Source organism: Cellulomonas sp. Y8, assembly GCF_008033115.1.
GTDB lineage: Bacteria > Actinomycetota > Actinomycetes > Actinomycetales > Cellulomonadaceae > Cellulomonas.
Genome location: NZ_CP041203.1, coordinates 2919660 through 2977330, shown reverse-complemented (window position 1 = coordinate 2977330; position 57671 = coordinate 2919660). Strand labels below are relative to the sequence as shown.

Below are 57671 nucleotides of genomic sequence, written 5' to 3'. Positions count from 1 at the left end.
GCGGCGATGGCACCCCTCGACCCGGCCGACGGCGAGCGGCTGTACGCCGCGGCGCGGGCCGGGACCGCGACGCCCGCGGAGGCGGAGGCGCTGCGCCGCGGCCTGCTGTTCGAGATGGCGCGGATGTCGAGCGAGGACGGCCTCGTGATGACGCTGCACCCGGGCGTCCGCCGCGACCACCACCTGCCGTCCCGCGAGCGCCTCGGCACCGACATCGGCGCCGACATCCCCGTGACCGTCGAGTTCACCGAGGCGCTGCGCCCGGTGCTGCACGCCTTCGGCACGCACCCGCGGTTCCGGCTGGTCGTGTTCACCATCGACGAGACGACGTTCTCCCGCGAGCTCGCGCCGCTGGCCGGCTTCTACCCGTCGCTCTACGTCGGGGCGCCGTGGTGGTTCCTGGACGCGCCCGACGCGATGGAGCGGTACCGGGCGGCCGTCACCGAGACCGCCGGGTTCGCCAAGACCTCCGGGTTCGTCGACGACACCCGCGCCTACCTGTCCATCCCCGCCCGGCACGACGCGAGCCGGCGCGCGGACGCCGCGTACCTGGCGCGGCTCGTCACCGACCACCGGCTGACCCTCGACGAGGCGCACGAGACCGCCGTCGACCTCGTCACCACCATCCCGAGAGAGGCGTTCCGGCTGTGATCACCCTCCCCGAGCACCGCCTGACCACCCCCACCGGCCTGCGGCTGTCCCGCGCCGCCGGCCACGGCCGCCCCGCGGCGCCCGTGCGCGTCGTGCACCTGGGGCTGGGCGGCTTCTTCCGTGCCCACCAGGCCTGGTACACCGACAACGCCCCCGACGCCGCGGGCTGGGGCATCGCCGCCTTCACCGGTCGCTCCCGCACGCTGGCCGAGGCGCTGGCCCCGCAGGACGGGCTGTACACGCTGGTCACGCGGGCCGCCGACGGCGAGCGGTTCCGCGTCGTGTCGAGCGTGTCGGCCGCGCACGGCGGCGACGAGCACGACGCCTGGCTGGGCTACTGGGCGGACCGCGCCGTCGCGGTCGCGACCTTCACCGTGACCGAGGCCGGCTACGTCCGGACCGCGTCCGGCGCGCTCGACACCGACCGCGGCGACGTGCGCGCCGACGTGGCCGCGCTGCGCGCCGACCGGCACGGGCCGGTGCGGACGGTCCCGGGCCGGGTGGTCGCGGGCCTGCGGCTGCGCCGGGCGACCGGGGCGGGGCCGATGACGCTGCTGCCCTGCGACAACCTGCCCGAGAACGGCGCCGCGCTGCGCCGGGTGGTGCTGGAGCTCGCCGACCTCGTGGACCCGGGGCTCGCCGAGTGGGTCGGGGACAACGTCGCGTTCGGCACCACGATGGTCGACCGGATCACGCCCGCCACGACCGACGCCGGGCGCGAGGCCGTGCGCGCCGCGACCGGGCTCGCCGACGCCGCGCCCGTCGTGACCGAGCCGTTCTCGGAGTGGGTCGTCGCCGGGGAGTTCCCCGCCGGGCGGCCGGCGTGGGACGACGCGGGCGCGCAGCTCGTCGAGGACGTGCTGCCGTTCGAGCAGCGCAAGCTGTGGCTGCTCAACGGCGCCCACTCGCTGCTGGCCTACGCGGGCGGCGCGCTCGGGTACCGGACGGTGGCGGACGCGATCGCGGACCGCCGGCTGCGCGGCTGGGTCGAGGCGTGGTGGCACGAGGCCGCCCGGCACCTGGACCTGCCCGCCGACGAGGTCGGGGCGTACCGGCGCGCGCTGCTCGACCGGTTCGGCAACCCGCGCATCGAGCACCTGCTCAGCCAGATCGCCGCCGACGGCTCGGAGAAGCTGCCGGTCCGGGTGGCGCCGGTGCTGGTCGCCGAGTGCCGGGCGGGGCGGGTGCCCGCCGGGGCGGCGACGACGGTCGCGGCGTGGGCGCTGCACCTGCGCGGGCAGGGCGGCCCGGTGGCGGAGGCGCGGCCGGAGCGGGTGGTGGGCCTGGCCGACGGCGACCTCGCGACCTCCGTGCGGGCCGTCCTGGACCGCCTGGACGCGGGTATGGGCGCCCACGAGCCCCTGGTCGCGGCGGTCCTGGACCAGGCCCGTGCCCTGGAGTTCCTGGCCGCCTGACGCGCGCGGCACGTGGCGCCGCCGAGCGCCGCCCCGCGCACCTCGAGCACGCACCCCGCGCCCACGCCCCCTCGCCACGCACCTCCGCGCCCACGCCCGCGCGCCCCCTCGCCCGCGCGCCCCCTCGCCCGCGCGCCCCCTCGCCGAGATGGCAACTCTCGGCTGTGTGGCGACGGTCTCGCACAGCCGAGAGTTGCCATCTCGGCGGAAGGGGACCTGGCGGCTGGGAGCGGAGGGAAGGCGGGCGCAGCGCGCCCGCCTTCGCCGGGTCAGGCCCGGCGGAGGACGACGACGTCCGCCGGGGCGAGCGTCACGCGCTCGCCCGCCGTCCACGTGCGGTCCGTCAGGAGGTCCGTGCCGTCGGCGTGCGCCTCGACCGTCACCGGCTCGGTGCCGTGGTGCAGGAGCAGGTCGACGCGGTCGCCGGTCGTCGTGATGCGGGTCGCGAGCTCCAGGCCCGGGACGTCGGCGTACGGGCCGAGCAGGTCGTGCCGGGCGAGCGCGGTGCGGACGACGTGCGCCAGGCCCTCCTGCGCGAGCTCGGTGCCGAGGTACCAGACGTGGCCCTCGGCGCCGCCCGCCCCGACGCCCACCGCCGGCACCCGGTTCCGGGTCACCGCCGGCTCGCCCGCGTAGAAGTCGGCGCCGTACCGGGCCATGACCTCGGCGCCCTCGGGGACGAGGACCTCGAAGACCATCCGCCCGTCGACGGTCGGCGCCCCCGCCCCGGCGAACGCCACCGGGTTCACCACCTCCGGCTCCGCCGCGTCCGTCTCCGCGACCCGCACCCCCGCGAGCCCCGCCAGCGGCCCGGGGACGTCGGCGAGGAACCGCCGGTCGTCCTCGTCGACCCGCCCGGACAGGTACCCGGTCAGCACGGTCCCGCCGCGCCCCGCCACCTCCGCGAGCCGCGACGCCACGTCGCCCTTCACCAGGTGCAGCAGCGGCGCGGCCACCACGTCGTACCCCGACAGGTCGGCGGTCACCGGGACGACGTCCACCTGCGCGCCGGCGTCCCAGAACGCCCGGCCCCACTCGAGCAGCGTCGGCAGGTACTTCACGAGCCGGTTCGGCCCGTCGGCCATCTCGACCGCCCACCACGAGTCCCAGTCGACCAGCAGCGCCGTGCGCGCGGGCGTCCAGGCGCCGAGCAGCGTGTCCCCCAGCCGCTCCAGCTCCTCCCCCAGCCCCGCGACCTCGCGGAACGCCCGGGTGTCGAGCCGGCCGGAGTGGTCGAGCACGGCGCCGTGGGTCATCTCGCACGCACCGCGGGACGCGCGCATCTGGAAGAACAGCACCGAGTCGGCCCCGTGCGCGACGGCCTGCCAGGACCACAGCCGCATGATCCCCGGCCGGCGGACCGGGTTGACGTCCCGGGACGCGGTGACCGTCGGGGTCTGCTCCATCAGCCAGAACGGCGCGCCGTCCTTGAGCCCGCGCATCAGGTCGTGGGTCAGGGCGGTGCGCCAGGGCTCGTCGCTGCGCGGTGGGTAGTTGTCCCAGGACGCGAAGTCGAGGTGCGGGGCCCAGCGGTGGTAGTCGAGCGGCTGGAAGAACCCCATGAAGTTGGTGGTCACCGGCAGGTCCGAGTGCGCGCGGATGGCGGCCTTCTCCTCGGTGAACTGGCGGATCGCGTTGTCGGTGCTGAACCGGTAGTAGTCGAGCGTGATGCCCTGGAACGCCGTGTACCCGCGGCCCTTCCAGTGCTCGGTGAGCGCGCTGGGCGGTTCGATCTCGTCCCAGTCGGTGAACCGGTGCGACCAGAACGTCGCGTTCCACGCCTCGTTCAGCGCGTCGAGCGTCCCGTACCGGGCGCGCAGCCAGAGCCGGAACTCGGCGGCGCACAGGTCGCAGTAGCAGGCCCCGCCGTCGCCGCCGTACTCGTTGCCGACGTGCCAGGCGATCACGGCGGGGTGGTCGGCGTACCGCTCGGCGACCCGGCCCGCGATGCCCGCGGCCAGGCGCCGAAACGCCGGCGACGACCAGCACGCGTTGTGCCGCTGGCCGTACCGGTGCTTGCGCCCCTCGAAGTCGACGCGCGTCACCTCCGGGTACGCCCGGGCGATCCACGGCGACAGCGCACCGGTGCCGGTCGCGAGGCAGACCTGGCGGCCCTCGTCGGCGGCGCGCTGCACGATCTCGTCGAGCACGGTGAAGTCGAAGACGTCCTCGGCGGGCTGGGTCAGCGACCAGCTGAACACGCCGAGGGTCACGGTGGTGATCCGGGCGGCGTCGAACGCGGCGTAGTCGGCGTCCCAGACGTCCTTGCCCCACTGCTCCGGGTTGTAGTCGCCGCCGTAGGCGATCGAGTCGGTGCGCGGCAGCCGCGCCGGGGTCGGTGCGGGCGCGGGGGTGCGCAGCGGCGTGGCGTCAGACATGGACGGTGAACCTCTCGGTGACGTCGGCGACGAGCGGGCGGGCCATGGCGTGCAGCAGCAGCACGCCGGCCCAGGCGAGCAGCACGGTGACCACGTCGAACGCCAGCACGGTGACCGCGGCGCCGACCAGGAGCAGGCTGAGCACGCCGAGGCTGAACCGCCACTGCGGCACCACCTCGGCGAGCGCGATCCGCACGGCGTCCCGCAGCCGGAACGCGAACCGCGCCTGCAGCACGGCGAGGTGCCCGCCGACGACGACGAGCAGCGCCGCGAGCACCAGGCCCGCCGGGCGCAGCGCGGCGCCCCCGGGCACGACCTCGGCGTGCGCGGCGTTCACGGCCAGCACGGCGAGGACGGCCAGCAGCGGCGCCCACCAGGCGAGGGTGCCGAGGGCGTCGCGCCGGTACGCCCGCCAGAACCCGCGCGCGGGCGACAGGTCCGGGTCGACCTCCCAGGCGCGCGCGGCGGCGAGCCCCGCGACCACCGCGGGCCCGACCGGCAGCAGCGCGGCGGCGAACAGCGGCAGGTTGGCGGCGGACCGGTCGAGCAGCACGACGAGCACGGCGGTCGGCACCGTGGTGAGGACGAGCAGCGCCTCGAGGACGAGCACCCGGTAGACGGCGGCGGCCCCGCGGGACAGCGGGCCGCGCCCGACCTCGTCGTCGGTCCAGGCCCGGGCGGCGCTCACCGCGCACCGCCCAGCATCCGCCCGTCGTCCGTCCACGCCGGCGCCTGGTCCGGCGCCCCGGCGACCTCGACCAGCGCGATCCCGTGCCGCCCGAGCGCGACGTCCACGACCCACCGCCCCGCGTCGGCCGCGACCCGACGCACGGCCAGCGCCGGCGTCGACGCGTCGTGCAGGTCCGCGAGCGCCCGGTGGTCCGGCGCGAGCGGGCTGCCCATCGCCTGCCAGGCGGTGCGCACGTTCCCGCGCTCGGCGTCGACGTGCCGCTCGGTGACGACCGCGGGGCCGGCGCCCGGCAGGTCGAGCCGGACCCGGTGCCCCGCCTCGGCGGGGGCGGCGCCGTCGAGCGGCTGCCACAGCAGCGCCGTGACGCGCCCGTCGGGGTGCCGCGTGACGAGGTGGTCGGACCCACGCGCCAGCACCGCCGACCCGAGCCGGGCCATGAAGGCGTACAGGTGGAACACCGGCTTGCGCAGCTGGCGGTGCCCGAGCAGCCCGAACCCGCCGTGCAGGGGCGCCGTCGGGATGCCGACCTCCTCGAACACGTCGCAGAGCGTCCAGTAGGAGAACGAGTCGACCAGGTCGCCGCCACCGGCGAGCACCGGCGCGAGGTAGGCGGCCTGGTAGGCGGTGTCGTGGATCGGGTTGTCCGGCCGGTACGACGAGGAGAACTCCGTGATGTGCACCGGCAGGCCGGCCAGCGCGGTCCCGGCCAGCAGCGACCGCGGCGTGGCGAACTGGTCGAGGAGGTCCTGCGGCGGCCGCAGCGTCTGGTAGGTCCCGAACGGCACGTGCTGCGCCGGCCCCGAGGTGTACGCGTGCTTGCTGACGAAGTCGCACGGCACCCCGGCGTCGGCGACGTGCTCGGCGAACCGCGGCAGCCAGTCGTCGGCGCCTGGCGACACCGCCGGCCCGCCGACGGGGATGTCCGCGTCGACGTCCTTCACGGCGCGCGCGGTCGCGTCGTACAGCCGGTAGTACGCGGCCTCGTCGGCGCCCTGCCAGAAGAACGGCAGGTTGGGCTCGTTCCACACCTCGACCGGCCAGGTGCGGACGGTCTCGATCCCGTACCGGTCGATCAGGTGCCGCAGCAGCGCGCGCACCAGGTCGGCCCACGCGTCGTGGTCCCGCGGCGGCGTCACGTTGCCGCGCCACCAGAACTGCGTCTGGTCGCCGGACGCGAGCGCGGCCGGCATGAACCCGAGCTCGAGGAACGGCGCCATGCCCGCCTCCAGCCAGGTGTCCACCACCAGGTCGAGGTACGCGAACCCGTACCGGGTCCCCGACCGGCCCTCGTGCGACCAGGGCTGCACCAGCCCCATGTCGTCGTGCAGGATGCCGTGCGCCCGGGTGGCCCCGAACCCGATCTCGTCCTGCACCACCGCGAGCGAGTCGCGGTAGTCGGCGTGCAGCACCTCGCGGGTGCGGCCGGTGCCGACGCAGGCGCGCCAGGCGGGCGGCAGGGTGCCGACGGGCTCGGACGGGACGACGACGGCGGCGAGTGCGCCGGTGCTGGTCATGGTGGCTCTCCGGTCGGGGGTGGGGACGAAGCTCGCCGCCGTCCCGGGCGCGAGGGCAGTGGCGCCCGGGACGACGGCGAGGGCTCAGCCGTTGTCGGACACGTAGCGGTCGCGCGCGCCGTTGACGACGTCGACGTACTGCGTCGCGCCCTTGCCCTCCAGGTCGGCGACGAACGCGTCCCACTCGGACAGGTCGCGCTGGCCGAGGATGAACTGGATCGTGCCCTGCGAGACCGCGTCCCGGAGCGTGGTGTCGATCAGCGTCAGCTGCTCGTTCTCGGCCTCGTCCAGCGGAGCCGGCGGCGCGAGGTCGATCATGTCGTAGTCGGCGATCGACTCCTGGAACGCGACCTCGGCGTCGGAGAACGTCGACCACAGCAGCTCGGTCGCGCCGCCGTAGGCGAAGTTGCCGCCCGCGAACCCGAAGTCCTTCTGCAGGTGCTTCGGCGCCCCCGGGTTCAGCCCGACGTAGTCGACGTCGGCGGCGAGGGTGCGGGTGCCGTCGGCGGCCTTGTCGAAGGTGGTGCCCTCGACGCCCCACTTGGTGAACTCCTGGCCCTCGTCCGAGTAGAACAGCCAGTCGATGAACTGCATCATCGCGACGAAGTTGGGCGAGTCCGCCGCGTCGGCGTTGATCATGATGCCGTTCTCGGTCTGGGTGACCGGGTTCAGCACGCAGCCGACCGGGCCGCAGGGGAACGGGATCTTCGCGACGGTCGCGTCCGGGTCGTTGGTCGCGAGGCCGGGCTCGTACTCGTTCACGACGCTCTGCGCGTTGGTGCCGATCGCCACCGACTTCCCGGTGACGAACTTCTGGATCGCGCTGTCGTCGTCCTGGGTGAAGCTCTCGGGGTCCATCAGGCCGTCGGCGACGAGGTCGTGGAAGTACTCGACCATCTCCTTGTACTCCGGCATCGCGGCGGTGGCGACGAACTCCTCGGCGTCGCCGTCCCAGGTCGCGTTGTTGTAGCCCCAGCCGGCGGAGGTGCCGAAGCCGAGCGCCGCCATGTTGAGCAGGTTGCCGCCCGGGTAGGTCTCGGAGAACCGGTCGGAGAACGGGTACTCGCCCGGGCGGGCCTCCTGGATCGCCTCGAGCGTGGTGCGGAACTCGTCCCACGAGGTCGGGGCGTCGAGGCCGAGGTCGGCGAGCACGTCCGTGCGCATCGCGATCGTGTAGTCCTGCCACGGCGCCTCGTGCAGGCCGGGCAGCACGTAGTACTTGCCGTCGGCCTGCCGGAGCTGGTCGATGTTCTCCTCGAGGCCCCAGTCGGCGACCTTCTGCTGGTAGTTCGGCATCAGGTCGACGTAGTCGGACACCGCGAGGATCGCTCCGGAGGACACGAACGCGTCCTCCTGGCCCGGGTAGGTCTTCGCGATGATCGACGGGGCGTCGCCGGCGCCGATCAGCAGGCTGCGCTTCTGCTCGTAGTCGGACATCGGCACGAGCGTCGGGTCGAGCGTGACGTTCGTGCGGTCGGTGATCTCGGACCACAGCAGCCAGTCGTCCTGCGACGGGTAGTTCGGGTGGTCGGAGAACAGCATGGAGAACGTGAGCGGCTCGGTCGCGGTGAACTGGTCGCCGGCGGCGTAGTCCTCCATCGCCCCCGTGCGGTTGTCGAGGCCGGAGGTCTCCTCGTCGCCGTCGGAGCCGCCGGAGCAGGCGGTCAGGGCCAGGGCGAGGGCGGCTGCGGCGGCGAGGCCGCGTGCCCGCGTGCGCTGGGACATGGCATTCCTTTCGTGACGAACATCGTCGTTGGTCGCGGGAGGGAAAGAGCGGGGGTCAGCCCTTGACGGAGCCGAGCATCACCCCCGAGACGAAGTACCTCTGGACGAACGGGTAGACGCAGAGGATCGGGAGGACGGTGAGCACCATCGTCACGGACTGGATGTTCGCGGAGACCTGCGCGACGTCCGCGGCCGCGGCGCCCGTGGACTGGGCGGTCGACGACCCGGCGATGAGGTTCCGCAGGTAGACCGTGACCGGGAACAGCTCGGACTTGTCCATGTAGAGGAACGCCGCGAACCAGGAGTTCCAGAAGCTGACCGCGTAGAACAGCAGCATCGTCGCGATCACCGCCTTGGACAGCGGGATGACGATCTTCCACAGGATCCGGTAGGTGCCGAGGCCGTCGATCTGCGCGGCCTCCTCGAGCTCCAGCGGGAGGTTCTCGAAGAACGCCTTCATCACCAGCAGGTTGAAGACGCTGATGGCGTTCGGCAGCACGATCGCCCACAGCGAGTTCTTCAGCCCGAGGCTCGTGATGAGCACGTAGTTCGGGATCAGGCCGCCGTTGAAGAACATCGTGAACACCGCGATGCCGATGAGCACCGAGCGCCCGCGCAGGTGGTGCTTCGAGATGACGTAGGCGTAGCAGGTGGTGAGCACCAGGGCGATCGCCGTCGCGACGACGGTGTAGATCACGGTGTTCTTGTAGTTCGTCCAGAACATCGCGTCGTTCATCACGAGCTGGTACGTCGTGAGGTTGAACCCGACCGGCCAGATGTTCACCTGCCCCGACCGGATCGCGGTGTCCGAGCTGAACGACCGCGCGATGATCATGAGGAAGGGGTAGAGCGTCACGGCGACGACACCCAGCAGCGCCACCACGTTGAACGCCCGGAACACCCTGTACCCGCGGGTCTCCCGCAGCAGGCTGCCGGTGCGCGCGGGCAGCGGGCCCGCGGAGGTCTCGACGGTCGTCACCACAGGCTCGCTCCCACCGCTCGCTTCGAGATCGCGTTCGCGGAGAGGATCAGCGTCAGGCCGATGATCGACTCGAACAGCCCGATGGCCGCCGCGTACGAGAAGTTGTTGGACACCAGGCCGACCCGGTACAGGTACGTCGAGATGACGTCGGCCGTGGGATAGGTCAGCGGGTTGTAGAGCAGCAGGACCTTCTCGAACCCGACCGCCATGAAGGTGCCGATGTTGAGGATGAGCAGCGTGACCATCGTCGGCCGGATGCCCGGCAGCGTGATGTGCCAGGTCTGCTTCCACCGGTTCGCGCCGTCGATCCGCGCCGCCTCGTAGAGGCTCTCGTCGACCGTGGTCAGCGCCGCGAGGTAGAGGATCGTGCCCCAGCCGACCGTCTGCCAGACCTCGCTCGACACGTACACCGCGCGGAACCACTCGGGGCGCTGCAGGAACGGCACCGCGTCCCCGCCGAGCGCCGTGACGACCTGGTTCACCGTGCCCTCCAGCGAGAGCAGCTGGAACAGCATGCCGGCGATGATCACGATCGACAGGAAGTGCGGCAGGTAGGACACCGACTGCACGAACCGCTTGAACACCCGCGACCGCAGCTCGTTCAGCAGCAGCGCCAGCACGATCGGCAGCGGGAAGCAGAACAGCAGCGTGAGCGCCCCGATGACCAGCGTGTTCCGGAAGACCATCCAGAACGTCGGGTCGGACAGGAACATCTCGACGTAGCGGAAGCCCACCCACTCCTCGCCGAAGATGTTGCCGCCGGCGCGGAACTTCCGGAACGCGATGACGTTGCCGAGCATCGGCGTGTACCGGAACACCGCGAAGAAGATCAGCGGCAGCACGACCAGCGAGTAGAGCTGCCAGTCCTTGCGCAGCGCCGTGCGCCAGGGGATCTTGCCGTCCATCCGGCCGCGGCGGGTCCGGCGGCTGGTGCGGCCGCGGCGGGCACGGGCGTCGGGGTCGGCGGCCGGGGTGATCTCCGCGGCCGGGCCGGCCGGCCCCGCGGGCACGGGTGCCGGCGTGGTGATCTCGGGGCCCTGGACGGTCATGCGCTCACCGCGCCAGGGACCACGACCGGCCGGCGCGGGTGGCGTCGGGCTGGAGGCGGTGCGTCGCTCATGTGGCATCCACTTCGTCGTGGGTTCGGTCAGCCTCGCGTTTCGAAAGTTGCGCGATGCTGACCGATACCGTTTCACCCGCACCGTAGGGGCGACAGGCGACGTCCGTCAACCACGCCGGTGGTACTGCCACTGCTGCAGGCCCGTGCGCTACAGTCGGGGCCAGCTGCTCGACAGCGACAGTTTCGAAGGGGAACCATGCCGAGAGGCCGCACGACGATCGCCGACATCGCGAGCGAGGTGGGCGTGTCGATCCCGACCGTGTCGAAGGTGCTGAACGGCCGCACCGACGTCTCGGAGACGACCCGCGCCCGCGTCGAGGCGGCGCTCGAGCGGCACGACTACCGCAAGCCCGTCGCCACCCGCGGCTCCGGCCACGGCGTCCGACTGCTCGACCTCGTGTTCCACGCCGCCGACAACCTGTGGGCGCAGGAGATCATCAAGGGCGTCGAGCAGGTCTGCGGCCCCGAGCGGGTCGGCGTCGTGCTGTCCGAGCTCGGCGGCTCGCACCGCCCGCCGCAGGAGTGGATCGACGACGTCATGGCCCGCCGGCCGCTCGGCGTCCTGCTCGTGCTGTCCGGGCTCGACGCCAAGCAGCGGCACCAGCTCGAGTCGCGGAACATCCCGTTCGCCGTCGTCGACACCCAGGGCGAGCCGCCCGCCGGCGTGCCGACCGTCGGCTCCAACAACTGGAACGGCGGCCTGTCCGGCACCCGGCACCTGCTCGCGCTCGGGCACCGCCGGATCGCCGCGATCTCCGGCCCGGACGACATGCTGTGCTCCCGCGCCCGCGTCGACGGCTTCCGCAGCGCGCACGACGAGGTCGGCGTGCCGTGGGACCCCGCGCTGATCCGGTGGGGCGCGTTCGACGCCGAGAGCGGCTACCGGCACGGGCTCGACCTGCTCAACCGCCCCGACCGGCCCACCGCCGTGTTCGCCGGGTCGGACTACCAGGCGCTCGGCGTCCTGCGCGCCGCCCGCGAGCTCGGCCTCCGCGTCCCGGAGGACCTGTCCGTCGTCGGGTACGACGACCTGCCGATCAGCCAGTGGATCGACCCCGGGCTGACCACCGTGCACCAGCCGCTGCGGGAGATGGCGTCCATGGCGACCCGCATGCTGCTGACGCTCGCCGCGGGCGGGCAGCCGCCGTCGACGCGGGTGGAGCTGGTGACGGAGCTGGTGATCCGGGCGTCGACCGCGGCGCCTGCCGTCGGGGGTCGCGCGTGACCGGGGGCGCGTGGGACGCGGCGCTCGACGCGCTGGACGGGCTCGACCCGCACGCGCTCGTCGTCGCCCGTCACGGGACCGTTCTGGCCCGCGCGACCTGGGCGCCGTACGACGCGGAGCACGCCGGGCTCGTCTACTCGGTGTCCAAGTCGGTCACCGCCATGGCCGTGCTGCTGCTCGAGTCGGAGGGGCGGCTGGCGCTGTCCGACCCGGTCGACCGGCACCTCGACCTGCCGAACCCGCACGGGTTCACGCTGCGGCACCTGCTCACCATGTCCACCGGGCACAGCCGCGAGCAGACGTCCGTGATGCCGGCGGACCCGGCCGTCCTGCTGACGACGCCGCCCGAGTTCCCCGTCGGGACGCGGTTCGCGTACTCCTCCCCCGCGACCTGCACCCTCGGCCGCGTCGTGCACGCCGTCGCCGGGGAGCAGCCGACCGCGTACCTCCGGCCGCGGCTGCTCGACCCGCTCGGCATCGGGCCGCGGTGGTGGCGGCCGCTCGCCGGGGTGGAGCAGGGCTTCTCCGGGCTGCACCTCACCGTCGACGACCAGGCCCGGCTCGGGACGGCGCTGGCGGCCGGGGGCGTCGCTCCGGACGGGACGCGGGTGCTGCCCGAGTCCGTGGTCGAGGCGATGACGACGACGTTCGTGCCGACGGCCGACACGTTCGTCGAGGACCACCGAGGCCCCGAGCCCGACACCGCGCACGACGACTGGGCGCTCGGGTACGGGTACGGGGTCTGGCGCAGCCGGCACGGGTACCGGATGGACGGGGCGTACGGGCAGTTCACGCTCGTCGTGCCGGAGTCCGGGGTCGTCGTGGCGTACCAGGGGTCCGCGATGGACACGCAGCGGGTGCTCGACGTGCTGTGGGGGCTGGTGGCGGCGGCTGCGTCGTGGCCGGCCGGGGCGGCGGGTGCGGGTGCGCGCGACGCGTCGGGCGGGGAGGTCTCGCCGGCCGGGGCGCTGCTCGGCGGCGTTGCGGAGCGGGACTCGTGGGCGGCGCGCGACCGGTACGTCGCGTCCGACGCCCCGGCGCTCGACGTCGTGGGGTGGACGCTGGACGACGCCGGTCCCGACGCGTGGCGGTTGGCGATCGCGGCCCGCGACGGCCTGCCCGGCGGCGTCGTCGCCCTGCGCCCGGACGCGTGGAGCCGTGGTTCCCTCGCGCTCCGCCCCGGCGACGTCGCGTCGGGCGCCCCCAGCGACCCCGTCCCGGACGGCGTCGTCCCCGTCGCGGCCCGCGCCGAGCGGCTGCCCGACGGAACCGTGCGCGTCCACCTCGTCGCGACCGCGTCCCCGCACCGGCTGCTGGTCACCCGCGCCCCCGACGGCGCGCTGTCCGCCCGCTGGCACACCGCCCCGCTGTGGGAGCCCACGCTCGCCACGCTCCTCGTCCCGCCGCTGGTCGCCGCACCGGCGCGGGGACCGTCCTGACCGCTCGACCCCCACCGGAGCCATGACCCCCGACAACGCCGTCGCCGTCACCGTCCACCCCGCCTGGCTGCCCGACGCGGCCCTGGCCCCGCTGCGCGCGCAGCCGTCCGCCGTCCTCGGCGCCGGGCCGTGCCTCGACACGGTCCGCTCGGAGCTGTCGACCGGCTCCTCGGGCCCGGCCGCCGCCGAGGCGCGGCTGGTCGTCGCGCCGGTCGAGGCGGTCGCGTCGCCGTCGTCGATCGGCCTCGACGCCCTCCCGGAGGTCCCCGCCGGGGGCCACGCGATCGTCCGGACCGCCGACCGCACGGTGCTGCTCGGCGCCGACGGCCCGGCCACGCTGCGCGGGCTGTACGCGCTGGCCCGCGAGGAGGCGGTGGGTCGGATGCTCGGCCGCGACGCGGTGCCCGGGACGACGTCGAGCGCACCCGAGCAGCCGCTCCGCATGCTCGACCACTGGGACAACATGACCGTGCACCCGGTGATGGGCCAGATCGAGCGCGGGTACGCCGGCGGCTCGATCTTCTACGTCGACGGCGAGGTCCGCGCCGACCTGGGCCGGGTCCGCGACTACGCCCGGCTGCTCGCCGCGACCGGCGTCGAGGCGGTCGGCATCAACAACGTCAACGTGCACGCCCACGAGGCCCGGTTGCTGACCGACGGCCTGCCGGACGTCGCCCGCATCGCCGACGTCTTCCGGGCGTTCGGGATCCGGATCTTCCTGTCGGTGTCGTTCGGGTCGCCGCAGCGGCTGGGCGGCCTGGCGACGTCGGACCCCCTGGACCCCGGGGTGGCCGCGTGGTGGGCGTCGACCGCGGACCGCGTCTACGCGGCGGTCCCGGACTTCGGCGGCTTCCTCATCAAGGCCGACTCCGAGGGCCAGCCCGGCCCGTTCGCGTACGGCCGCAGCCACGCCGACGGCGCGAACATACTCGCCGCGGCCCTCCGCCCGCACGGCGGCACCGTCCTGTGGCGGGCGTTCGTCTACAACCACCACCAGGACTGGCGGGACCGCACCACCGACCGCGCGCGGGCGTCGTACGACCACTTCGCACCCCTCGACGGGACGTTCGCCGACAACGTCGTCCTGCAGGTCAAGCACGGGCCGATGGACTTCCAGGTGCGCGAGCCGCTCTCCCCCGTGCTGGCCGCGATGCCGCGCACCCGGCTGGCGATCGAGCTCCAGGTGACGCAGGAGTACACCGGGCAGCAGCGGCACGTCTGCTACCTCGCGCCGGCCTGGCGGGAGTACCTGCGGTTCCCGCTGGACGGTGCGCGGGCGGTGGCGTCGATCGTCGGTGGATCGGGGGCGTCGTCGCCTGCGGGTGGGGTCGCCGCGGTGTCGAACGTCGGGGACGACGCGTTCTGGACCGGGCACCCGCTGGCCCAGGCGAACCTGTACGCGTTCGGGCGGCTGGCGTGGGACTCGACGCTCACGGCCGAGGACGTGCTGGACGAGTGGATCGCGTTGACGTTCGCCTCGGCCGATGCCGACGACCTGGCGCGGATCCGGTCGGTGCTGCACGAGGTCATGGACGGCTCGTGGGCCCGGTACGAGGGGTACACCGCGCCGCTCGGCGTCGGGTTCATGGTCGACCCCGGCACCCACGGCGGGCCGTCCGTCGACGGGTACGAGTACTCGCGCTGGGGGACGTACCACTTCGCCGACCGCGACGGGATCGGGGTCGACCGCACCGTGGCGACCGGGACCGGGTTCGCGGGGCAGTTCCCGTCGCCGTGGCGGGAGACGTACGAGTCGGTCGAGACCTGCCCGGACGAGCTGCTGCTGTTCTTCCACCACGTCCCGTACGCGCACGTGCTCCGGTCGGGGAAGACGGTGATCCAGCACATCTACGACTCGCGTTCTGACGCGGTCGAGGCGCTCGACGCGGTCGAGGCTTCGTGGGACTCGTTGGCGGACCTCGTGGGCGGGGCGGTGCCGACCCGTTTCGACGCGCGGGTGCGGGAGCGGCTGGAGGCGCAGCGGGCGTCGGCCGTGGAGTGGCGGGACCAGGTGCGGAGCTACTTCTGGCGGAAGTCCGGGGTGAAGGACGCGTCGGGGCGGGTCGTGTACTGAGTCCGGGGTACGCGGCGTACCTCAGCGGAGCCGAACGGCGTCCTGAGCGTGCGTACGCGGTGGAGGCGCCGGCCAGGCCGCCGCGGGGCCGTCACGTCCAGGGCAGACACGTGGAGCGTGAGGACGCCGCGACCTCGTTGTGGAGGTCTCGCGCGAACCGCCGCGCGCGCACGGCCGCGAGGGCTACATTCGCAGCCGAAGGGGGCAACGATGGCAGAAGGTCGTGTGAAGCGGTGGTTCGTCGTCGCAGCGGCTGCGACGCTGGCAGCGGTGATCGTGTACACCGTCTCGTTCTCGATCGCTTTCGATCGTAGCGATGCGGGGCAGGACCCGGGCCCCGCAGGAGCCGTCGTATGGCCCGCGGCCCTGATCTCCCTCGTCGGTTCGATCGCCAGCGTCACGCTGATGACCGTGTGGCTCTCACGGCGTGGCAGCCGGGCAGTGCGCGCGTAGACGAGGGGCAGAACTGGGGATGCGGCCTTCCTCGGCGGAGGCGGACGACGTCCTGAAGGTGCGTACGCGGTGTGCGCGCAGGCCGGAACTCGAGTGGAGCCGCCGGGCGCGGGCGGGGCGTGTCTCCGGCGGGAAGCCCTCGTAGCACTCGTTCCACGGAAGTCGGATTCCCGCTCGTCCGCCCCTTCGAGGAACGCGGCCCCATGCTCGCTCGCGCTGCTCGAGACGTTAACGGCCATGGCTGCGCACGCGGTTCACTCGTTGCCGCCGTACTCCAGCGTCAGATCGCTCGTGATCGTCAAGGTGTCGCCCGGGCAGATCGGACCGTCGATCGTCCCGACCACTTCCCCGCCGGGCGTCGTCACTCTCAGACGCGCCTCGTCCTCGCACTCGGAGAGCGACAGGTCCGTCGCGTCTCCCGCGGGCACCTCTCGCGCTCTGGTCGACTTCTCGCCGGGCAGCTCCACCGTCACGACGACAGTCGAGGTGGCGTCGTTCACATAGGTGAGTCGGGGACGGTTGTGGTCGATCACGCATCCGGTCGTCGCAGCCGCCGTCACACCGACGCCGACGACCAGGGCCAGGACGGGCCGAGCACGCTGCCGAGTGTTCCCCATGTCGCGTGAGCGAAGCAGAGGTGGGTGCAGCACCGCCGGGGATCCTCCGGACATCACCCGTCCGGCGCACGATCCTGCGACGAGAGCGTGGGATGACGACTGACGCGAGGCCGAGCATCGCGGCGGGCGCCGCCCGGCCTCCTCGCAAGAGCGGTAGGGTCCGGCCCGTGTCCGAACGTCCGACGTCGTCGGCTTCCGCGCCCCGGTGGCACGCGGCCATGGTGGCGGATCCGCTCGGCCCCACCGACGGCGGGGTGGTCGCGCTCATCGCGGCCGACGGACGTCACTGGGCCTGGGTCCCCGAGTCGGGCCAGCTCCGGGCGCTCCCCCGGCTGGGCCGCGGGTCGGACGCGGTCGCCCCTCTCGTCGTCGCGGGCGGAGGCGCGGTGCTGATCGAGGTGGAGGCGTTGCTGACGGACGACGGCACCCCGATGCTCGAGAGGCGGTTCAGCGAGGGCATCTTCCGGCTCGACCTCTCCGATCTCTCGACCGCGCGCCTCCCGTTCGAGCCACACGACGGGTGGGAGTGGTGTCACGAACTCGCTGCGTCCCCGGACGGGGCGATGGTCGCGGTCGCGGAGGAGTGGCGGCCCGACGAGTTCTACGACATCAGCCGGCAGTTCGGCCCGGGCCGGTTCCTGGAGCGGGTCCGCGCGACCGCCGGCATCCCGAGGTGGTTCGCCCTGCACCTCGTCGACGTCCGCGCCGGTACGTCCACCGCGATCCTCACGCAACCGACGGCGATGCCCGGGTCCTCCGAGGACCGCCCCGTGCACTGGTCGCCGGACGGGGCCCTGATCGCGCTGTCCACCATGTCCGCGGTCCCGGGGGTTCCGATGACCGTGGTCATCGACGCGAGCACCGGCGACCCCCGGCACACCATCGACGGAGCGCGACTGGTCGGGTCGCTCGCGTGGCACCCGGACAGCGGGCGCCTGCTGCTCGATCGCCGTGGCCGGATCGTCGAGCACCGTCTGGACACCGGGGGCGAGCGCCCGCTCCCTCCGTTGCCCGGCGCAGGCTCGGAGACGAGGAGGCCTGAGCCTCCGGGGAACGGCCACCACCGTGTACTCGGTTACGCCGACGAGGAGCGGCTCTTCACGGTGACCCACCGCGCGACGACGATGACGCTCACGCGGCTCGTCCCCGGGTCGGACCAGGTCGAGCCGGTCGCCCGGTGGTCGGGGTCGACGGACATGTACCCGCGGCTTACCGCCATGCCCCCGGGGTTCTGGGGCTGATCGGGCGGCCTACCGGTGCGATCGTCCGGTACTGCTCCGGCGTGAGGGGCGCGGGCTCACCGGCTGGGCACGCTCGAGGCGCGACCGTTGTCCCGGAACAGCACCCACTCGAGCCGCTCCGCAGGCACGCCGAGCATCCGACCCCAGTCGTGGACCGCCTCGACGTACGCGCGGTACCTCGCCGCGCGGGAGCGGCTGCCGGCGAGGTCGACGAGCCGCACGTCGAGCGTCGTGTTCAGCGCGCGGTAGACCCTGTCGTCCAGGATCAGCGGCTGCCAGTCCCGGTCGGCCCGCCAGCCGGCGTAGGCGAACCATTTCGTGAAGAACGACGGACCGACGCCAGGGCACCGCCAGCCGTCGTACGCCTCGGCGAGCGCCGCCGTGCCGTCCGCGTCCCGGAGCCGCTCGGCGCTCGTCCGCAGTGCGCTCAGGAGCTGCTCCCGGTGGGCGAAGGCCCGCGCGGTGTGCCGGAGCGTCCGCGTGCCGGTCACCCCGGCGCCCCAGGCCTGAACCGCGAGGAACGCTCGGAGCAGTGACACCTCGTCCGCGAGGTCGGTGCGGTCGAGCAGACCGCGGACGCCCTCGCGATCGACCAGCCGGTCCCCCGGCGTGCTCTGGCTCGGGCGCGACACCGCGTCGTCGTCGAGCACCGCCAGGACGCCCGGCTCGACGTCGGGCAGAGCCGATCGCCAGGACCGGGGCCGGATCAGGACCGGCTTCTGCGGCTCCTTCACGTGTGCATCGACCAGGCCAGCGAGCGCACGCGGAACCTCGAAGCCCTCGCTCACGGCGTCACCTCCACCGGGTGCGCGTCGTGGTACCGGGCGACGACGTCCGCCGACAGGCGACCTCGGTCGCTCACCACGATGCCCTGGCCGCGCGCCCACTCGCGGATCACCGCCGGCGCGACGTCGGCGCGCGCCGCCACCACGCGCTCGACCGCAGGCGCCGGGGCCGACGGGGTCGCCCGCCCGTGCCTGGTCGCGGTGACCGTCGGCGCGGCCGCGGGCTGGACGTGGTCGAGCAGGACCCCGAACAGCTCCGGCGCGACGATGCGGGTGCCGAGGCGCTGCGCGTCCGCCAGCTTGGTGCCCGCGAAGCTGCCGTCGCTCACGAGCATGGCCGTGCGACCCGAGACGTTCCCTGAGACCCGCACGCCTGCGGCCTTGGCCCGCGCCTCAAGCACCGTCCGCACGTCCTCGTCGCACCCGGTGAACACCACCGACTCACCGACCCGCAGCGGCTCTCCGTGTGCCCAACCCTCGGGCAGCGGCGCCAGCCCTTCGCTCTGCCGGGCGTCGCGCCGGGCCGCGGCGGCGTCCAGCGACGCCAGCACCCGGCTCCGGTCCACACCCAGCAGCTCGGCCACCTCGTACAGCTCGGCGCGCTCCGCCTGAGTCACCCGGGCATCGGCGACCGCCTTGCCCGCGAGCGCGAGCAGGAACGCCTCGTGCGCGGCCGTGACCGCCTCCGGCGGCAGCTCCCACAGCTGCGCGATGTCCGCGAGCGCGCCGGCCTCGTCGTCGGTGAGGACGCCGTCCTCCAGGACCTCCGCGAGCAGCTCGACGTACGAGGCCGTGCCTTCCGGCGCACCGGTCGGGACGGCGTCCGCCACCGCGAGGTCGTCGAGCAGCTGCACGAGGCGGCGGTGCTCCCGGGGCTGCTCGCGGATCCGACGGTCCTCGCGGACGACGCGGACGGGCGCCGCGGGCACCACGGTCCCGGTCGGACCGTCTGGCCACGCCACTGCGGCCGCCTCGGCGACCAGCGCGTCATACAGAGCCGCCCCGCCCCGCCGTGTGCCCAGGTAGGCCTCGAGCAGACCGGCCGCCGCGCGGGCGTCGCCGAGCGCCGAGTGCGCACCCTCGTGCCGGACGCCCGCAGCGGCGCAGCAGTCGGGGAGCCGACGGCGGGCGAGGGACGGCAGGTGGCGGCGGCTCTCCTCGAGCGTGCACAGCGACGGAGCCCACGGCATCGCCCACCCGGCGCGAGCGAACTCGGCCCGGAGGAACCCGAGGTCGAACCGTGCGTTGTGGGCGACGAGCACGAGCCCGGACAGCCGGCCCGCCAGCGTGGCGACCTCGGCCGCGAACAGCGGCGCGTCCGCGACGTCCGCGGCGGTGATGCCGTGGATGTGCGTGGCGCCGACCGGGCCCTGCGGGTTGAACCGCGACGACCACTCGTCGATCGGCCGGCCCGCGGCGTCGCAGCGGACGACGCTGAGCTCGAGGACCCGGTCGCGGGCGGCCGCGAGGCCGGTCGTCTCGACGTCGAGGACGGCGAAGACGGCGCGCGGAGCCGACGTGAGGGGCGGCGAGGGGACCGCCACCGGCGTCGCGGCGCGCGTCGTCGGCGCGGGAGGCCCGACCTGGTCGAGCAGCTGCGCCGCTGTGGGCTCGTCCGTGCGCTTCCGTGGCCGCAGCCAGTCCCACATGCCCATGCGTCGTCCTCGGTCGGGGGTCGGGTCGTTGCCGGAGGCTATCGGCAGTTTGCCGGCCGGCGACAAGGGCGTCTGCACCCGGGTCGCCCGATCGGACGCGTGCAAACGCCGACGCGTCGCCAGGCCACGTCGTGCGAGGGCCGGACCGCGCTCGAGGGCTGAGGTGAGGACTGAGGGCTGGGATTCGTCAGACCGGCCAAGTGGCTGAATTCGCACGGGCGCGGCCGGTTTCGCGCCCCGCGATCGATTCCTCGGCTCTAGCCTCGGCAGGCTGACGATAGGTGGAGACGAAAGGTGCCCGATGAACGAGCCTGAGCTGACGCTGACACGGGACACCGCGACCACGGCACCGGCGGAGTTCGTCGCGTCGGCCAAGCAGGCCGCCCAGACCGACGGCTTCCAGGCGCAGATCTACAAGGCGATCTCGGTCCAGCGGCCGGTGGTGCTCGAGTACCTGCGGTCGTTGCGCCGGGACAAGCCGGACGCGTCCCCGGCCGAGCTCCTCAAGGAGCTGGACCGCCGCTACGTCGCGACCGTCACGACCACCAGCACGGGCGTCGGCCTCTCGGCCGCGATCCCGGGCGTGGGCATCCCCGTCGCGCTGGGACTCGGTGTCGCCGACCTGCTGTTCTTCTACGAGACGAGCGCGCTCTACGTCCTCGCCGTCGCGGAGCTCAACGGCATCGAGGTCGACGACGCGGCACGGGCTCAGCCGCTCGTCTTCGGGATGCTGCTCGGCGAGAAGTCGCAGAGCCAGGTGACCAAGATCGTCCTCGGCTCCATCCCCGGCCTCGACGCCGGCGACGCTCGCACCGTCGCGGCCGGGGTGGTCGGCAAGGCGATGCCGAACGGCTGGGGCGAGGTGCTCACCCAGCAGCTCCCCGACTCCGCGCTGGCACCCGTACTCACCATCCTCGCGCGCGAGGCGCTCAAGAACGGCGCGAAGATCGGCGCCGGCACCCTCGGCAAGGCCATTCCCTTCGGAGTCGGTGCCCTGATTGGCGGGGTCGGCAGCTTCACCTTCGGCCGCGACGTCGTGAAGTCCGCTCGGGTTGCGTTCCCCCAGCCGCTGACGGAGTTTCCCGCGGCGCTCGTGGAGTTCGTGAGGACTGAGCCTGAGTCCGTCGCCCCGTCGCGCGCCGCCGCTGCGTTGCAGAGCGCCGCCGACAGCGTCTCCGACTTTGGTGAGGACGTCTGGGGAACCGTGACGCGGGCGGCCGACGTCTTCCGGTCGGTCGACCTGGATGGCGACGGCGTCCCGGACGAGGCGCGCGCGCTCACCGCGGTGAAGGGCGCCGGGTCCGCGGTCAAGGGGGCGGGGTCCGCGGTCAAGGGTGCTGCGGCCGACGCGGCCGGCGCGGTCGGTTCGATGTTCCGCCGGAAGCGTGCCGCGGACGCGACCGAGACCGGGAATTCGGTCGAACACTCCGGAGCATGAGCGCGGTACGCACCGGCGCGAGTGCGACATCCCACCGTCGGCGCCGTGGACTCGGGGTCGTGGTGGTGATCCTGGCGGCGGTGGGCGCGGTCTGGTGGGCCCTGCCACGCCTCGGCCCGATCGACCCCGCTGACACCGAGAGCGCACCTGGCGCCCCCGTACGACCGCCGTCCGCCGCCGGTCCGGTGCCGGTGGAGCGGGTCGTCGACGGGGACACGATCATCGTGCTCCGCGACGGAGCCGAGGAACGAGTGCGGCTGCTCGGCATCGACACCCCGGAGAGCGTCAAGCCCGACAGCCCCGTCGAGTGCTTCGGCCCCGAGGCCTCCGCGCGCACGGCGGAGCTGTTGACCGGTCGGTCGGTCTGGCTCGAGAGCGACCCCACGCAGGACAGCGTCGACCAGTACGGTCGGACCTTGGCGTACGCCTGGCTAGACGAGTCGACGCTGGTGAACCTGCTGCTCGTCGCTGAGGGGTTCGCCTACGAGTACACCTACGGCGTCCCCGGCGTGCACCAGATGGCACTCGCGTCGGCCCAGGACGACGCCTCTGCAGCCGGACTCGGCCTCTGGGGCACCTGCTAGCTGCGCGTCAAGCCCAGCGCAGCGAAGTCGGGACGCCGAGGAGCGGGCCCCTTCGCCACAAAGGGGCCGCTCCTCGCCCGAGCGCACCGCGCACGGCGCGCTACCGCTCCAGGCTCCCCCCGTTCGTCCGGATCACCTCGGCGTACCAGTCGAACGACTTCTTCCGGTACCGCTCCAGCGTCCCTGAGCCGTCGTCGTGCCGGTCGACGTAGACGAACCCGTACCGCTTGCTCATCTGCGCCGTCCCCGCCGACACCAGGTCGATGCAGCCCCACGTCGTGTAGCCGAGCACGTCGACCCCGTCGCGCAGCGCCTCCTCCACCTGCACGAGGTGCTCGTTGAGGTACGCGATCCGGTAGTCGTCGACCACGGTCCGCACCCCGTCCACCTCGACCAGCTCGTCGACGGCCCCGAGCCCGTTTTCGACGATGAACAGCGGCTTGCGCCACCGGTCCCAGAACTGGTTCATCACGATGCGCAGGCCGACAGGGTCGATCTGCCAGCCCCACTCGCTGGCGACCAGCGTCGGGTTCGGCACGCCGCCCATCATGTTGCTCTGCCCTTCGAGCGCCCCCGGGTCGGCCGTCTCGCAGATGCTCGAGTAGTAGGAGAACGACACGAAGTCGACCGTGTGCTTCAGCGTCTCTCGGTCGTCGTCGGTGATGTCGAGCTCGACGCCGAGCTCACGGAGGTGCCGCAGCAGGTACCCGGGGTACTCGCCCCGGCAGTGCACGTCCCCGAACGCCAGCGTCTGGTGCTGCGCCCGCATCACGGCGAGCGCGTCGGCCGGCGACGGCGTCAGCGGGTACGCCGGCACCGCGATGAGCATGCAGCCGACCTGCGCGTCCGGGGCGACCTCGTGGGCGATCTTCGTGGCGAGGGCGCTGGCCACGAGCTCGTGGTGGATCGCCTGGTAGAGGTCGGCCGGCGACAGCTCGTCCTTGGGCGTGAGGATGGCGCCGCTCAGCAGCGGGGCGTGCAGCACGGCGTTGATCTCGTTGAACGTCAGCCAGTACGTCACGCGCGACCCGTACCGCTCGAACAGCGTCCGCGCGTACGTCGCGAAGTGGCCGATCATCTCCCGGCTGACCCAGCCGTCGTACCTCCGCGCCAGCGCCAGCGGGGTCTCGTAGTGGGAGATGGTGACCAGCGGCTCCATGCCGTGCTTCTCGCACTCGTCGAGCACCCGGTCGTAGAACGCCAGGCCCTCCTCGTTCGGCTCGGCCTCGTCGCCGTTCGGGAAGATCCGCGCCCACGCGATCGAGAACCGGAACGTCCGGAAGCCCATCTCCGCGAGCAGCGCGATGTCCTCGGCGTACCGGTGGTAGAAGTCGATGCCCTGCAGCTTGAGGTTGTCCGGCGTCGGCTCGTCGGTGGGCGGGCCCATGATGCCGCGGGGCATGACGTCCTGGATGGACAGGCCCTTGCCGCCCTCGTCGTACGCGCCCTCGCACTGGTTGGCGGCGGTGGCCCCGCCCCAGAGGAACCCGGGCGGGAAGTGGGTGTCGGTGGTGGTCACGATGGCGCCTCTCTGCGATGGGGGAAGGGGGCGCGGCTGACGTCGCGGATGGACCGTCCTCGGGCATGAAAAAAGACCTGCGCGAACCGGGCGCAGAAGGCCTCGGACGCGGCAGGTCTTGCCTGATCTGGTCAGTCACAATCCTGGTCGACGTCGCCATTCCTACCGTCGACCCGAGGGGCCGTCAAGCCCCTCTTCGCCCGGCCGCCGTCGCTACTCATCAGCCTGTGGACACCCGGTGTTGACAGGCGCTCAAGCCGCGCTGCTAGGTTCGCCGCAGTCGCCGCTCGACGGCGGCTCGTGCAGGTCCGGGGTTGTTACTGGCGACAGGCAAAACCCGAGCCGAGGCTGACCGGAGCATTGTTTCCGCCTGCCACCGGCTCGGGTTTTTTCGTGCCCGGAATCGCTCCGACGCTGCGCGCTGCGACCGGTTCGAGGAGGAATCGTGGCAACGGCCAGCAAGTACCAGACGATCGCGGACGACGTCCTGCGCGCGGTGGGCGGAGTCGAGAACGTCGTCTCCGTGACGCACTGCGCCACCCGGCTGAGGTTCCGCCTCAGAGACCGCGAGCGCGCCGACAAGGCCGCGGTCGAGGCGACCCGCGGCGTCATCACCGTCGTCGAGGCCGGCGGGCAGTTCCAGGTGGTCATCGGCAACACGGTCAACAGCGTGTTCGAGGCGGTCGCCGCCAGCGGCGTCGCGACGGAGGCGGCGTCCTCCGGCGGGTTCCTCGCGCGGGCCATCGACCTCGTGACGAGCATCTTCACGCCGTTCCTCTGGGTGCTCGCCGGGACGGGCCTGATCAAGGCGTTCCTCGCCGTCGGCGCGCGGATCTCCCCCGAGTGGGGCGAGTCGTCGACGTACGCGATCTGGTTCACCGCGGCCGACGCGATCTTCCAGTTCCTGCCGATCCTGCTCGCGATGACCGCGGCCAAGCGGTTCAAGGCGAACCTCTACACGTCGGTCGCGATCGCCTGCGCGCTCATCTACTCGGCGACGCTCCCGGTGATCCCCGGCACCGACGGCGCCGAGGTGACGCTCGACGCCTTCGCGGCGGGTGGCGGCGAGCTCACGTTCCTCGGCGTCCCGGTCGTCATGATCAGCTACCTGTCCGCGGTCATCCCGACGATCCTCGCGGTCTACGCCCAGTCCCACCTGGAGCGGCTGCTCGCCCGGTTCGCGCCCGACGCGCTGCGGAACTTCGTCACCCCGATGATCACGCTGGCCGTGATCGTCCCGGTCACGTTCCTCGCGATCGGACCGGTGTCCGACATCGTCGGCCGCGGGCTGTCGAGCGGCATCAACACGATGTGGGACCTGAGCCCGGCGGTGGGCGGCGCGCTCATGGGCGCGCTGTGGCAGGTGTTCGTCATCTTCGGGGTCCACTGGGGCCTGACGCCGGTGATGCTGCAGGACATGGTCACGCAGGGGTACTCGCTGCTGACCGGACCGCTGTTCCCCGCCGTCCTCGCCCAGGCGGGCGCCGCGGCCGCCGTCCTGATCAAGACGCGTAACCGCGACCTCAAGGGCGTGGCCGGACCCGCGACGATCTCGGCGTTCCTCGCCGGGATCACCGAGCCCGCGATCTACGGCGTCACGCTGCGACTGAAGAAGCCGTTCATCTACGCCTGCATCGGCGGCGCCGTCGGCGGCTCGATCGCTGCGGCGGGCGGGTCCGCGGCCGAGGGCTTCATCCTCCCGGGCGCGATCACGGTGACCGCGACGATGGGCATCGGCAACTTCACGATGCAGCTGATCGGCACCGGGCTGGCGATCGTCATCGCGTTCGCGCTGACGATGACGCTCGGGTTCACCGACATCCCGAACCCGCCCGCCGCCGAGGCTCCGAAGCCGTCGGGGGCGGCCGGCGGCGGCGTCGCGACGGCGCTCCGGACGCGGGTCGTGCTGGCACCCGTCGCCGGGCGGGTCATCGCGCTCGACGCTGTGCCGGACGCGGTGTTCTCGTCCGGCGCGCTCGGGCCGGGCGCCGCCGTGGTGCCGTCCGCAGGACGCGTGGTCGCGCCGGTCGACGGCGAGGTGATCACCGTCCTCCCGCACGCGTACGGCCTGCAGACCGTCGACGGCGTCGAGGTGCTCGTGCACGTCGGCCTCGACACCGTCCGGATGGCGGGCGAGGGGTTCGCCCCGGCGGTCACGCCCGGGTCGCAGGTGGTCGCCGGTGAGCTGCTGGGCGAGTTCGACCTCGCCGCTGTGGTCGCTGCCGGCTACGACCCCAGCACGGTCGTCGTGGTGACCAGATCGCCGGACGGGGTCGCCGTGACGGTGGCCGGCCACGGCTCGGTCGGCGAGGCCGACGCGTTGCTGCGGATCGGATGAGCCGACGAGTCGACGGCCCGGGTGGCGGTGGTGCGCCGCCACCCGGGCCTCCCGAGGACGGACCGCGTCGAGGAGGACGCATGCGCGTGGTGCGGGTCTTCAACAACAACGTCCTGCTGGCCGACGACGGCACCGGCGCGGAGGTCGTGCTGATGGGCCGCGGCATCGGGTTCCAGGCCCGGCCCGGCGACGCCGTGCGGGAGGACGACGTCGAGCGCACGTTCGTCGCCGGAGGCTCGACCACGCCCGAGCACATCGCGGCACTGCTCGAGGACATCCCCCCGTCGGACCTCGACCTGGCGCAGCGGATCGTCGACGAGGCGCGAGCCGAGCTCGGGCCGCACATCACCGCGCACGTGCTGATGCCGCTCGCGGACCACCTCTCGTACGCGCTGCGCCGGGCGCGCGCGGGGACAGAGATCGCCTACCCGCTGCAGTGGGAGGTGCTGCACCTGTACCCGCGGGAGGTGGCGTTCGCGCGGCGGTGCCTCGCGGAGGTGGCGTCCGCGACCGGCGTCCGACTGCCCGACCTGGAGGCGGTGCCGTTGGCGCTGCACTTCGTGAACGCGCAGCTCGGGGGCGGGGACGGCGGGGAGATGGCGCGGACGTTCGAGATGACCGAGGCGTTCGCGGCGGCGCTCGGGATCGTGCGGGCGCTGCACGGGTGCGTGCTGGACGAGGAGTCGCTGGAGGTGGCGCGATTCGTGACGCACCTGCGGTACCTGTTCGTGCGGCAGGCGCGGGGGGAGGCGGTGTCGGGTGGGGGGTCGGGGGCGGCGCTGCGGGAGGCGGTGCGGGGGGAGCATCCGCGGGCGTTCGACTCGGCGGTGGCGATCGCCGGGCTGCTGCGGGGGCGGTTCGGGTGGGGAGTGGGTGGGGAGGAGGAGGTGTATCTGGCGCTGCATGTGGCGCGGTTGGTGGAGGGGGCGGGGTGAGCTGGGCAGGACCGGCGGGGCGGAGCACCGACCGCCGGGGTCATCCGCGGCGCGGGGACAGATCGGCGGCGATCACCAGCTCGAGCGCAGACCACGCGGCGGCCGGCATCGTGGCTCGACGGTCACCCGGCGCCCATTCCTGCCACGAGCCGAAACGCAGCACGGAACCATCTCCTGGCTGCCGCCGCTCCTCGGCGTCCGGAACGCGCTCGAGCAGCCGGGTCCGGACCACCGGCGACAGGAGCTGCCGGGGGTAGGCGGCGGTCACGACGTCGACGCGTGGGCCCAGCGCGACCGGCTGCGGCCGGTCGCCGGTCGTGATCGGGCCGTCGCCGTACGGCAGCGCGTACCCCGAGCGCGTGCTGTCCACGAGGTCGCACCCGCCCACAGCAGGGCGTCCGCTCGCCGCTCGAGCCGCGTGACGTCGTCGGGGAATGCCGGCTCGGCGGTCGGGCGCGTCAGGGCCCGACGCGCACCCGGACCTGCACGGTGCCCCCGACGTCGCCGGGCGCCCCGTCGACGTTGATCCGCTCGACGGTGAGGCTGCCCCACCACGCCAGGCGCACGGACTCGCCCGGGGCGAGCGTGGCGACGGCCTCGGCTTCGCCCCGGCGCACCCCCAGCACCACGGTCTCGCCGTCGGACCCGGCGACGTGCACGCGCGCGCCGTTCACGCGGTTGTCGACCCCGCTGCGGACCGTGCGCTCCTCGCCCCAGAACGACCAGTCGTCAGACGCGGCGACGGCGAGCGCGGCGATCGCCAGGACGACGACCACGGGGGCGGCAACGCGCAGCCACCACCGGCGGCGGCGCCGCGCCGGTGCGGCGGCGGTCACAGGGACTCCACCTCGAGCGCGACCCGGCCGCGGCCGCCGGTCGATCCGAGCAGCACGTCCCGGACCGTCAGGCGCCCCAGGCCGGGCACGTCGAGGGAGCCACCGGGGTAGAGCGCGTGCCGCGACCGCGCCTCGGGCGTCGCGACGCCGACGGTCGCGGCGGGCGCACCGTCGGCATCGACCCCCACGTGGGCGACGGACAGCAGGGCTCCGGGCAGGCGACGCTGCCCACCGTGCACCAGCACGAACCGGGTGGTGCTCATCGTCCCTCCGAGACCGTGACGTTGTAGAACACCGAGGCGAAGTCCTCCGCGGAGACCTTGAAGGGCTGGCCGTCGTCCAGGCTGTTCCCGGGGCCCCACGGGTTGCGCAGCCAGACGCCGCCGTCGGGGTCGACCGCGTCCACCATGTAGGCGTGGTGCGTCGCGATGGCACCGTCGACCGTCTCCGTGCCGCCGCTCTCGGTGCGTCGCGTCACCGGGACCTCGTGCACGCTGCTGCCCACCTCGAAGGCATACTCCTGCGAGGCTGCGACGACGGACCGCCCGCCGTCCACCGCGGTGCGCAGCGCGCTCAGGTCGCCCGCGTAGCCGGCACCGCTCGTCGGCTCGTACACCGTCGGACGCTGCCCGGTGAGCAGCCGCATCGCCTCCTCCGGCGTGCCGCCGTTCGCGAGCTCCCGGTAGCCGAGCTCCTGGTAGGCGGCGGCCTCGTAGAGCGCCGCGATGCCGGGTCGGTTGCCCGAGAACGGCCCGACGCGCCAGTCCTCCTCGGTGGCCCCGTGGTCGAAGACGTGGTCGACGAAGACCTCCCTCGGCGTGCCGCCGGCCGGGTAGATCGTGATCCAGTAGCCCGCGCGGTCGGCGTCCCACCGGATGTGGTCCCGGACCCAGGCGTCACCGTCGTCGGTGTTGAGCACGCCCATGAGCGCCGCCAGCAGGTAGCAGTCGCCCATCGAGCCCTGCTGGATGTCCTCGGGGTCCCAGGACGCCCGGTCGAGCAGGTCGGGGCCGACGCGCCGGTCGGGCTCCGTGGAGTCGTCGTCGAACCAGCCGAACGGGTCCCACCAGCTCCCCGGCCCGTCGAGCACCGCACCGAGCGCGGCGGCGGCCTCGGCCGCGGCGCGCTGGGCGGTGGCGACGGCGTCGTTCTGGTCGCGCATCGCGCGCAGGCAGTCGACGCGGGCCAGCAGGTCGAGCGGAGCGGCGGCGACGCGTCGCCGGGCCGAAGCGAGCGCGGTGCGGGCCGTGGCGGCGGCGGCCTCCTGCCCCTCGAGGACGGCGGCGTAGCCGGAGAGCACCCGGGCTCCGCGCTCCATCGTGGACCCGAGCTCGCGGGCCCGGTCGGACAGGTCCCGCACCCGCTCGCGGTACCGGTCGGCGGCGGTGCCGTCCCAGTCGCGGTCCCGGGTGCGGTCGAGGTCGTCGCCGACGGCGCGCACGGCACCCGCGGTCGAGGTGAGCGTGTCGGCCGCGGCCGCCACCCGGCCCGGGTCCCCGGGGACGCCCGTCACCGGGCGACCGCGCGCAGGTGGGTTGAGAGCCGGCTCAGCGTCGTGGCGGTGCGCTCGTCCACCGCGGCGTAGGCGTCGGCGGTGGCACGCAGGGCAGTCCCGGCGTCGGTGACGTCGCGGGCGAGCGCGGCGGTGCGCTCGTCCACCTCGGACGCGAACGCCCGCACGGCGGCGGTGAGGACGTCGAACCCGTACGTGCCGGTGTCGCGAGGGAGCGCGTCGAGGTAGATGCGGTCGCACCGCCGACCGGCGTCGGCGAGGCGGTCGGCGCCCACCCGGAGATCGGCGAGCTCGACCCGCACCGTGCCTGACACCCCTGCCCCCACCTGCTCATCCAGCTTGCCGGGGCGATCCTCTCACCGCCGTGGGGTCGTCCGGGCGGGATTCACCGGGCGGACTAGGGCGAGCGGCCAGGACCACTCGTGGGGGTGGCGCCGTGCGGCGGCCCGGGGACGCCGCGGCGCTCAGACTGGCACCCGCAAGGGTGGGGCGTGGCCACGGGCTACCCGTGGCGCCGCGAGAGGTCGTCGGCGATCACCGGCTCGAGCGCGGACCACGCGATGGCCCGAGCCGCCGCCCGACCGTCGCCGGGCGCCCACTCCTGCCATGTGCCGAAGCGCACGACGGCGCCACCTCCCGGCAACGGCCGCTCCTCGGCGCCCGGCACGCGCTCAGGCAGCCGGGTCCGAACCGCGGGAGACAGGATCTGCCAGGGGTAGGCGGCAGTCACGACGTCGATGCGCGGGCCCAGCGGGACCGGCCGCGGCCGGTCGTCCGTCGCGATCGGGCCGTCGGCGTAGGGCAGCGCGTACCCCGAACGCGTGCTGTCCTTGAGATCGGCCCCCGCCCACAGCACTCCGTCCGCCTGCCGCTCCAGCAGCGCGATCAGGGGATCGAGACCGGCGGCGACCGCGGCGACGCTCTGCTCGCTAGGCAGCCACGCCGCTGACAGCGCCGCGTGCAGCACCGCCTCCAGCCGCAGGTACCGGTCCCCGTCCGGGGTCCGCCTCGCGAGCTCGACGGCTCCGCCGGTGCCGAGGACGGCGCCGACCGCGGCTGCAAGGTCAGCACCATCAAGGTCGATGGCGAACGGCCCTCCGGGTCCCACGACACCTGCGGCGACGCGCTCGCCCGCACCTCCGGTCAGCCAGGCGAGACCGATATCCAGCAGCGCGCCCCAAGACGCACACTCACGGGCGGTGAACGGAAAGCGTCGCTGTCGTGCGTAAGCCACGAGTTCACCGACCAGAGTCTCGCGATGCATGAGCACGAGGAACGGCGACTCCGGCATCCGCGGCGGAGCGTCGATGCGGACGCCGGCTCCGGCCCCGTCCCACGCCTCGGCCAGCAGACTGGGCAGTGCTCTGCGGCCCCGCGGCGGAACTCCGCCGAGGTCCACAGCCAGCAGGAAACCTCCCGGCACCGCGACCGGGTCCGCGACGAACGACGGACCGACTCCCTCGCCATCACCGACGTCACCGTCGTTCAGCGCGTACAGACGGCGCCGGGTTTCGTCGAGCGCCACCCGGGCTGCGGGCGTGTCGGCCGTCGTGATCGAAAGCGTGACGGCGCCGCCCGCACGGAGGAGCGCGCGGGCGGCGGGGGTGATCTGGGCGGTCACACGGGCACCGGGACAGTCACGGGGAGCGGCACCGGGAGCGGGATCCCCAAGAAGCGACCGAGTTCCTCGGCGTTGTACTTCAGCTGCGCCTTGGTGCGGACGTCGCGGCTCACCTTGTCGGCGGTGTCGAACCAGACGGCGCCGGGGGTGCTGGGGTCACCCCAGACCACGACCTGGTCAGGCGTGAAGTCGACCATGTTCTGGTACACGTAGAACATGTTGGCCCAGTCGGCCAGCTCGTACGAAGGTGCGAAGGCGACACCGAGAGCCCCTCCCCCGGCGACGTACCCAGCCAGCTGCGTCCTGACCGCCGCACTGTTGGCCCCACCGGCCCATCGCTTGACCTCGAAGATCCCCGACTCGTCTGTGACGATGTCGATGCGCCACCCACCAGCCGGGCCCACCTCCCAGTCCATCCCGTCGGCGACCGCGCGGTTGCCGCCGAAGACGCGCTGCCAGAAAGACAGACGGCGGTCGTTGAGCTCGCGGACCGTGAACATCTGCGCGGCGCGCTCGGGCCGGCTCGACTTCCAGTACGCCTGCCACGCGATGCTCGCGAGCGCGTAGTCACGCCCGATCGCGTCCGGAAGCGCGAGGTAGCCACGGGTGCGGAGGTTGCGGCCCTGGAAGCAGCCCCACTGACGCTTGTAGCCCGACGCCTGCGTGCACCCTGCCTGGCCGCCGAGCGCCGGGAGCGAGTACGCCGCGTCGGAGACCGCGCGCTGCCCTAGAGGGTCGACGTGGTTGACGGGGTCGTTGAAGCCGTAGACGTACCCGTTGTTGGCGCCCGCGGTCCCGGCGATGCCGTCCAGCGGGTCGCGGGTCGTGAACCGACCGGTCGTCGCGTCGTAGGACCGGTCGCGCAGGTACACGGTCGTCCCGAGGACGAGCTCGCCGCGGTAGCCGAAGGTCGGCTGGGCCGTGGTCGGGACGCCGATGCCGGCGCCGAGCACGTCGTACGTCACGCCCTGGACCCAGTCCCGGGTCTGCGCCGTCTGGAGCGGCGACCCGGAGGCGTCCACGCTGAAGACAGCAGTGGCCCCGTCGCTGCTCGCGCTGATGCGGTCGTAGCCGTAGGTGAAATCGGCGGCGTCCGGTCCGCTCTGCGCGAGCAGCTGGGGGACGGCGTCGGCGGACCACGTGTAGTCGGTGCTCGTCGCCGATCGACCGACGGTGCGGGTGAGGTCGGCGAGCAGCCCGTTGCCGGTGTAGCTCGCGGTGTAGCGCACCGCCGCCGAACCTGCGCCGATCGTCGTCGAGACCGGCTGACCCAGGCCGTCGTACGCGACCTGCTGGGCGACGCCGGCGCCGCTCGTCGACACCATGTTGCCCTGTGCGTCGTAGGCGTAGCGCACGGTCAGAAGCCCGGTCTGCGACCGCACGAGCTGGTCGGCGTCGTCGTAGGTCAGGCGCGTAATCAGCAGCAGCCGGCCGATCGAGGTGCGGTTGCCCGCGGCGTCGTAGCTGAACCGGATCGGCTCGCCCAGGACACCGGACCCGGCCACCAGCTGTCCGGCCTTGTCGTAGGTGTAGCGCCGCGTGATGAGGCCGGTCGACTCCGAAGCGACGCGGCCGGCCGCGTCTCGCACGATGGTCGTCGTGCGGGCCCGCCCGTCCCGGACCTCGGTGTACTGGGTGAGCTCCCCCGCGACGTACGCGTAGCGGCGCTCGACGCCTCCGGGGAAAAGCGCTCGGACGACACTGCCGTCCGCGTCGAGCTCGTACTGCGTGCGCTCGCCGTTCTCGTCGACGACGGAGGTCAGGAGCCCGTCGGCGTCGTACGCGTACTGCGCGACGCCGCCGTCGGGGTAGGTGATGCTCGTGCGACGCCCCGCCGCGTCGTACTGGTACGACACTGCGGATCCGTCGTCCTGCGTCGCCGACGCCAGCCGACCGTTCTCGTAGGCGTAGGACGTGGTGCCCGCCGACGAGGTGCTCGTCGCGACACGGCCCGCCTCGTCGTACGTGTGGCTCACCGAGGTCCCGTCGCTCGCCTCGACGGAGAGCACCTGGTCGTTCGCGCTGAACGTACGGTCCTGCACCGTCCCGTCGGGCAGTGTCGTCTGCACGCGGTTCCCACGAGCGTCGTAGCGGTGCTCGGTCCGGCGGCCCAACGGATCGACCACGGCGGTCTCGCGCCCAGCCGAGTCGACCTCGTACATCGTGGTCCGCCCGAGCGGGTCGGTGACGGCCTGGACATGTCCGGCGTCGTCGAATGCGTAGCTCGTCGTCGCCCCGTTCGCGTCCGTCGACGTCGCGAGGCTCCCGTCCGGCGTATAGCTGAAGTGCCGCTCACCCCCGTCTGCGGCAGTGATCGCGACGAGGTCACCGCGCAGGTCGTACGACTGCGCCGTTCGGCGCCCGGCGGCGTCGACCGTGGCGACGACGCGTCCGACCGCGTCGTACTCCGTGCGCGACTGGAGTCCACTCGGCGAGGTCACCGCGACCGGTCGGTGCACGGCATCGTGCTCGGTCCGCGTCACCCGGCCGGAGGGCGACGTGACGCTGGTCTGGTCCCCGGCCTCGTCGTATCCGTAGACCGTAACCCCGCCGTCGGACGCGGTGCTGCTCAGCAGGCGCCCGCCCGGCGAGTAGATGCTCGTCGTCGTCCCGTCCGGGGTGGTCACGGTCACCGCGCGACCAGCGGCGTCGTAGGCTGTCGACGTCGTCGTGCCGTCGGGGGCGACGTTCTCGATCTCCCGGTCCAGCAGGTCGTACCCGTAACGGGTGACGGCACCGTCAGCATCGGTGGAGGCGGTCACGTTGCCCCGGGCGTCGTACTGGAGCGCTGTCGCGGCGTCGCCGGTGCTGCTGCTGGTCGCGCGCCCCTCCACGTCGTAAGCGGTCTCGGACCGCGTCCCGTCGGAGGTCGTCGACGCGACCACACGCCCGTAGGCGTCGTACTCGAGGGAGCTCTCGCCCGCCGGCCCCTCGACCGACAGCAGGTCGCCCTGAGGGCTGTACGCGTACGTGGTGGTGCGACCGCTCCGGTCCGTGGTGGAGACGACCTGTCCCGCGGCGTCGTACTCCCACTCCTGCCGCGCGCCCGTCGGGTCGGTGGTCGACAGCAGCCGCCCGGCAGCCGAGTACGTGTTCGTCGTCGTGGCGCCGACCGCGTCCGTGGTCGAGAGGACGCGCCCCGCGGCGTCGTAGGTCGTCGAGGTCACACCCCCCATCGGGTCGGTCGTGCTGAGCAGGCGCCCCGCCTCGTCGTAGAGCCACGTGGTGCGCGCGCCGCCGGGCTCGACGGATGCTACGGGTAGCCCTCGCGCGTCGACCTCGAGGGCAGTCCGATACCCGTCCGGGTCGGTCGACGCGACCACGACTCCGTTCGCCAGCTCGTACGTTGTGACCGCGCCCAGAGGGTCGGTGACCGTGCTCGGCTGACGGTTGTCGCCGTCGTACGCGTAGGTGGTGGTGTTGGCGAGCGCGTCAGTCTCGGATGTGACCCGGTTCAGGTCGTCGTAGGTCCACCGCGTCGTGGCACCCGCCAGGGTGCTCTCGACCACGTTGCCTGCGGCGTCGACGGTCTGCGAGAACTCGGTCCCGTCACGTTGCGTGCCGCCCACCAGGCGGTCTGCGTCGTCCCACTCCCGCTCGACCGCGGCGCCGTCAGGACCCTCCACCCGGACCGCACGGCCGTCCTGGTCGTGCGTGTAGACCACCTCGCTGCCGTCGCCCTCGACGACCGTGGTGACCCGGTTCTCCGTGTCGTAGACGAAGCGGAGCGTGTTCCCGTTGGCGAGCTCCTGCGTGTCGACGCGCCCGTCGGCGTCGTACCTCGTGCTGAGCGCCACGTACCCGTCCGGGTCGGTGATGGTCGCGATACGACCGTCCGCGCCGTGCGAGAACTCCGTGACGGCTCCCACGGCGTCGGTCGTGCGGGTCAGCAGGCCGGCATCGTCGTACGCGTAGAGCACCTCGCGACCGTCCGACGTCGCGACGGCCGCGACCTGGTCCGCCCACACCTCGTCGTAGCGCAGGTTGAGGGAGTCGCCGTTCTGCGCGTCGACGGTGACCAGGCGCCCACTCTCGTCGTAGGTGTATGTCGCCATCTCCGCGTCGGCGTGCACCTCGATCTGGCGCCCGTCGGCGTCGTACCGGATCGATGTGCCGTCGCGGAAAGTCAGCGCCCAACCGTCCTCCAGCTGGACGAGCTCTGCGTGGAGGCCGATGGGGACCGACCAGCCGTTGCCGTCCTGCACGATGCTCCATCTCGCACCCGCCGGGTCGACGTAGACGACCTCGCCAGCCGCCGCGCGCGTCGGAACCGGTCCGCCACCGCCGTCTGCAACCTCGAGCCGACTCAGCTGCGCGACCGCCCACCCCTGGCCCAGAGCGCCGGCCCGCACGTCGAGCGCGTTGTACGTCCGCTCCCATGTGAGGAGCGGCGACGCGGGCATCCGCAGGTCCGTCACCGGCAGCACGAAGTTGCCCGTCGCGGTGTTGACCGGGTCGGCGGCGAACGAGAAGTGGGGCGCCGACCCGAACGTCTCGCCGACGGGCCGCGTGATCCCCGGGACGTCGCCGTCGACCGGGAACGTCACGTTGTCGACGGCAAAGCCGGCTGTCTCGTTCTCGACCGCGTACACGCGGAACGCCGCCATGCCGGGCTGGTCGATCACGATGCGGGCGATGCCCAGCTCGTCCGCCGCGACGGTGAGGAGCTCCCCACCGTCCTGGCCATAGGTCGTGACCTCGACGCTGCCGGGATCGTCGATGTAGCCGACGTCGAGTTGGAGGTGATCAACCGTGCGAACGGCACCGGAGGGCGTCCTGAAGTAGCCCTCGATCTCACCCTGGTAGGTCGGGGTACCCGACAGCACCGGGCTGGTCGGATTCGAGCCGTCTCCGGTGATGAACGGATCGTCACCGCCGAAGTCGATCCCCCACTCGCGGTACTGGTTCGTGACGTACGTCCCCGAGGGGAACTCCGAGAACGTGATCGTCACCAGCGATGGGGCCTCGACCGCCCGAGTGTCGGCGGAGCGCGCCACCGGCGCCTGCTCCCCCGCCCGGATCACGCTCTGGACGAAAGGAGACCCCTCAGACGACCTACCACCCGTTCCGGCCGGGGGCTGGTCCGCCGTCGCGGTCGGTGCCGCGAGCGTCACCGCCAGCACCGCCGTCGTGGCGATCGTCGTGAACCTCGCGAGCATCGTGTCCCCTGCCTCGAACTAGCTTCGCCGCCCCGCGGTCAGGGCCGAGGCGAACAAACCAGAGGCGATGAGGCACCCGTGGGTGATTCGAGGAACGCCACCCATCCGGCGCACTCACCCAGACCCGGTTAGACCGTTCGCGTCCCCTGACGGGTGCGCGCTCCGGCCTGTGCGGTGAACCTGTTGCGCTACGTCCCCCGCTTGATCGCCGCGGTCGCGAGGTGATCGGCCGCCTCCGACAACCGCAGCCCCACGATGTCCAGCCGCCGCAGCACCTCCCGCCGCCGCAGCGTCTCCGACGTCAGCGGCTCCGCCAGAAGCCGCGCCATCGCCAGCTGGTACTGCGTCCGCACCGGCGCCTTCTTGGCCGCGAGCGCCGCCACCGACACCCGCCCCACGTCCCGCCGCAGCCACTCGGTCGCCGCGCGCAGCGCCCGCGCCCCGTCCCGGATCCGCTCGAGGACCAGCACCCAGTCGGGCCCCGGCGTCACCCCGTACAGGTCCACCTCCCGCACGAAGTCCCGCAGGTTGTCGAGCACGTCGTCGACCGCCCGCGAGTACGTGAACAGGTCCTCCCGGTCGAGGTACGACGTCAGCGCGCGGGTCAGCGACTCGACGACGTGCGCCCGCCACGCGTCGCCCTCGTGCTCGACGGCCGCCACCTCCTCGCGCGCGGCGCCCGCCGACACCGATCCCCGCGCCAGCCGCAGCGCCACGTCGCACGCCTCCTCGGTCGCGCGCAGCTGCCCGACGAGCCCGTCGACCAGGTCGTCCCGCGCCGCGCCCGAGATGCCGCGTGCCAACCGCCTCATCCGGCGACGAGCCCGGCGCCCCACGCGACGCAGCCCGCCACCACGACGCTCGCGGGCACCGTCAGCGCCCAGGCCAGTGCGACCCTCCCGGCGTACTCCCATCGGACCTTCCCTCTCCCTCGTGCGAGCCCGGCGCCCACGAGGGAGCCGGAGAGCGTCTGCGCCATGCCGACGGGGCTGCCGACCCCGGAGCTGGCGAGCATCACGACGGCCGTCGTCGTCTGCGTGGTCACGGCGTCGAGGCCGCGGACGGCGAGGATGCCGCGGTTGACGGTGCGCTCCATCCGCCCGAGCCCGACAGCCGCGCCGAGCGTGAACAGCCCGCCGCAGAGCAGCAGCTGCCACAGCACCGGGTCGACCGTGGCCGCGCCCGGAGCGGACGCCACCGCCACGATCGCCAGCAGCTTCTGCGCGTCGTTCGACCCGAAGGCGACGCACAGCAGGCCGTAGGACCCGACGTGCCAGCGCCGCACGGCACCGGGCGACACCCGCCAGGCGGCCGACAGCCGGTGCAGCGCGGCCGCGAACGCCAGGCCGACGAACGGCGCGACCGCCACCAGCGCCAGCACCCGCCCGATCGCGGACCACCCCATCGCCTGCCCCGCGCCGAGCCCGCCGCCCGCGATCCCGGCGATCAGCGCGAGCGTCAGGCTGGTCGGCTGGCCCCAGCGGCTCAGCACCCCGGTCACCACCAGCGCGGCGACGACCGCGGCCAGGAACACCACGCGGTCCGCGTGCGGGTCGCCGCTCGACGGGACGAGCTCGTGCGCGACCGTGCTCGCCACCGCGGTGCCCAGCACCAGGGGCGCGACGGCGACCGCCGACCCCAGTGCGACGAGCGCCAGCCAGGGCCGGCCGCCGTGCACGCGCAGGCTCGTCGCCGCGATCGTCGCGCCCGCGTTGGAGCCGTAGACGAGCGCGAGCACGCCCGCTGCGACCAGCAGCGCTGCCTGCACCGTGACCTCCCCGTGACATTTGCGTACGCGCTCTCGCAAACGTCACCGGAGCGCTCTCGACTGTTGTCACATGCTACTCATCAGTGTACGGTCCGGAGCAAGCCGATCCGAATGCACCGGCGTTTATCGTCGATTGCCCGGATGTCCACTTCGACCCCGTTTGGGTGGACCGCAAAGCATTTGTAACTCCGCATTGCCGCGGAGACGGGACGACTCGGAGGATCCATGCAGCACGTCGTCGCGACCCGGCCCCCCAGGGGGCGCGCCGGGTCACGCAGCAGACCGCGGGCCTGGGCGTACTGGGCGCTCGCGCCCACCGTCGTGGCGCTGCTCGCGTTCAACTACTGGCCGCTCCTGCGGACGACCGTGCTGTCGTTCCAGAGCTCCGACCTGTTCGGCCGGCCGTCGGGCTTCGTCGGCGCGGACAACTACGCGAGCATGCTCGGCTCGCCGGACTTCCGGCGCACGCTGCTCGTCACGTCCCTGTTCGTCCTGCTGACGGTCGCGGGCAAGCTGCTCGTCGGCCTGGCGCTCGCCGTGCCGCTCTCCCGGCGGCTGCGCGGCACGGCGTTCTCCCGCGCGACGGTGCTGATCCCGATGGCCGTGTCCGCGGCGGTCGCCGGCCTCGCGTTCCGCGCGCTGATGAGCCCGACCTACGGCCTGCTCGACCAGATCGCGATCGCGCTGACCGGTCGGCCGGCGGGCTGGCTCACCGAGCCGACGATGGCCCTGGTGTCGATCGTGGTCGTCGACGTGTGGATCTCGATCGGGTTCGTGACCCTGCTGCTCATCGCCGCGATCGACGCGATCCCGGTCGACGTCGAGGAGGCGGCCGCGCTCGACGGCGCCGGCCGGATGCGACTGCTGCGGTCGGTCACGGTCCCGCTGATCACGCCGACGCTGTTCTTCATCGTCGTCACGCAGTCGGTCCAGGCGATGCGCGAGTTCACGATCATCCAGGTGGTCACGGGCGGCGGACCTGCGCGTGCGACGCAGACGCTGGTCTTCGACATCTGGGCCAAGGCGTTCGGCGGCACCGCCGACTACGGCGCGGCGTCGGCGCGCGGGATCATCCTGCTCGTCGTCATCGCGGTCCTCACCGCCGTGCAGTTCGGGGTCCTCGAGCGGCGGGTGAACTACTGATGCGCGCCCACCTGGCCCGCGGGGCCGTCATCGCCTACCTCGCCGTCGCCGCCCTGCTCGTGGCGCTCCCGGTCCTCTACGTCGTGTTCGCCGCGCTCCGCCCGGGGCAGGCGCTCACCGGCACGTTCCGGGACGTGCTGCCGACCGGATTCTCGCTGGAGAACTTCACCGCCGCGCTCGGCCGGGCGCCGATCCTGCGGCAGATGGTGAACTCGGGCGTCGTCACGCTCGCGCAGACCGCCGCGCAGGTGCTCACCGCGCTGCTCGCGGCGTACGCGCTGGTGTTCGGCCGGCTGCGCCGCCCCAACCTCGTGTTCGCGTTCATCCTGCTCACGATGATGATCCCGGGCGAGACCATCCTCGTCGCGAACTACTTGACGATCCGGTCGCTCGGGCTGTTCGACACCGTCGTCGCGGTGTTCCTGCCGTTCCTGGTCTCCGCGTACAACGTCTTCCTGCTCCGGCAGACGTTCCTGTCGTTCCCGAAGGAGATCGAGGAGGCCGCCGTCGTCGACGGCGTCCGCCCGATGCGGTTCCTGTTCGGGTTCCTCGTGCCGCTCTGCCGGCCGACCGTCGTCACCGTGACGCTCATGGCCGCGATCGCGGCGTGGAACGGCTACCTGTGGCCGCTCGTGGTGTCCGAGACCCCGGCGTCGAGAACCGTGCAGGTCGGCATCAAGATCCTCACCGACGAATCCGGCACCGACCTCGGTGCGTCGCTCGCCGGTGTGACCATCGCCGCCATTCCCACCATCGTCCTCGTGCTCCTGGGCCAACGATTCCTGGCCAAGGGCCTCACGCAGGGCGCCGTCAAATGAGGAAGGAATTCACCACAATGCGAGAAATCAGGAAGCGCGGGGTCGTCGGTGCCCTCGCGGTGGGCGCCCTGGCGCTGTCCGCGTGCGGGTCGTCCGACGAGCCGTCGACGTCCGACCCCACCGGGGACACCGGCAGCGGCGAGGCGGTGACCCTCGACTTCTGGTACTCGGTGTCGGGCGTGCCGGCCGACACCCTGACCGCGCTCGTCGACGAGTTCAACGACGCCCACGACGACATCACCGTGAACGCCGTCTTCCAGGGCAGCTACGTCGACTCGATGGCCAAGCTGACCAACGCGGTGCAGTCCGGCGACCTGCCGGACGTCATCCAGGGCGGCGACACGTTCTCGACCTACCTGCACGACACCGGGCTCACGATCGCGCCCGGCGAGGTCGCGGCCGTCGACGGGACGGTGTTCGACGGCGAGGACCTGGTGCCGGTGCTCGCGAACTACTACACGTTCGACGGCGTGCTGTCCTCGGTGCCGATCATGGTCTCCCAGCCGGTGGTGCTCTACAACGCCGCCCTGCTGGAGGAGGCGGGCGTCGACCCGGCGCAGGTGCCGTCGAGCATCACCGACCTGTTCGACGTCGCCGCCGAGGTGCATGCCGAGACCGGTACCGCCGGGCTCACGGTGTTCCTCGACCCGTGGTGGTCCGAGCAGTTCAGCGCCTCGGAAGGGCTGACGTACTGCACGCCCGACAACGGCGTGGGCTCCGACCCGGCGGACGCGTTCGTCCTCACCAGCGATACCCAGATCGGCATCTGGGAGCACCTGCAGTCCCTGGTCGCGAGCGGCGCGATGCTCAACACCGGCACGGACGGCAGCGCGTCGCTCACCGCGTTCGCGTCCGAGCAGGCCGCGATCATGATCCAGTCCTCGCGGATCTTCGGCGACGCCGAGCGGGCCGCGGAGTTCGAGTTCGGCACCTGGCCGCTCCCGGTCGGCAGCCCCGACGGCGGGGCCGTCCCCGGCGGCAACTCCGTGTGGCTGATCGACGAGGGCCGGTCCGCCGACCAGCTCGCCGCCGCGGCGACGTTCGTCCAGTACCTGGCGTCGCCCGAGATCCAGGCGCGGATCTTCGTCGAGACCGGCTACCTGCCGACCTCGCAGGAGGCGCTCGACTCGCTGCAGGGCGAGGTCACGGACGTGCAGCAGGTCGCGCTCGACCAGCTCGCCCGCACCACCGACTCCGTCCCCAGCGCCGGCTGCCACACCGGCGCGATGAACGAGGCCCGGGAAGCGGTGAAGAGCGCCGTCGAGGCGGTCGTCGGCGGTGCCGACGTCCGGGCCACCTGGGAGGACGCGGAGGCCCGCGGCAACGCCGCCATCGCCGACTACCTCGACCGGCTCGGCTGACCACCCGACCACCTGACCGCCGTGGGCCCGGGCGTCCGACTCCCCCGGCCCGGGCCCACGGCCCCACCCCCTGCGAGAGCGAAGCGAGCACCCATGACCGAGCCCGTCTACGGCGTCTTCCTGATCCCCGACCCGGCGACCTCCGCGGCCGTCACCAGCATCACCCTGAGCGTCGAGCGGCAGTTCGGCTTCGTCTCCGCCGGCCGGTTCCCGCCGCACGCGACGCTCGCCGGGTCCGTGCCGATCCGGGCCGCGGTGCCGGACATCGTCGCCGCGCTCGACCCGGTCCTGCGCGACCGGCCCGGGTTCGCGGTGCACCACTCCGGGATCGTCCGGCACGGCGCCGCCGTCACCTACGACGTCGACCGGCTGCCCGACGGCACCCGGAACCTGGCGCTCGCCGACCTCGCGGCCGACGTCAACGCCGCGCTGACGCCCCTGGCGCACGCCATCGACGCGCTGCTCGTGTCGCCGTTCCGGCCCGGCCTGTTCCGCGCGCACATCTCGCTCGCGTCGCACGAGATGAACACCCAGCCGGACCTCGCGGACCAGGTCGAGGCCTTCGTCCGCGCCGTGCCCGCGCCGAGCGTCCCGGCGTCGTTCCCGGCCTCGCTCGTCGGGCTGTACGAGTTCCGCTCCGCCGGCTGGACCGGGCACTGGTGGGAGACGCTGACCTGGCGCCACCTGCGCACCTGGCGGCTCGCCGACCCGCGGCGCTGAGTGCCGGCCGGTGCGGGTCCCCCGCCGGTGACCGCGCCCTAGCATGGGCGCCGTGAGCAGCACCTCGGGCGGGCCGGCCGCGCGCCGCCCGTTCACCGAGGCCGACCTCGCGGTCCGGCTCGGCGTCTCCCGGGCGACGGTGTCCCGCGCGCTGCACGGCACCGGCCGCGTCTCGCTCCCCACCCGCCGGCGCGTGCTCGAGATGGCCGAGCGCATGGGCTACGTGCCCAACGTGATGGCCAGCGAGCTCGCCGCCGGCCGCACCCGCACCGTCGGGCTGCTGCTGCGCGACTCGTACAACCCGGCCTACGGCCTGCTGCACGCGCGTCTCCAGTCCGAGGCGCACCGGGTCGGCATCGAGATCCTGACCGTCACCGCGACCGGCGACGTCGGGGCGTCCCGGCAGATCGCCGGGCTGACGCGGCTGCTCGGGATGCGGGTGAGCGGGCTGATCGTCGCGACCGGCGACGTGCCGTCGGAGCGGCTGCTGCCGTTCCGGGAGGCGGTGCCGATGATCCGCGCCGGGCGGCCGGAGTCCGACCCGGAAATCCACGCCGTCACCTACGACGAGGAGCACCACGCGGCGCTGGTCGTGTCGCACGTGCTCGGGCGCGGGCACCGGAGCGTGGCCGTGCTGACGCCGTCGCGGGAGGTGTCGCTGCCGGAGTCCGTGCGGGCCACGGCGATGGCGCGGCTCGCGCTGGCCGGCGGGGCGACGGTGTCGGCCGTGTCGGTGCACCGGAACTCGGACGGGATCGCCGAGGCGCTCGGGCTCGTCGAGGCCGGCGAGGTAACGGCGGTGCTGTGCCCGACGGACCTGCGGGCGCTGGAGGTGCTGCGGGCGGCGCAGGCGCGGGGGCTGTCGGTGCCCGGGGACGTGTCGGTGACCGGGTGCGACGGGGTGCTGCCGGGGCTGGACCTGATCGGGCTGACGAGCGTGCGGCTGCCGGTGGAGGAGCTGGCGACGCGGGTGGTGGGGCACCTGGTCGAGCTGATGCGGGAGGCGCCGGCGGACCCGGTCCACGAGTCGCTGCGCGGCGAGCTCGTGGACCGGGGGTCGGTGGGGTCGGTCTAGGTCGGGTCGGCCGGGAGCCCGTCGGGGTCAGGGGGCGGCGCGGTTGCTGCCCGCGTCGAGGACGTAGCCGATGCGGACCGCGTGCGGGCTGGTCCCGCCGATCGTCCGTGTCTGTCGGACGCCGAACTCGGACCCCCAGTCGTCGAGCGGCAGGGTCCCGGCCGACAGCGACATGTCGGGCAGGACCCGGCGGCCCCAGACGTCGGTGCGGATGGACAGCGGCCGGGCGCCGGCGACGACGTGGCTCGCCAGCGGGATGCTCGCGTTCGGTGCGACCGAGATCCGGTCGGACCGGCCCAGGTCGAAGAACCCGCGGGTCTCGGACAGGTCGCCGGTGTCGCAGCTCGACCCCGTTCGCGGCGGGCCGGACGAGAACCCGCAGATGCCGCCGTACAGCTGCCAGGTGTCGTTGCTCAGCAGCGTCGCGGTGACGTCCCTGGCGACGGCCCACTGCCGGGACACCGTGTACTGGACGTTCAGCCGGGTGCCGTCGGCGAGGCGCAGCTCCTGCGTGTGCCGACCGTCGCGGACGTGCTCGGGCAGCTCGATGGTCACGCCGGCCGGGTCGAAGTTGTCGCTAGGTCCAGTGCTGTACCGCCAGGAGGCCTGGACGTCGAGGAGGGCCCGGCCGTAGACGGCCGCGCCCTCGCGGAACGGGGTGAATCGCGAGTCGAGCCCCACCAGGTGGTCGCGCATCGTGGCCGGGACGCCGCCCCGCAGCTGCTCCGTGTACCGGACCGTTCCGGTGACATGCCAGCGGCTGCTCTCGCTCACCGGCCGAACCGTCACCTGCACGTACTTGAGCAGCGACGGGATCTGCCGCGACTCCGGGTGGATGAGCGAGTTCATCTTCAGGTCGGGCCGGTTCGGGCGGACCCGGTTGTCGCCAGTGTCGAGCTTCTTGCCTCGCGTCGAGAAGTAGGCGTCGATGCTGTCGGTGTCGTCGGCCGTCAGGAACGTCGCGCCGATGTCCTCCAGCCAGGGCAGCAGGATCCGCTGGTCGTTCTGCTCGGGGTCGCGGTCCTGGGTCGTCGAGCCGTCGATCCGGTCGCGCAGCGCGTAGCAGCACCGGGAGTCGTTGTTGAAGTACGCCTCCCGCGGTGTCACCGGCACGGTGCTCATGCCAGCGTCGGCGTTGCGCAGCACCTGGTCCCAGGAGAACGTCCGCGGGTCGCGGAACATGACCCAGTCCGGGATCGGGACGAACTGGCCGAGCGGCTTGCCGTGCCGCTTCACGATCTCGGTCGCGCTGGCCATCGTCCCGGGCGGGGCCGTGGCGTTGCCCACCGGCGCGTAGTACTGCAGGTTGCTGAACGTCGGCGTCTGCGCCGGGCCCTCCTTGAGCGTGAGGTGGCTGTAGGCGGTGGAGTCCTTCATCGTCACCTCGACGGAGAGAACCCGGTCCGCCGCCGTCGTCCGCGCCCACCCGGCGACGATCGCGTCCTTGTAGGCGCCGTCGCCGCCGAGCTGCCGGGCGATCTGCCGCGAGGTCATCACCTGGCTCAGCGGGAGCTTGGGGATGCCGGTGACGCGGAGGGCGCGGGTCTGCCAGTCGTGGAACGACGTCCACGCCGACATCCGGAACTTGAACACGACGCGGTCGAACATGTTCGCCTCGGGGTACCGGTGGTGGAACCTCGTCAGCTCCTCGACCGCGGCGAGGATCTCGTTCTGCGACTGCACCACGTTGGTCGAGGTGTTCTTGATCTCGACGTACAGCAGGGACCGGCCGCCGACGCGGCGGTAGTGGTCGAGGAACTGCTCGAAGCTCGGGACCTTGACGCCCGGCTGCGGCTGGCGCGCGATGTTCAGCAGGTCCTTCTGCTGGAGCTGCGCCCAGGTCGTGCTGGCGAGCGCGGGGTTCGGGCCGGTGTTCTGCTCGGGGTTGTAGGTCGGCTCGAGCATCTTGCCGAGGTGGGTGTCGTGGAACATCACGAGCGTGCCGTCGGCGGTGCGGCGCAGGTCGGTCTCGACCCCGGCGCGGCAGCGCAGGTACGACTGCTCGAAGGCCGGGAGGCTGTTCTCCGGGGTGCGGGCGTCGAAGTCGCCGCGGTGGCGGACCGTCGTGAACTGCTGGCGGCCGCCGAGGTTCTGGAGGGTACTGAGGATCTCGGCGGAGGTCTTGGTGCATTCGCGGTCGATCTGGGCGGCGACGTCGGTGGCGGAGCGGCCGGACTGCTCGAGGCCGGTCGGCTGGGTCTGGGTGGGGTCGTCGTCGGGGGTCGGGTCGGTGATCGCGTCGCCGGGGCCCTTGTCGGGTGGGAGGACGAGCTGGTGGTCCGGGTCTTTATCGGTGATGGCCGTCGCGGCCGTGGGGTTCGGGTCCGGGGTCGGTGGGGTGGTCGCGGCGATCGTGCCCGTGCTGAGCAGAGCGAGGACGACCGCGACGGCGAGCGGTGACCGCGGGCGTCGGCGGGCGGGGTGCGGGTGCATGGCGTGCTCCTGGGGTCGGAGACGTCTGCCCGTCCGGTGCGCCGTGCGCGCTGGGCGCCGCGGTGTGGCGGACGATCCGCGCCATACCGATCGGGCTCCGTGACCCTCGAACCGGGTCGCGTCGCCGTTCTCCCGAGGCCCCCCATGGCCGCGGAACCGCGGCAGCCCCGGCTGCGGCGGGCGGGGTGCTGCGGTGCAGGGACGCGCGGGTGCGTGTCCTCTGTCGACGCTAGCGGTGGGTGGGGGCTGTGAGAAGGCTGTGGCGCGAGGTGCCACTCATGAGGCGCGGGATCCACCACTCATCGTCGTGTGGGCCGGTCCTTGGGTGGCCGTCGGCGCCTCGATCATGGTGCGATCCGGCTCCCCCGGGCTGGCACGGCAGGTGACGCCTGGAGGTGCGGTCTGTGTCCGAGGCGATCGTTGCTCCCCCGCCCCGCGGGCTTCCGGCCGCCCGCGTCGTCAGCGTCGTCCTCGGGCCGGTGCCCACGGCGGTGCTGACGTTCGTCGTGGGCCTCCGCCTGTTCGGCGTCCCTCACCCCGGCGTGGCGGTGCCGGCGGCCGCATGCGTCGGGGCTGCGCTCGGCGTCGTGCTCGCGGTGCGCATGCTGCGCGGGCCCGGGTCCGTCGCGCGCCGCGAGACCCTCGTGCTCGTCCTGGTCGCCCAAGGGGTGTGCTTCGCCGTCCTCTAGTGGACGGATATCCCGCCGACCGTGGTCATGGGGTTCGTCCACCTCGGGCTCGCCGGGATGACCGTCCTGATCGCGCCGTTCATCCGGCTGTGGGGGCACGGGTTCGTCCATCACGGGGACGGCGTCCCGCGGATGAGTGCCTCACGGGCCGGGGATCCCGACGGCCACGGGCAACCATAAGCCGTGAGCCCCGCTGGCACCGTCGTCGCGCGGCGATCCGCAACGCACACTGCTTGCCATCCGGAGGGCCGCGCACGCAGCAGTCGCGACATCGTTCGACGTTCCGCGATCGGCTGGCTCGGGCGAGAAGCCGACCGACCACGCTGCGCGCCGTTCACTATTCGCCCCCGTCCCGAAGGCTCCGCAGCACAGGCTCCAGAAATCCGGGGACCGCAGAACCGCCTATCAGCAGCTGCCGATCGAGAAGTCGGTTCGAGGTCTCGCACGAAGTCTCGCTCACGAGGCTGCACCCGTGGCAGGCGGAGAGGTTCAGCTGTGAGGAGCCCTGTCGGTCGCTCTCGATGCACACCGGGTCGTTGGAGCAGACGTCGGCGTCATCGAGTGCAGCCAGGACCAGAGGCAGGAGCTTCTGCGGGTGGCCGAGCCGGACCAGCCCTCCCAGCGTCCCTTGGGCGTCTCCGGCCGCGGTGTAGATGAGCACGCCAGCTGTCTTGTCGCTCCGCTCGGAGTTGGCGTAGATGCGCTCCTGTAGCGCGGCCGACGCATACCCGCTCTCGAACGCGAGCCTCCTGATCAGCAGGTGGGCGAGCGTGTGCAACGCGACGAAGCGCGGCTCGGGTGTGTCGAGCCGCTGGGCCCAGGGACTGGCGGCACGCCGATCCATGAGGATTGCTGCGCGCTGGCGAACTTCGGGGAGAGCTTCCCAGGCCGAGATCTCGGCCTCGTCGAACCGGAGGAAGATGCCCTCCCCGAACAGTTCGACCGTCGGGTACACGGGTCTGTGATGGGGTGCACGGTCCAGGTCCGCCGGAACGAAGTCGGCCGCAGCATCGTGCCGCCGGAAGCCCCGGAGCGCACGTACCTCCCGAACTCGGCGAACCTGTCCGACGCCGGTCAGCCGCGCGGTGAGCGAGCTCGGGACTGCCGGCAGCGGTTCGACGCTCCACCCGTCGACGACGAAGTCTCCCGCGCTCCTATCCCTTCCTGATCCGAGCTTCTTCTGGAATGCCGCCCACTCGCCGTCCTTCAGGTCGAGCAGAGGCGGGCTCTCCTCGTCAGCGGTGGAGGCGACGCGGAGCACCTCCTCGGGGATGGTGCCCAGGTCGGCCGCGATCCAGCTGGCCACCAACTCGGCCTGCGGTCCTCCGTTGTCCGACACGACCTTCGCGAAGAACGCGTGGTTGCGGATACGCGCTGCCAGCTCCTCCGACTGTGGACGTTCCTCAGGGATGTCCAGTGCGGCGAGCCGCTCGGCGATGTAGTTGCCCGTCGCGCCGCGCTGGGTGGCGACGAGCCGGTGCTCACAAGCCGATCCCTCGTGCTCTTCCTGCCACGGCTGCCTGCCGTCGCACTTGATGCCGTCCCGCAGGAGCGCGTCCCGACCGAGGAGTTGGGAGAGAGCGCGCGAGCGCTTGCAGCCTCCGCAGACGACCCGGAGTGAGGCGAGCCCTTCACCGTGCTTGGTCGAGCGCACGAAGCGGAGTTCCTTGTAGGCCCGACAGAAGCGGACCGCCTCGGTCACGCCGTCGTCGTGACCGCGGTGCGCCCACATAAACCAGGGGATGTCCTGGATGTGGCTGCCTTGGGTGCACACAGCCACATACCGCATGGGGACGAGCCCGCCGCCGCAGTCGCAACGGTTACGCCAGCGACCCTTGTCCTTCCCGGTCAACTTGGAGAGCCCGCCGCACCGCTCGCAGAACCGCCACGCCGGGAAGCGCCAGTAGAGGAGGCTGGGGGCCTCCTTGCCGGCCCGGTCGGCGTGGGCAGGGGCTTGCCGGAGCACCCCGCCGCCGAGGCGGTCGACGAGCCGGGGGCAGCTGATCTCGGGTGCGGACTTCTTGTGCCACCACGACGTATCGGGAGCGATGAGGGACTCGCCCCGCACATCCACGATCGCCCCGACACCGAAGGGTGAGACGGTCTCCGACAGGCGCAGCTCATGCCGAATGCGTTCCACCGGGGACCTCCTCCATCGGCTCGTGAACCTCGATCGCGACATTCGGGTCGACCGAACGCATCGAGTCGGCGACCAGCCAACCTTCGCCCTGTTGGCCGAAGCGTTTGAGCAATCCCAGATCGTCAGCCTTCCGCCGGTCGTACAGCAGGGGCGTCCCGGACTCACGGGACGCGGCGGCGCGTCTGTCCCAATCGCGAATGAGTGATCGCAACTCGTCCTCGGTTTCCTCCGCCTCGCTGGGGTCGGCGCGTCGGACGAGATCGAGCAATGGATCGAGCACGGCGTTGATTGCCGGCTGAAGGTGGACGTCGCTGAGGTCGAACCTGCTGGCCGCGTCGTTCGCAGCGAGAGCGGGGACCGACTGTCGAAGCGCCGCGACGATGGCACCTCCGAGTGACCGGGCGCGGGAGGACACCGACCATGGAGTCACGCTCGTCGGCTCGACGCTCCGGTAGAGGGCCTCGTGGTAGGCGCGGAACGTCTCGAAGTGGGAACGGTCGCGCGCGCGGTTGGATCTGAACAGGGTGACGACGAGACCGCGCACGGCGCCGCGTCCGACCCGGCTGGTCGCCTGGATGTACTCGGCCGTCGTCTTCGGCTGGCCCACCATCAGCATGAGGCTCAAGCGAGGCACGTCGATTCCGACGGACAGCATGTTGGAGGACAGGACCACGTCCACGGCCGAGTCCGACTCGTCGGCGCTCCGGCTGAGCGCACGCAGGTGCTTGGGAAGCTCTTCCGCCTCTTGTCGGCTGGTGAGCTCGACCACTCGGTCCGCTCTGACGGCCCGCGGTTCCAGCCCGAGTCGCCCGGCGCGTGCCTCGAGCCGTGCGTTCACGTCATCGGCGACAAGGGCCCCGGAGCGGCCGAGTTCTCGGAGGCTGTTGTGGTAGAGAACGGCCGTCCAGTAGGCGTCCTTGGAGCTGCTTGTACCGGCCGTGCGTGACAACGCTCCGGGGAGCTCGAGGAGGGGTGAGGCAGCCGCCACCAGGGCCGAAGCCTGCGACGTCGACTGCGGCATGAGGCCCACGTAGAGCCTCCCCTCACCAGTGGCGACGGGTCGGGAGAAGAAGGTCCGGTCGTCGTCGATACCGGCTGGAGGATAGAGGCTGACGGGTCGCCCGTAGAGCCCGGAGACCTGCTCCGCGGACGACCGGATGGTGGCGGTCGAGGCGACGATCTTCGGCCTCGCGCCGCCGCGGGAGAGGAGTACCTGGATGACGGAGTCGAAGACAGCCACGGTGGTGCCGAGCGGCCCGGAGAGAAGGTGCAGCTCGTCCTGGATGACCAGGGAAGGCTGGCGGTAGGGCGTCCCGATGCCGAGAATGCGCCCGGCCTCCGGTCGGAACTGGAGGCGCGCGAACTTGTCCACAGTGGCGAGAACGATCGTCGGCGGGTCGTCGTAGATGACCTGGTCCACAACCGCGACGGGTAGCTCATCGGCGAACGGGCACGCCTGGTCCGTGCAGTAAATGACGGTGTCGTGGCCGTCGAGGCGCAGCCCGTAGAGGGTTCGATCGGTCGAGTGCTTCGGCGGCAGGAGCGGGGCGCCGCACCAGGGGCAACTCTCGATCTGGAACTGGTTCGCTTCGTCGGGCCGCGCCGCCTTGTGCAGTCTGGCCAGTGCGCCCTTGGCCTCGGCGCGGGTCCCAGGCGTCACCTGGTTGCCGACCCATAGGCCGATGGTGAAGCGCGGCATTCCCTTGACTCGCGTGTCGTGCAACCGGCCTGGCCGTCTGAGGAGCTCCATCGCGCAGACGAGTGCCGCGGTCCGCTGGAACTGTTGTGCAGTGAGCAACCGGAGGGTGTATCGGGTTATCACGGCGGTGCCCGCGCCAGCCGTCCCGTGCTCGAGTCGCCGCCGAAAGACCTCCGTGGCGGCGAGGGCGAGGTAGGCCTCGGTCTTCCCGCCACCGGTGGGGAACCAGATGAGGTCCACGAGTTCGCGGTCATCGTGGTCGTCGCCGAGGGTCGAGGCGAGCGCGACCAGCAGGAACCCCAATTGGAAGGGCCGCCAGCGGGGCTCGCGAGGTTCGTCGCCACGTTGCGCCATCGCCTGGAGCATCTGCAGGCGCATCGCCGCCATGCCGAGGGCGAACGCCGTGCGATGGAGAGCATTCTCGGGTGCGCGCAGTAGCTCGACCCCCTCACTCATCCGGCTGGCGGTCGTCCGCGCGCGATCGGCGATCGTGCGGGCGACAGGTGCGTCGTCGGCAAGGGCCATGGCCCGCAGTACTTCTGCCTCGACCCACTTCTCGAAGGCGTGCAGGAAGGCGTCCAGGGAAGGGAGGACTGCGCCCGGCTCGGTGTCGATCTGAGCCAGGTGTTTCAGTTCGAGGGCCTGGTCTTCGGAGGTGCCCGAGCGGAACCCTGTCACTTCGACCGCCGGTACGACGAACGCCGGCATCGGGTCGAGGAACACCTTCGAGCAGTCGGACCCTATGAGTTCCCAATCTGCGGCCATCCCGTGGCCGACCGCATAGACCTTCCGGTTGCGGTACCGGACGCGCAGCTCCGCCGACTCCTCGTCGACGTCCAGCGAGCGCCTCACATCGTACTCGAGGAAGCGGTGGCCGGGCGCGGCCGTGACCGACAGTGCAACCTGGAACAAGGTCAGGGGCACGTCGAGACGGTCGTCTCCGAGCGAGGTCGAGAGGACCCTGGCATGAACTGTCACGAGGCGCCCCGACCGGTAGCTCCGCCACCGGGCGCCGATCTCGACGGGCACACCGCCTACCGTGAGCGTCTCGGGCGGGCGGGTGTCGGAGAGTTCGAGGGCTCGGATCTCGAATGGGTGTCGCCGCCAAGCCGGAGGCCCGTCGCCACGGACGTCCTCGTAGGTGGCTCCGGTCAGATCGCACAGGACGGATGTGCCGTCCGTGACGAACGAGATCGCCACCGACGACGGGCGCCAGTCCTCGGCGAGGGGGACTCCCGCACTGTCCTCCTCAACGTCGGACTCGGACACGTCCGCATCGACGTCGGGTTCCGGGCTCGTGTCCGGATGATCCGGCACCTCCCGGGGGAAGAGGATTCCGACGGAGTACCGCAGGTTAGGCGGGTTCTCCACGACCTCCGCCGGCCCTCCCTCGGGGCCGACGTACGCGCCACGCAGATGGGTCAGTGCCGCCGCTTGTTGCGCCGTGAGCGTCACTCCGCCACCATCCTCCGTCGGACGAGATCCTTGAGCCGCGCCATCTCCAGGTCCGACGCAACGACGTGCAGGGCCACGCGAGCCCTCGTGACCGCGACGTAGAGCGCCGCCGTGCCCCGGGCATCGAAGACCTCGGGCAGTCCGCACACGATGACGTGCTCCGCCTCGAGGCCCTTGGCATGCCTGGGGTTGGTGACGAGCACGCCACGCTCATTGCGGAGAGGGGCGGCGGACCCTACGTCGACGATCCAGATGTTGTCGCGCCTCACCCCGTCCGCCACCAACCTGCTCGCTAGCTCACCGGCTTCCGTCAGGCCGCCGTTCGTGGAGGCCACCCAATGAACGTTCTCGCCGTGCACGATGCCGGGGTCGCCGATGTCGGCGCCGAGGTACTCCTGCACGACGTGGACGATCGCCTTGGTGTTGCGGACGTTGAGGTCCAGGTCGACGGTCGTCGCCTCGTCCGCGACCAGCGCGAGCACGTCCTCATCGAACTCCCCGTCCACGTGGGCCTGGTTGTTCGGGTCGAGGAACATCCGCCATCGGCCGGAGGACCGGCCGCCGCGGATCAGGCCGTCGAGTCGGTCCATCCCCTGGGCGTTCATGAGGTCCTGCGCCTCGTCGACGAACACGGAGTCGAACGTGCGGTCGTCGGGCAGGTCCTCGAAGGCGACGAGATGAATGTCGCGGCCCGCGACCCGCTGTGCGAAGAACGCGGACAGGCCTGGCGACCTGTAGGTGATCAGTGTGGCACGGCCGAGGTCGGCGTCCTGCTTGGCGGCCTCGGCGAGGACCACGGACTTGCCCGTCCCAGCACCACCCGTCACGAGCACTCTGGGATTGCGTGCGAGGGTGGCGAGCACCCTTGCCTGCGCCTCGGTCGCGCGGTTCTGCTCGTCGAGGACCGCCCCGCGGAGTGCGTCGATGACAGGGATCCGGGTGAACTCTCCGAAGAGCCGGACGCGCAGGTCATCGGCCCGCGCGAGTCTGCGGCCCGTCGGTGGCCGGCGCGCACCGGCGGCGACGGTGTCGAGAGCGGCGCAAAGGGCGTCGGTGCTCATCTCGTCCTTCGCGAGCCAATGGGTGGGTGCCCACTCCGTCGAGTGCGGCGGCGGCTCGACGTCGGGCGTGATGACCACCGCCTCGTGCGCGTACCAGCCGACCCCCTCCTCGGTGAGGATGTCGCGGAGCGCATAGGCGGCCGACCTGGCTTGCTCCATCGGCGAACTCGGCAGGCGATGCCACTCGTCACGCCGGTCGATCGAGTACCAGGTGCCGTCGTGTTTGCGCACCCCACCGCCCTTGACTTCCACGACGACGACGACTCCACGCCAGAGGACGACGAAGTCGGCCTCTGCCTGTTGCTTGTAGGCGTGGGAGCGCAGCTTGACCGAGTGGAAGGCGACGGCATCCGGATCGCCGTCAACGCCCCGGAGCAGGCGGGCCACGCGGCGCTCCGCGTCGCTCGTGGCTGTGCGCTCGATGTCGACGAGGTCGGGGGAGAGGATCAACTGCGGTGCTCCTGCCAGAACGTCTCGTACTCGCGGTACCCGAGAAAGTCGTTGACTTCACCGAAGTTGTCAACGAGATCGACGATCAGGCACTCCTCCTTGCCGCCGTTGGCCGGCCCACGAAGTCCGCGCCCCGCCATCTGGATGTAGGCGCCGGGGCTGAAGGTAGGTCGGGCGATGTACAGGGCCCGGACGCCAGGGGCGTCGAAGCCCTGGGTGAGGAGGTCGCAGTTGGTCAGGACTTGGATCCGGCCGGCCTTGAACTCAGCGATCACCTCGCGTCGCCGCTGGCGCCCTGTCTCTCCGGACACCGCCGCCGCATTCCGCCCGCGGTACCGAAGCGTCGCAGCGAGCACCTGCGCGGAGAGCACCGTCGGCGTGAAGACCAGGATCGGCCAGTCCTCATCCTGGCGGGTGATGTGGTCCACCAGTGCGGCCATTCGCGCTTGGTCTTCGGCGATCCGCGTCATGACGGTGTCGCTGACTTTCCTGAAGGTCCTGGCGTCATGGATCTCGGAACGGCTCAGCGCCACGTCGATCCCCCGGAGCACCTGGTGCTCCACGCGGGCGAGTACCTTTCGCTCGGCGAGCTGTCGGTAGGGGTCCTCGTCGAAGGCGGCGAGCTTGCGCCTCCCGAACCGGGCCGCGAGCGAGTCGGTCCCGCTGCTTCCGCCCTTGAACGGCGTCGCCGAAAGACCGACGAGCGGCCTGGCCCACTCCCGGCCCGCCACACCGAGCCAGCTCAGGATTCGGGTGTATCGCTCCGAGTCTCCGGCACGGTGGGCTTCGTCGACGAAGACGGCAGTCGCGTTCGCCAACCAGTCGTAGTCCCGACTAGTCCGGACGAGGTCCAGCTTGGCGTCCGTGGCGACGATCACGCTGAAGTCCGTCTCGGGTTCGTGGACCGTGTGGTTCTCCCAGAGCCGCCCGATGCCGAGAGGACGCTCGTCGCGCAGCCCTCGCCACACCGCACTCCAGGTCTGGACGGCCTGCTCGCAGAGTTCCTGGGACTGGGCGATCCACAGCACCGGGCCTCGAAGCGCTCCTTCCGTGAAGAGCCGCAACGTCGTCTCGGAGGCGACGCGGGTCTTGCCGGCCCCCGTCGGGAGCTCGACCATCGCCTTACCAGCGCGGCCGTCCGCTTCACGTTGGATGAGCACCGTGCGCAACTCGTCGCTGATCGCGGTCTGGAAGTCGTGCAGTGGGCTGAGTCGAACGGCTCCCGGGACCACGAACTCGTCTTCCTGCGGCTCGGCGCGCCGTCCCGCGAATGAGGTACCGAATCCCATCTTGCGGAGCCAGGAGATCGTCGCGTCCCCCCCGGCCCACCTGGTGGGTACGTCAGGGAAGCCCTCTTCACGGAACGCATCCTCCAACATGTGGATCGAGTCCGTGCCGTAGACCGTGAGGAAGAGCTCCCCTAGGGAGGTGTCGTCGTTGACGAGCCTCTGTGACTCCAGGGCCCCCCAGAGTCCCTTGGGGAGCGCCTCGCGCAGAGTGTCGGGCCCGAGATAGACCTCGAGACGCTCGGCGTCAGTCGCTGCCGCCTTGGCCTCCGCCCGGAGTCCCTCGAGCCGGTGGCCGAGGCCGACCATCTGGACCCGGCCCAGCTCAGCGTGGTCCAGGCAGAGGCCGAAGGCCTCGTTGACGATCGCAAGCGCACGGGCTTCGGGCAGGTCATCCCTGATGACGAGGTCGTTGCCCTCCAGCCACCACTCAAGCGGCTGGTCCTCGACGCCGTCCTCCGTCGTGACCCGTTTGGCGATCTGCATGGCACGCGCGATCGATGCGTGGGCGACGGTCTCGGCGACGTGAACGGAGCGAAGGCCCGTGAAGACGTCCTTGATCGGCTGGCCGGCCTGAAGACCGTCGATCACCATCGAGAAGGCGAAGCTGTCCTCGAACCGCCTGCAGCCGACCGTGGCGACGAGCGCCTCGACTTGGGCTCCCTCGGCGAACAGGTAAGGCCGTCCCCGCGTCGCAAGGTACTTGCGCTCGTCCTCCGAAGAGGCGACGTAGACCGTCTCCGGCGAACGAGGCTCAACCGCACGGCCGACGCGCGCCGGGATGCTGACCGGCCGCCCACCGTCTGGGAAAGCCACGCGTACGGCGGTGAGGATGAACTCGACGAGGGTTGCGTCAGCGATCGTGTCCGCGAAGACCGGTGCCTCCAGGGAGGCCCTGAGAACCTCTGGTGCAACCCGCTCGAGCTCGGAAGGGAGCCCGAGCGCGTCGGCAATCCGACCGTAGCCGCGGAACAGAGGAAGCAGTGCTTCGAACCGGAGGAGGGACGGGTGCGCGGCTTGTCCGGGTGCCGCGAAGCCCCGGGTGGTCCTCACCAGGCCCGCGTGCTCCACCGCCCAGCGCGCCGGGGACTGCACCTCATAGGTCCGGCCTGAGTCGACGTCCTCACAGATCCACGGGCGGTCGCCGAGCTCCATGAGGCCCACCGTCCAGTGCTCCCGCAATGCAGGCGACGCCTCGGCCCTCTGGAGCATGAGGAGGACCGAGAACGGACCGGGGCCCTCGCCCGGTTCGAGGTCTATCCGTTCGATGGCCCGGTCACCCGGCCCCAGCTTCGAGTTGAGGTGGGCCCGCATCCAGTCCCGGTAGTCATCGCGGAGCGGCTCTTGCTCCTCCAGGAAGTTCGCGACCGGCTCCTGGATTACCCCGATGCGGTGGGCAACCTCCGGAAGGCAGCGTTCGCGGTCGAGAAGCCTCGATGCCAGCTCGCCTCCGAGGGCTTCCGGGATGTCGAAAACGCCCACTGGCCCGGCCCACGCTCCGTCTTTAGTGGGCACCTTCACCTTGGTGCTATGCCGCTCGAGGATCTTGGCTGCGGCGTGCACGGGAACGTCGAGGACCGCCTCCCACAGTGTCTGGAGCTCGGCCGGCGACGGCGCATCCGGCAGCGCCGCCACACGCGCGTTGAGAACCGTCTCGGGGTCCATGTCACGGAAGCCCGCCTGCTTGAGCAGAGCCTCCACCCCGGGCTGCGACAGGAACTCGGGGTCGACGAACACCGCTCCGTCGAGGTGCACGTCGCCCTCTTGATGCAGGAAGACGAGGTCCTTGTCGGTGATCGCTCGGGGCCCGTCGGTCGTCAGGATGACCTTCGCCTGCTCGATCGACTCGAGCGACCTGTGACCCATCACGGTCTTCAGAGCATTGGCGGCGGAGACAGGGTCTGTGCCCTCGGCCCATTCGCGCAGCCAGGCGAGAAGCCCTCGCTTGGGCAGCCTCTCGAGAGCCCGCAACTGATCGCGCGAGCCCTCGACCGCGAAGTCGTCCTCCATGCCGGCAACGAACAGATCGCGGAGGCGGGTCGCTCTGGTGTCCGTCGAGTAGCAGCGCCAGTGCGGCACGTCCCTCCCCGTGTTGGGCGACAGCGCCCATCCCTCGTGAACTTTGGGCGCGAACTTCACGGCGAAGTCCAGCGGGCGCAGGTCGAGGCCGAAGCACAGCGATCCGCTGGCGTCGGGAATCAAAGGGCGCCGGGAGACGGCTGCGCGAACGTGGGCGATCATGGTCTCGTCGCCGAACCCAAGACTCTCCCGGCCACGTGCTGGCATGTAGTCGAGGTGGGCCGCCGGATCGTCACCCGTGATCACCCGGGGCAGCAAGTCGACGAAGGTATCGGCGATCGTCTGGAGGATTTCACGGTTGTAGTCGTTGCGGAGCAGGGTCGTCCGGTCGTCGTTCACGCTCCAGGGAGCGTTGAACAGAGCTGAAGCCGACGTTCGGTCCTGTAACGGAAAGTACGACCAGAACTGTCCGATTCGGAGCCTCGACTGCTGGCGCGGCAACGCGACGGTGACCTTCACCTCCGAGCGGGATACCGCCTCGCCGACCTCCCTTCCGCGCATGCGCGGAAGGAGCGTGCATCCGGTCCCGGACGATCCACTCGTCCCCGTCGCCGTCCGGACGCTCGATCCGGAGCAAGCCGTTGCCGAGATCGCGCGAGACGTGGGTGATCGTGAGCCCATCCGACCCGAGGACCCGGAGCCGCACTTCGCGGACCGCACTCACGAAGAGCAGGAACTCCGTAGCGAAGTTCTCGATCTCGTGCCGGAGTCGCTCGAGGTTCTTTGCTTCCGGGAGTCGGACAACCGTGGATGCCCACTCGCCAAGTTCCGCGAGAACCTCGTCGTCGGAGAACTCCTGGTTCGCGTCAACCGGGACGGCTGTCCGCAGGAGCGGGTAGCGGCGAGCGCCCGGTGTGGCCTGCGCAAGCTCCGCCTGCGCCGAAGGGCTGTTGAATTCGAACGAAACGGAACGGCTGAACACCTGGGGTCGGTCGGACACCGCGAGGACAGACTTGAACCCGAGGCCGAACCTTCCGATCTCGTCCCCGCGCTTGCCGCTGATGTGCGCCATCGTAATCGACCGAAGGCCGTCCTTGGAGAACGGCCGTCCGGCGTTGGCGCAGTAGAGGACGCCGCGGTCGATGTCGAGCACGATCTCGACGCGCCCCGCGTGCGGACCGCCGTCGTCGCTTCCCGCAATCGCATCGGCGGCGTTCTGGACCAACTCTAGGAGCGTCCGGTTGGCGTACCCGCCGACGCGGATGGACTCCTCGTGATTCGCGTGCTCGGTGATCAGGTCGGGCTTCGCATGGTACGACCTGAGGGTGCCCTCCATCTGGCCACGGAGATACTCCATCAGCCCGCGGTCCGGGGCCCATGCGGCTTTGTCCACAGCTCTCCCATCCGACTGCCGTACTAGAGGGCGCCTTGCCCACGCTTCGATTGCGGGCCCTCCAGCACGAACGCTCCTCGACCACCGACTCTGGCAGATGCCGCTGACACACCGTCGGCCTCGGGCGGGTGAACCGGCCGGATACACCTGCTCGCGCGCAGCTCTGCGCGCCGGTCACACCGCCCTCCGTCGACCCAACAGCTCGTCCTGGCGACGGATGCGCCGCTTACCGCCAAGCGCCGAAACTCGTCGG

General features: G+C 72.1%; 42 protein-coding genes (1 of these 42 only partly in view). 17 read left to right on the top strand and 25 right to left on the bottom strand.

The features are described from left to right. A protein-coding gene (gene uxaC / locus FKM96_RS13445; protein ID WP_147795666.1) for a glucuronate isomerase crosses the window boundary here: on the top strand, positions 1–651 show its 3' end. 786 nt of this gene lie to the left of the window's left edge; 651 of the gene's 1437 nt are visible here — the last part of the coding sequence; its start codon lies off the left edge, out of view; it ends in the stop codon at positions 649–651. Continuing rightward, positions 648–2066 (top strand): mannitol dehydrogenase family protein, encoded by a 1419-nt coding sequence (locus FKM96_RS13440; protein ID WP_210417274.1) that lies wholly within the window; start codon positions 648–650, stop codon positions 2064–2066. Before uxaC ends, FKM96_RS13440 begins: the two co-directional genes overlap by 4 nt. 269 nt (positions 2067–2335) lie before the next feature. On the opposite strand, the gene FKM96_RS13435 is transcribed toward FKM96_RS13440, so the two are convergent. The 6 genes from FKM96_RS13435 to FKM96_RS13410 all read right to left on the bottom strand — a co-directional run bounded on the left by FKM96_RS13435 (position 2336) and on the right by FKM96_RS13410 (position 10405). Further along, positions 2336–4444: a beta-galactosidase gene (locus FKM96_RS13435; protein WP_147795665.1), complete on the bottom strand. Its 2109-nt coding sequence runs from the start codon at positions 4442–4444 to the stop codon at positions 2336–2338. Beyond that, on the bottom strand, positions 4437–5132 hold the full coding sequence (locus FKM96_RS13430; protein WP_168216985.1) for a DUF624 domain-containing protein: 696 nt from the start codon (positions 5130–5132) through the stop codon (positions 4437–4439). Before FKM96_RS13430 ends, FKM96_RS13435 begins: the two co-directional genes overlap by 8 nt. Further along, the gene (locus tag FKM96_RS13425) at positions 5129–6649 is read right to left on the bottom strand and encodes a xylan 1,4-beta-xylosidase (protein WP_147795663.1); all 1521 of its coding nucleotides are present in this window, start codon (positions 6647–6649) and stop codon (positions 5129–5131) included. Before FKM96_RS13425 ends, FKM96_RS13430 begins: the two co-directional genes overlap by 4 nt. Positions 6650–6733: 84 nt before the next feature. Then, positions 6734–8374, bottom strand: a complete 1641-nt coding sequence (locus tag FKM96_RS13420; RefSeq protein ID WP_147795662.1) for an extracellular solute-binding protein — start codon at positions 8372–8374, stop codon at positions 6734–6736. Positions 8375–8429: 55 nt separating this feature from the next. After that, positions 8430–9356 carry a carbohydrate ABC transporter permease gene (locus FKM96_RS13415; RefSeq protein WP_371300424.1) on the bottom strand — a complete coding sequence of 309 codons (927 nt, stop codon included), beginning with the start codon at positions 9354–9356 and terminating at the stop codon, positions 8430–8432. Then, a complete protein-coding gene (locus FKM96_RS13410) occupies positions 9350–10405 on the bottom strand; it encodes a sugar ABC transporter permease (protein WP_210417273.1) in 1056 nt (351 codons plus the stop codon). Before FKM96_RS13410 ends, FKM96_RS13415 begins: the two co-directional genes overlap by 7 nt. Positions 10406–10672: 267 nt before the next feature. Here FKM96_RS13410 and FKM96_RS13405 point away from each other — a divergent pair, with 267 nt between their 5' ends. The 4 genes from FKM96_RS13405 to FKM96_RS13390 all read left to right on the top strand — a co-directional run bounded on the left by FKM96_RS13405 (position 10673) and on the right by FKM96_RS13390 (position 15667). Continuing rightward, positions 10673–11701, top strand: a complete 1029-nt coding sequence (locus FKM96_RS13405) for a LacI family DNA-binding transcriptional regulator (RefSeq protein WP_147795661.1) — start codon at positions 10673–10675, stop codon at positions 11699–11701. Further along, complete coding sequence (locus tag FKM96_RS13400) at positions 11698–13140, top strand: serine hydrolase (RefSeq protein ID WP_147795660.1); 1443 nt, start codon at positions 11698–11700, stop codon at positions 13138–13140. Before FKM96_RS13405 ends, FKM96_RS13400 begins: the two co-directional genes overlap by 4 nt. Positions 13141–13162: 22 nt before the next feature. Continuing rightward, positions 13163–15214, top strand: coding sequence for an alpha-glucuronidase (locus FKM96_RS13395; protein ID WP_147795659.1), 2052 nt, complete (start codon positions 13163–13165; stop codon positions 15212–15214). A gap of 210 nt (positions 15215–15424) precedes the next feature. Beyond that, the gene (locus tag FKM96_RS13390; RefSeq protein ID WP_147795658.1) at positions 15425–15667 is read left to right on the top strand and encodes a hypothetical protein; all 243 of its coding nucleotides are present in this window, start codon (positions 15425–15427) and stop codon (positions 15665–15667) included. Between the two features lie 254 nt (positions 15668–15921). Here FKM96_RS13390 and FKM96_RS13385 read toward each other — a convergent pair whose 3' ends face one another. Further along, positions 15922–16200 carry a hypothetical protein gene (locus tag FKM96_RS13385; protein ID WP_147795657.1) on the bottom strand — a complete coding sequence of 93 codons (279 nt, stop codon included), beginning with the start codon at positions 16198–16200 and terminating at the stop codon, positions 15922–15924. 251 nt (positions 16201–16451) lie between these two features. On the opposite strand from FKM96_RS13385, the gene FKM96_RS13380 reads away from it, so the two are divergent. Continuing rightward, positions 16452–17525, top strand: a complete 1074-nt coding sequence (locus tag FKM96_RS13380) for a hypothetical protein (protein ID WP_147795656.1) — start codon at positions 16452–16454, stop codon at positions 17523–17525. Positions 17526–17581: 56 nt separating this feature from the next. On the opposite strand, the gene FKM96_RS13375 is transcribed toward FKM96_RS13380, so the two are convergent. Together FKM96_RS13375 and FKM96_RS21095 are read right to left on the bottom strand one after the other, a co-directional pair. Continuing rightward, positions 17582–18259 carry a hypothetical protein gene (locus FKM96_RS13375; protein ID WP_147795655.1) on the bottom strand — a complete coding sequence of 226 codons (678 nt, stop codon included), beginning with the start codon at positions 18257–18259 and terminating at the stop codon, positions 17582–17584. Positions 18260–18309: 50 nt separating this feature from the next. Beyond that, the gene (locus tag FKM96_RS21095; RefSeq protein ID WP_147795654.1) at positions 18310–19965 is read right to left on the bottom strand and encodes a histone-like nucleoid-structuring protein Lsr2; all 1656 of its coding nucleotides are present in this window, start codon (positions 19963–19965) and stop codon (positions 18310–18312) included. A 301-nt stretch (positions 19966–20266) separates the two neighbouring features. Here FKM96_RS21095 and FKM96_RS13365 point away from each other — a divergent pair, with 301 nt between their 5' ends. Continuing rightward, positions 20267–21403: a hypothetical protein gene (locus FKM96_RS13365; protein WP_147795653.1), complete on the top strand. Its 1137-nt coding sequence runs from the start codon at positions 20267–20269 to the stop codon at positions 21401–21403. A 59-nt stretch (positions 21404–21462) separates the two neighbouring features. Further along, positions 21463–21987, top strand: coding sequence for a thermonuclease family protein (locus tag FKM96_RS13360; RefSeq protein ID WP_168216984.1), 525 nt, complete (start codon positions 21463–21465; stop codon positions 21985–21987). A gap of 100 nt (positions 21988–22087) precedes the next feature. Here FKM96_RS13360 and FKM96_RS13355 read toward each other — a convergent pair whose 3' ends face one another. Further along, complete coding sequence (locus FKM96_RS13355; RefSeq protein WP_147795651.1) at positions 22088–23506, bottom strand: glycoside hydrolase family 1 protein; 1419 nt, start codon at positions 23504–23506, stop codon at positions 22088–22090. Between the two features lie 445 nt (positions 23507–23951). Here FKM96_RS13355 and FKM96_RS13350 point away from each other — a divergent pair, with 445 nt between their 5' ends. Then, complete coding sequence (locus FKM96_RS13350; RefSeq protein WP_147795650.1) at positions 23952–25844, top strand: glucose PTS transporter subunit IIA; 1893 nt, start codon at positions 23952–23954, stop codon at positions 25842–25844. Positions 25845–25924: 80 nt separating this feature from the next. Beyond that, on the top strand, positions 25925–26779 hold the full coding sequence (locus tag FKM96_RS13345) for a CAT RNA binding domain-containing protein (RefSeq protein ID WP_168216983.1): 855 nt from the start codon (positions 25925–25927) through the stop codon (positions 26777–26779). A gap of 40 nt (positions 26780–26819) precedes the next feature. Here FKM96_RS13345 and FKM96_RS13340 read toward each other — a convergent pair whose 3' ends face one another. The 9 genes from FKM96_RS13340 to FKM96_RS13300 all read right to left on the bottom strand — a co-directional run bounded on the left by FKM96_RS13340 (position 26820) and on the right by FKM96_RS13300 (position 37676). After that, positions 26820–27149 carry a hypothetical protein gene (locus FKM96_RS13340; RefSeq protein ID WP_147795648.1) on the bottom strand — a complete coding sequence of 110 codons (330 nt, stop codon included), beginning with the start codon at positions 27147–27149 and terminating at the stop codon, positions 26820–26822. 88 nt (positions 27150–27237) lie between these two features. Beyond that, positions 27238–27615, bottom strand: a complete 378-nt coding sequence (locus FKM96_RS13335; RefSeq protein ID WP_147795647.1) for a hypothetical protein — start codon at positions 27613–27615, stop codon at positions 27238–27240. After that, positions 27612–27878, bottom strand: a complete 267-nt coding sequence (locus FKM96_RS13330) for a hypothetical protein (protein ID WP_147795646.1) — start codon at positions 27876–27878, stop codon at positions 27612–27614. Before FKM96_RS13330 ends, FKM96_RS13335 begins: the two co-directional genes overlap by 4 nt. After that, positions 27875–29128 (bottom strand): C2 family cysteine protease, encoded by a 1254-nt coding sequence (locus tag FKM96_RS13325; protein ID WP_147795645.1) that lies wholly within the window; start codon positions 29126–29128, stop codon positions 27875–27877. The genes FKM96_RS13330 and FKM96_RS13325 overlap by 4 nt, the downstream gene beginning before the upstream one ends. Beyond that, positions 29125–29442 (bottom strand): hypothetical protein, encoded by a 318-nt coding sequence (locus FKM96_RS13320; RefSeq protein WP_147795644.1) that lies wholly within the window; start codon positions 29440–29442, stop codon positions 29125–29127. Before FKM96_RS13320 ends, FKM96_RS13325 begins: the two co-directional genes overlap by 4 nt. 188 nt (positions 29443–29630) lie before the next feature. Next, positions 29631–30749, bottom strand: a complete 1119-nt coding sequence (locus FKM96_RS13315; RefSeq protein WP_147795643.1) for a hypothetical protein — start codon at positions 30747–30749, stop codon at positions 29631–29633. Further along, positions 30746–35908, bottom strand: a complete 5163-nt coding sequence (locus FKM96_RS13310; RefSeq protein ID WP_147795642.1) for a DUF6531 domain-containing protein — start codon at positions 35906–35908, stop codon at positions 30746–30748. The genes FKM96_RS13315 and FKM96_RS13310 overlap by 4 nt, the downstream gene beginning before the upstream one ends. A 188-nt stretch (positions 35909–36096) precedes the next feature. After that, a complete protein-coding gene (locus FKM96_RS13305) occupies positions 36097–36711 on the bottom strand; it encodes a DUF47 domain-containing protein (RefSeq protein ID WP_168216982.1) in 615 nt (204 codons plus the stop codon). A gap of 5 nt (positions 36712–36716) precedes the next feature. Beyond that, complete coding sequence (locus FKM96_RS13300) at positions 36717–37676, bottom strand: inorganic phosphate transporter (RefSeq protein WP_168216981.1); 960 nt, start codon at positions 37674–37676, stop codon at positions 36717–36719. A gap of 225 nt (positions 37677–37901) precedes the next feature. Here FKM96_RS13300 and FKM96_RS13295 point away from each other — a divergent pair, with 225 nt between their 5' ends. The 5 genes from FKM96_RS13295 to FKM96_RS13275 all read left to right on the top strand — a co-directional run bounded on the left by FKM96_RS13295 (position 37902) and on the right by FKM96_RS13275 (position 42793). Further along, positions 37902–38819, top strand: a complete 918-nt coding sequence (locus FKM96_RS13295) for a carbohydrate ABC transporter permease (protein ID WP_147795639.1) — start codon at positions 37902–37904, stop codon at positions 38817–38819. After that, positions 38819–39637: a carbohydrate ABC transporter permease gene (locus tag FKM96_RS13290; RefSeq protein ID WP_147795638.1), complete on the top strand. Its 819-nt coding sequence runs from the start codon at positions 38819–38821 to the stop codon at positions 39635–39637. The genes FKM96_RS13295 and FKM96_RS13290 overlap by 1 nt, the downstream gene beginning before the upstream one ends. Beyond that, positions 39634–40998 (top strand): ABC transporter substrate-binding protein, encoded by a 1365-nt coding sequence (locus tag FKM96_RS13285; protein WP_147795637.1) that lies wholly within the window; start codon positions 39634–39636, stop codon positions 40996–40998. The genes FKM96_RS13290 and FKM96_RS13285 overlap by 4 nt, the downstream gene beginning before the upstream one ends. Positions 40999–41091: 93 nt before the next feature. Next, positions 41092–41718, top strand: coding sequence for a 2'-5' RNA ligase family protein (locus FKM96_RS13280; protein ID WP_147795636.1), 627 nt, complete (start codon positions 41092–41094; stop codon positions 41716–41718). Positions 41719–41770: 52 nt separating this feature from the next. Continuing rightward, on the top strand, positions 41771–42793 hold the full coding sequence (locus tag FKM96_RS13275) for a LacI family DNA-binding transcriptional regulator (RefSeq protein WP_168216980.1): 1023 nt from the start codon (positions 41771–41773) through the stop codon (positions 42791–42793). A 27-nt stretch (positions 42794–42820) separates the two neighbouring features. Here the strand turns inward: FKM96_RS13275 and FKM96_RS13270 are convergent, their stop codons facing one another. Beyond that, positions 42821–45226 carry a glycerophosphodiester phosphodiesterase family protein gene (locus FKM96_RS13270; RefSeq protein ID WP_147795634.1) on the bottom strand — a complete coding sequence of 802 codons (2406 nt, stop codon included), beginning with the start codon at positions 45224–45226 and terminating at the stop codon, positions 42821–42823. Positions 45227–45630: 404 nt separating this feature from the next. Between FKM96_RS13270 and FKM96_RS13265 the strand changes: the two genes are divergently transcribed. Then, entirely contained in the window at positions 45631–45915 is a 285-nt protein-coding gene (locus FKM96_RS13265) for a hypothetical protein (RefSeq protein WP_147795633.1), read from the top strand. Positions 45916–46252: 337 nt separating this feature from the next. On the opposite strand, the gene drmB is transcribed toward FKM96_RS13265, so the two are convergent. The 5 genes from drmB to FKM96_RS21090 are packed head-to-tail and all read right to left on the bottom strand — an operon-like array spanning position 46253 to position 57382. Further along, entirely contained in the window at positions 46253–48055 is a 1803-nt protein-coding gene (gene drmB / locus FKM96_RS13260; RefSeq protein ID WP_147795632.1) for a DUF1998 domain-containing protein, read from the bottom strand. Beyond that, on the bottom strand, positions 48036–51209 hold the full coding sequence (locus FKM96_RS13255; protein WP_147795631.1) for a helicase-related protein: 3174 nt from the start codon (positions 51207–51209) through the stop codon (positions 48036–48038). The genes drmB and FKM96_RS13255 overlap by 20 nt, the downstream gene beginning before the upstream one ends. Beyond that, positions 51206–52720, bottom strand: a complete 1515-nt coding sequence (locus FKM96_RS13250) for an NERD domain-containing protein (protein WP_147795630.1) — start codon at positions 52718–52720, stop codon at positions 51206–51208. The genes FKM96_RS13255 and FKM96_RS13250 overlap by 4 nt, the downstream gene beginning before the upstream one ends. After that, on the bottom strand, positions 52717–56424 hold the full coding sequence (locus tag FKM96_RS13245; protein ID WP_210417272.1) for a DEAD/DEAH box helicase: 3708 nt from the start codon (positions 56422–56424) through the stop codon (positions 52717–52719). Before FKM96_RS13245 ends, FKM96_RS13250 begins: the two co-directional genes overlap by 4 nt. Then, positions 56378–57382: a sacsin N-terminal ATP-binding-like domain-containing protein gene (locus FKM96_RS21090; protein ID WP_210417271.1), complete on the bottom strand. Its 1005-nt coding sequence runs from the start codon at positions 57380–57382 to the stop codon at positions 56378–56380. The genes FKM96_RS13245 and FKM96_RS21090 overlap by 47 nt, the downstream gene beginning before the upstream one ends. Between the last annotated feature and the right edge of the window lie 289 nt (positions 57383–57671).

Coding starts and splice junctions, on each gene's coding strand:
- FKM96_RS13435 (WP_147795665.1), bottom strand. CDS start 4,444: ATGTCTGACGCCACGCCGCTGCGCACCCCCGCGCCCGCACCGACCCCG.
- FKM96_RS13425 (WP_147795663.1), bottom strand. CDS start 6,649: ATGACCAGCACCGGCGCACTCGCCGCCGTCGTCGTCCCGTCCGAGCCC.
- FKM96_RS13420 (WP_147795662.1), bottom strand. CDS start 8,374: ATGTCCCAGCGCACGCGGGCACGCGGCCTCGCCGCCGCAGCCGCCCTC.
- FKM96_RS13410 (WP_210417273.1), bottom strand. CDS start 10,405: ATGACCGTCCAGGGCCCCGAGATCACCACGCCGGCACCCGTGCCCGCG.
- FKM96_RS13405 (WP_147795661.1), top strand. CDS start 10,673: ATGCCGAGAGGCCGCACGACGATCGCCGACATCGCGAGCGAGGTGGGC.
- FKM96_RS13395 (WP_147795659.1), top strand. CDS start 13,163: ATGACCCCCGACAACGCCGTCGCCGTCACCGTCCACCCCGCCTGGCTG.
- FKM96_RS13390 (WP_147795658.1), top strand. CDS start 15,425: ATGGCAGAAGGTCGTGTGAAGCGGTGGTTCGTCGTCGCAGCGGCTGCG.
- FKM96_RS21095 (WP_147795654.1), bottom strand. CDS start 19,965: ATGGGCATGTGGGACTGGCTGCGGCCACGGAAGCGCACGGACGAGCCC.
- FKM96_RS13365 (WP_147795653.1), top strand. CDS start 20,267: ATGAACGAGCCTGAGCTGACGCTGACACGGGACACCGCGACCACGGCA.
- FKM96_RS13345 (WP_168216983.1), top strand. CDS start 25,925: ATGCGCGTGGTGCGGGTCTTCAACAACAACGTCCTGCTGGCCGACGAC.
- FKM96_RS13330 (WP_147795646.1), bottom strand. CDS start 27,878: ATGAGCACCACCCGGTTCGTGCTGGTGCACGGTGGGCAGCGTCGCCTG.
- FKM96_RS13310 (WP_147795642.1), bottom strand. CDS start 35,908: ATGCTCGCGAGGTTCACGACGATCGCCACGACGGCGGTGCTGGCGGTG.
- FKM96_RS13295 (WP_147795639.1), top strand. CDS start 37,902: ATGCAGCACGTCGTCGCGACCCGGCCCCCCAGGGGGCGCGCCGGGTCA.
- FKM96_RS13290 (WP_147795638.1), top strand. CDS start 38,819: ATGCGCGCCCACCTGGCCCGCGGGGCCGTCATCGCCTACCTCGCCGTC.
- FKM96_RS13285 (WP_147795637.1), top strand. CDS start 39,634: ATGAGGAAGGAATTCACCACAATGCGAGAAATCAGGAAGCGCGGGGTC.
- FKM96_RS13280 (WP_147795636.1), top strand. CDS start 41,092: ATGACCGAGCCCGTCTACGGCGTCTTCCTGATCCCCGACCCGGCGACC.
- FKM96_RS13270 (WP_147795634.1), bottom strand. CDS start 45,226: ATGCACCCGCACCCCGCCCGCCGACGCCCGCGGTCACCGCTCGCCGTC.
- FKM96_RS21090 (WP_210417271.1), bottom strand. CDS start 57,382: ATGGAGTATCTCCGTGGCCAGATGGAGGGCACCCTCAGGTCGTACCAT.